Source organism: Sphingomonas mali NBRC 15500, assembly GCF_001598415.1.
In the GTDB taxonomy this organism is placed as follows: domain Bacteria; phylum Pseudomonadota; class Alphaproteobacteria; order Sphingomonadales; family Sphingomonadaceae; genus Sphingomonas; species Sphingomonas mali.
On record NZ_BCYX01000034.1, the window covers coordinates 1 to 43190 of the forward strand.

The 43190-nt window shown below is 65.6% G+C and carries 38 protein-coding genes and 1 pseudogene; 11 read left to right on the forward strand and 28 right to left on the reverse strand.

Features of this window, described 5'->3' with window-relative positions:
• Positions 1-82: 82 nt before the first annotated feature.
• The 4 genes from argB to SMA01S_RS18680 all read right to left on the reverse strand — a co-directional run bounded on the left by argB (position 83) and on the right by SMA01S_RS18680 (position 2992).
• Positions 83-982, reverse strand: a complete 900-nt coding sequence (gene argB, locus SMA01S_RS18665) for an acetylglutamate kinase (RefSeq protein WP_066826007.1) — start codon at positions 980-982, stop codon at positions 83-85.
• Between the two features lie 115 nt (positions 983-1097).
• Complete coding sequence (locus tag SMA01S_RS18670) at positions 1098-1751, reverse strand: queuosine precursor transporter (protein WP_066826009.1); 654 nt, start codon at positions 1749-1751, stop codon at positions 1098-1100.
• Positions 1752-1829: 78 nt separating this feature from the next.
• Positions 1830-2237 (reverse strand): hypothetical protein, encoded by a 408-nt coding sequence (locus tag SMA01S_RS18675; RefSeq protein WP_157094032.1) that lies wholly within the window; start codon positions 2235-2237, stop codon positions 1830-1832.
• 299 nt (positions 2238-2536) lie between these two features.
• Positions 2537-2992, reverse strand: coding sequence for a hypothetical protein (locus SMA01S_RS18680; protein WP_157094033.1), 456 nt, complete (start codon positions 2990-2992; stop codon positions 2537-2539).
• Positions 2993-3246: 254 nt separating this feature from the next.
• Here SMA01S_RS18680 and SMA01S_RS18685 point away from each other — a divergent pair, with 254 nt between their 5' ends.
• A complete protein-coding gene (locus tag SMA01S_RS18685; RefSeq protein WP_066826015.1) occupies positions 3247-4524 on the forward strand; it encodes a NupC/NupG family nucleoside CNT transporter in 1278 nt (425 codons plus the stop codon).
• 166 nt (positions 4525-4690) lie between these two features.
• Here the strand turns inward: SMA01S_RS18685 and SMA01S_RS18690 are convergent, their stop codons facing one another.
• From SMA01S_RS18690 to gluQRS, 7 genes are all read right to left on the reverse strand, one after another.
• On the reverse strand, positions 4691-5560 hold the full coding sequence (locus SMA01S_RS18690) for a 3-hydroxybutyryl-CoA dehydrogenase (protein ID WP_066826017.1): 870 nt from the start codon (positions 5558-5560) through the stop codon (positions 4691-4693).
• An 80-nt stretch (positions 5561-5640) separates the two neighbouring features.
• On the reverse strand, positions 5641-6414 hold the full coding sequence (locus SMA01S_RS18695) for a class I SAM-dependent methyltransferase (protein ID WP_174543168.1): 774 nt from the start codon (positions 6412-6414) through the stop codon (positions 5641-5643).
• Entirely contained in the window at positions 6411-7388 is a 978-nt protein-coding gene (gene egtD, locus SMA01S_RS18700) for an L-histidine N(alpha)-methyltransferase (protein WP_066826020.1), read from the reverse strand. The genes SMA01S_RS18695 and egtD overlap by 4 nt, the downstream gene beginning before the upstream one ends.
• Before the next feature lie 105 nt (positions 7389-7493).
• Positions 7494-8753 (reverse strand): ergothioneine biosynthesis protein EgtB, encoded by a 1260-nt coding sequence (gene egtB, locus SMA01S_RS18705; RefSeq protein WP_066826023.1) that lies wholly within the window; start codon positions 8751-8753, stop codon positions 7494-7496.
• Between the two features lie 77 nt (positions 8754-8830).
• On the reverse strand, positions 8831-9388 hold the full coding sequence (locus SMA01S_RS18710; protein ID WP_066826026.1) for a cob(I)yrinic acid a,c-diamide adenosyltransferase: 558 nt from the start codon (positions 9386-9388) through the stop codon (positions 8831-8833).
• Positions 9389-9399: 11 nt separating this feature from the next.
• Positions 9400-9633, reverse strand: coding sequence for a twin transmembrane helix small protein (locus SMA01S_RS18715; protein WP_066826029.1), 234 nt, complete (start codon positions 9631-9633; stop codon positions 9400-9402).
• Between the two features lie 163 nt (positions 9634-9796).
• Positions 9797-10660 carry a tRNA glutamyl-Q(34) synthetase GluQRS gene (gene gluQRS / locus SMA01S_RS18720; RefSeq protein ID WP_066826032.1) on the reverse strand — a complete coding sequence of 288 codons (864 nt, stop codon included), beginning with the start codon at positions 10658-10660 and terminating at the stop codon, positions 9797-9799.
• A 95-nt stretch (positions 10661-10755) separates the two neighbouring features.
• On the opposite strand from gluQRS, the gene SMA01S_RS18725 reads away from it, so the two are divergent.
• The 5 genes and pseudogenes from SMA01S_RS18725 to SMA01S_RS18740 all read left to right on the forward strand — a co-directional run bounded on the left by SMA01S_RS18725 (position 10756) and on the right by SMA01S_RS18740 (position 16181).
• Positions 10756-11322: an HNH endonuclease gene (locus SMA01S_RS18725; protein WP_066826034.1), complete on the forward strand. Its 567-nt coding sequence runs from the start codon at positions 10756-10758 to the stop codon at positions 11320-11322.
• 137 nt (positions 11323-11459) lie between these two features.
• Positions 11460-12005 (forward strand): hypothetical protein, encoded by a 546-nt coding sequence (locus SMA01S_RS18730; RefSeq protein WP_157094034.1) that lies wholly within the window; start codon positions 11460-11462, stop codon positions 12003-12005.
• 11 nt (positions 12006-12016) lie between these two features.
• Positions 12017-12121, forward strand: a pseudogene (locus SMA01S_RS25215) (HNH endonuclease); the annotation flags it as partial.
• Positions 12122-12377: 256 nt separating this feature from the next.
• Positions 12378-15047 (forward strand): phosphoenolpyruvate carboxylase, encoded by a 2670-nt coding sequence (ppc, locus tag SMA01S_RS18735; protein WP_066826038.1) that lies wholly within the window; start codon positions 12378-12380, stop codon positions 15045-15047.
• Between the two features lie 114 nt (positions 15048-15161).
• On the forward strand, positions 15162-16181 hold the full coding sequence (locus SMA01S_RS18740; protein WP_245649335.1) for a cell wall hydrolase: 1020 nt from the start codon (positions 15162-15164) through the stop codon (positions 16179-16181).
• Positions 16182-16355: 174 nt separating this feature from the next.
• On the opposite strand, the gene SMA01S_RS18745 is transcribed toward SMA01S_RS18740, so the two are convergent.
• Positions 16356-16841: a methylated-DNA--[protein]-cysteine S-methyltransferase gene (locus SMA01S_RS18745; RefSeq protein ID WP_066826040.1), complete on the reverse strand. Its 486-nt coding sequence runs from the start codon at positions 16839-16841 to the stop codon at positions 16356-16358.
• Between the two features lie 81 nt (positions 16842-16922).
• Positions 16923-17498 (reverse strand): cytochrome b, encoded by a 576-nt coding sequence (locus SMA01S_RS18750; RefSeq protein ID WP_066826042.1) that lies wholly within the window; start codon positions 17496-17498, stop codon positions 16923-16925.
• Positions 17499-17591: 93 nt separating this feature from the next.
• Here SMA01S_RS18750 and SMA01S_RS18755 point away from each other — a divergent pair, with 93 nt between their 5' ends.
• Positions 17592-19049, forward strand: coding sequence for a glycosyltransferase family 2 protein (locus SMA01S_RS18755; protein WP_066826044.1), 1458 nt, complete (start codon positions 17592-17594; stop codon positions 19047-19049).
• A 378-nt stretch (positions 19050-19427) separates the two neighbouring features.
• Here the strand turns inward: SMA01S_RS18755 and SMA01S_RS18765 are convergent, their stop codons facing one another.
• Positions 19428-19832: a hypothetical protein gene (locus SMA01S_RS18765; protein ID WP_066826048.1), complete on the reverse strand. Its 405-nt coding sequence runs from the start codon at positions 19830-19832 to the stop codon at positions 19428-19430.
• Positions 19833-20019: 187 nt separating this feature from the next.
• Here SMA01S_RS18765 and SMA01S_RS18770 point away from each other — a divergent pair, with 187 nt between their 5' ends.
• Positions 20020-20289 carry a hypothetical protein gene (locus SMA01S_RS18770; RefSeq protein WP_066826051.1) on the forward strand — a complete coding sequence of 90 codons (270 nt, stop codon included), beginning with the start codon at positions 20020-20022 and terminating at the stop codon, positions 20287-20289.
• 69 nt (positions 20290-20358) lie between these two features.
• On the opposite strand, the gene SMA01S_RS18775 is transcribed toward SMA01S_RS18770, so the two are convergent.
• The 3 genes from SMA01S_RS18775 to SMA01S_RS18785 form a co-directional block, all read right to left on the reverse strand.
• Positions 20359-20790, reverse strand: a complete 432-nt coding sequence (locus tag SMA01S_RS18775) for an acyl-CoA thioesterase (protein ID WP_066826054.1) — start codon at positions 20788-20790, stop codon at positions 20359-20361.
• Positions 20791-20995: 205 nt separating this feature from the next.
• Positions 20996-23059 carry a S9 family peptidase gene (locus tag SMA01S_RS18780; protein ID WP_066826057.1) on the reverse strand — a complete coding sequence of 688 codons (2064 nt, stop codon included), beginning with the start codon at positions 23057-23059 and terminating at the stop codon, positions 20996-20998.
• Positions 23060-23099: 40 nt separating this feature from the next.
• Complete coding sequence (locus SMA01S_RS18785) at positions 23100-23747, reverse strand: hypothetical protein (protein ID WP_066826060.1); 648 nt, start codon at positions 23745-23747, stop codon at positions 23100-23102.
• A gap of 220 nt (positions 23748-23967) precedes the next feature.
• Here SMA01S_RS18785 and SMA01S_RS18790 point away from each other — a divergent pair, with 220 nt between their 5' ends.
• Positions 23968-25767 carry an aminopeptidase P family protein gene (locus tag SMA01S_RS18790; protein WP_066826063.1) on the forward strand — a complete coding sequence of 600 codons (1800 nt, stop codon included), beginning with the start codon at positions 23968-23970 and terminating at the stop codon, positions 25765-25767.
• Between the two features lie 195 nt (positions 25768-25962).
• Here SMA01S_RS18790 and SMA01S_RS18795 read toward each other — a convergent pair whose 3' ends face one another.
• The 8 genes from SMA01S_RS18795 to SMA01S_RS18830 all read right to left on the reverse strand — a co-directional run bounded on the left by SMA01S_RS18795 (position 25963) and on the right by SMA01S_RS18830 (position 34894).
• Positions 25963-27306, reverse strand: a complete 1344-nt coding sequence (locus tag SMA01S_RS18795) for a GH1 family beta-glucosidase (protein ID WP_066826067.1) — start codon at positions 27304-27306, stop codon at positions 25963-25965.
• A complete protein-coding gene (locus tag SMA01S_RS18800; RefSeq protein ID WP_169804273.1) occupies positions 27303-28085 on the reverse strand; it encodes a carboxylesterase family protein in 783 nt (260 codons plus the stop codon). Before SMA01S_RS18800 ends, SMA01S_RS18795 begins: the two co-directional genes overlap by 4 nt.
• A gap of 11 nt (positions 28086-28096) precedes the next feature.
• Positions 28097-28912 (reverse strand): carbohydrate ABC transporter permease, encoded by an 816-nt coding sequence (locus SMA01S_RS18805; RefSeq protein ID WP_066826106.1) that lies wholly within the window; start codon positions 28910-28912, stop codon positions 28097-28099.
• Positions 28909-29784: a carbohydrate ABC transporter permease gene (locus SMA01S_RS18810; protein WP_066826071.1), complete on the reverse strand. Its 876-nt coding sequence runs from the start codon at positions 29782-29784 to the stop codon at positions 28909-28911. The genes SMA01S_RS18805 and SMA01S_RS18810 overlap by 4 nt, the downstream gene beginning before the upstream one ends.
• Positions 29781-31274, reverse strand: a complete 1494-nt coding sequence (locus tag SMA01S_RS18815) for a sugar ABC transporter substrate-binding protein (RefSeq protein ID WP_218016928.1) — start codon at positions 31272-31274, stop codon at positions 29781-29783. The genes SMA01S_RS18810 and SMA01S_RS18815 overlap by 4 nt, the downstream gene beginning before the upstream one ends.
• A complete protein-coding gene (locus SMA01S_RS18820) occupies positions 31271-32680 on the reverse strand; it encodes a glucoamylase family protein (RefSeq protein WP_066826074.1) in 1410 nt (469 codons plus the stop codon). Before SMA01S_RS18820 ends, SMA01S_RS18815 begins: the two co-directional genes overlap by 4 nt.
• Positions 32673-33680, reverse strand: coding sequence for a LacI family DNA-binding transcriptional regulator (locus SMA01S_RS18825; RefSeq protein ID WP_066826075.1), 1008 nt, complete (start codon positions 33678-33680; stop codon positions 32673-32675). Before SMA01S_RS18825 ends, SMA01S_RS18820 begins: the two co-directional genes overlap by 8 nt.
• 107 nt (positions 33681-33787) lie before the next feature.
• Complete coding sequence (locus SMA01S_RS18830) at positions 33788-34894, reverse strand: ABC transporter ATP-binding protein (protein ID WP_066826109.1); 1107 nt, start codon at positions 34892-34894, stop codon at positions 33788-33790.
• A 257-nt stretch (positions 34895-35151) separates the two neighbouring features.
• Between SMA01S_RS18830 and SMA01S_RS18835 the strand changes: the two genes are divergently transcribed.
• Both SMA01S_RS18835 and SMA01S_RS18840 read left to right on the forward strand, forming a co-directional pair.
• Positions 35152-36795 (forward strand): hypothetical protein, encoded by a 1644-nt coding sequence (locus SMA01S_RS18835; protein ID WP_157094035.1) that lies wholly within the window; start codon positions 35152-35154, stop codon positions 36793-36795.
• Between the two features lie 154 nt (positions 36796-36949).
• Positions 36950-37216, forward strand: a complete 267-nt coding sequence (locus tag SMA01S_RS18840) for a GCG_CRPN prefix-to-repeats domain-containing protein (protein WP_066826081.1) — start codon at positions 36950-36952, stop codon at positions 37214-37216.
• Between the two features lie 175 nt (positions 37217-37391).
• Here the strand turns inward: SMA01S_RS18840 and lpdA are convergent, their stop codons facing one another.
• The 3 genes from lpdA to SMA01S_RS18855 all read right to left on the reverse strand — a co-directional run bounded on the left by lpdA (position 37392) and on the right by SMA01S_RS18855 (position 43077).
• Positions 37392-38783 (reverse strand): dihydrolipoyl dehydrogenase, encoded by a 1392-nt coding sequence (lpdA, locus tag SMA01S_RS18845; protein ID WP_066826084.1) that lies wholly within the window; start codon positions 38781-38783, stop codon positions 37392-37394.
• 103 nt (positions 38784-38886) lie between these two features.
• The gene (gene odhB / locus SMA01S_RS18850) at positions 38887-40131 is read right to left on the reverse strand and encodes a 2-oxoglutarate dehydrogenase complex dihydrolipoyllysine-residue succinyltransferase (protein WP_066826090.1); all 1245 of its coding nucleotides are present in this window, start codon (positions 40129-40131) and stop codon (positions 38887-38889) included.
• A gap of 9 nt (positions 40132-40140) precedes the next feature.
• The gene (locus SMA01S_RS18855) at positions 40141-43077 is read right to left on the reverse strand and encodes a 2-oxoglutarate dehydrogenase E1 component (protein WP_084250430.1); all 2937 of its coding nucleotides are present in this window, start codon (positions 43075-43077) and stop codon (positions 40141-40143) included.
• Between the last annotated feature and the right edge of the window lie 113 nt (positions 43078-43190).

A 43190-nucleotide genomic window follows, 5' to 3' on the forward strand; every position in this document is an offset into this window, starting at 1 on the left:
TTCTGCATCGCTCCGCTCCTCGTTCCTCGCCCTGCGCCAAAATCCGCTCCGTCACGGCGGGGCAAACCCACGCCATCACGCTCTAGGCGCGAACCAGGGTGCCGGCGCCGCGCCGCGTGAAGATTTCCAACAGCATGCCGTGCGGTACGCGGCCGTCCAGGATGACCGCCGCTTCGACCCCGGCCTCGACCGCGGCGACGCAGGTATCGACCTTGGGGATCATGCCACCGGAGATGGTGCCGTCGTCCTTCAGCGCCTCGATCGCCGCGCCGTCGAGGTCGGTCTGGAGGTCGCCCGCCTTGTTGAGCACGCCGGCGACGTCGGTCAGCAGGAAGAAGCGCGTCGCGCCCAGCGCGCCGGCGATCGCGCCCGCCATCGTATCGGCGTTGATATTGTACGTTTCGCCATCCGCGCCCAGCGCGACCGGGGCAACGATCGGGATGAAGCCGTCGCGCGCCAGATTCTTGAGGATCGAGGGATCGACCTTCACCGGCTCGCCGACGAAGCCCAGGTCGACATGGCGCTCGATCCCCGAATTGCGGTCGGGTTCGGTGCGGGTGACCTTTTCGGCGATCACCAGATTGGCGTCTTTTCCCGAAATGCCGACCGCGCGGCCGCCGAGAGCCGCGATCCAGCCGACGATCTCCTTGTTGATCTTGCCGGCCAGGACCATCTCGGCGACCTCGGCGGTGGCGGCATCGGTGACGCGCAGGCCGCCGATGAATTCCGATTCGACCCCCAGCCGCTTGAGCATGGCGCCGATCTGCGGGCCGCCGCCATGGACGACGACCGGGTTGATGCCGACCGCCTTCAACAGCACCACATCCTCGGCGAAATCGCGCTGCGCCTCGGGATCGCCCATGGCGTGGCCGCCATATTTGATGACGAAGGTCTGGCCCGCATAACGCTGCATGTACGGCAGCGCCTCGACGAGCGTTTCGGCCTTGGCGAGCAATTGGGGCGAGGGGGTGTGATCGGTCATGGCGCGGCCCTTTAAGGCAACCAGCGAAGAACCCCAACCCGTTCGTGCTGAGCTTGTCGAAGCATGTGTTCCACGACACGCCCTTCGACAGGCTCAGGGCGAACGGAAGAGGAGTTCAAGCCCGATCCAGCCTTTTTCCCAACGCGACGAAGCCAGTGATCAGGAACGGCACCAGCACGATCGACAGCACGACCTTGGTCAGCATCTGGCCTTCCATCAGCTGGAGGATCGGGCGTTCGCCGTAAAAGGAGATGGTGATGAACAGCAACGTATCGATGATCTGGCTGATCACGCTCGCCACCATGCCGCGGAACCAGACCAGTCGGCCCTTGCCTTCCTGGCCCTTGAGCTTGGAGAAGATGAAGACGTTGAGCGTCTGCGAGGTGCCGTAGGAGACGAAGCCTGCCAGCATCATCCGCACGCTTTGGCCGACAACGATCGGGAACGCGTCGATCGCCGGCGGATACATGCCCGGATCGTGCGGCAGTGCCAGCACGATCTGGATCAGCGCGGCCGAGGTGAACAGGGGCACGAAGCCGAGCCGGACCAGCATCGTCGCGGTCTTCTGCCCATGAATCTCGGCGACGGCACTCGACAGCACGACGAGCAGCAAGAAGCCGAATATCCCCGCCTCGACCGCGAGCGGCCCCAGCGCGACCTGTTTGACGCCCAGCACACCCGCCATGCAGACCATGCCGCCATAGAGGATCGAAAAGACGAAGAGCGAGCGAGGTAGCTTTACCTCTTGGGCGGGAGCGGGTGTTTCCATCGGCGCGACGCTAGCGCCAATTATGCCGAGGTCAAACGGCCCGACCGACAGGGGGATCGACCGGGCCGCCCCCGTGGGTCACTTCAACCGCTTGTTGCAGGCGCTCCAATATTGCGGCCAGGTCTGGCCGGGCGTGATCTTGCCGGCGGCCTTGTCGGCCTTCCACTGGTTGCCGCACTCGTGCTGACGAGACGCGGTCGCGGTCTGCGCCGCGCTGCGAGGACGCTTGGCGCCAGTCGGTGCGGCTGGCTTTTCGCCGCTAACCGCGGCGGGTCCGCTGGCGGCGGATTTGGGCAGCGAGGCGCGGCATTGCGCGAGGAACTGCATCCAGGTTTGTCCGGCAGGAAGCGTGCCGGCGGTCTTCGCTTCCCGGTATTTCGCGCCGCAAATCTTCATCGGATTGTCGGCCGCCAGCGCCGGAGCCGCCAGCACACCCAGGCCTGCAGCCGCGATCGCGGCCATCCCCGTCTTCAACATCATCGTCATCCCACATCCTTCCTCTGCGGCTTGCTCGCCGCCGGCGGTGGCCGACCGGAGGATACCGGCGGCCGTGGGATAGGAGATACCGCACTCGGTGCGTCCGAGTCCGCGATTGCCTCCAAAATCGATCAATTTGTTCGGCATTCGTTCCCGGCCGGTGTCGTGAACCGAGATGTGCATTGTCGGGGGTGTCCAGGAGACGAAAATGGCGTGGCGGGCTTTCTGCAGGGCGCCAGAACCAAGCGCGCAGACAACCCGCGATAAAACAGCCCGGCCGGTTGCCGCCGGCCGGGCGCTTGGAGCCGCTATTTCATACGCTTGTTGCACGCGCTCCAATATTGCGGCCAGGTCTGACCGGCGGGAAGCTTGCCGGCGGCTTTGTCGGCGCGATATTGCGCGCCGCACTGACGTTCGCGGGCATACATGGCGGCCTGCGCGGGGCTCGGCTGGCCCGGGGTCTTGGGCGGCTTGGCGACAGCGACGCGCGCGGCCGGTTTCGCCGCGACGGCCGGCTTCACCGCGGCGGCGACCACGGGCTTGGCCGGCGTCGTCACCGCTGCGGGCTTGGGCAGCGAGGCGCGGCATTGCGCCAGATACTGGTTCCAGGTCTGGCCTGCGGGCAAGGTTTTGGCGGTCTTGGCGGCCTGATACTTGGCGCCGCAGACCTTCATCGCATTATCTGCTGCAAATGCCGGAGCGGCGGTGCCGATCCCAGCCAGCATCGCCGCGGCCACCGCCAACTTCATGATATGATGAGTCATCGTCCATGCTCCCTCGCAGGCGCCCACAGCCACGCGGCCCCGGGCTGCCGATCTTATAGGGCGTGATCCCGCGAACATGAACGCCAGATGACTGGATTTTAGCATCGGAGGCCTGCTCGATGGAGGCGTCGGCCAAGGGGCTGTCCTAGTCCGATTTTTGCCGTCATAGTCGCGGCAAATCTAACGATCACGCGACCGCGCCCGGCACCGAAAAGGCGTTGCGCGCGAGCGAGTTGAGTGGGGGCTTACCAAGAATGCAACGTTTCCTGATCGGCATTGCCGGCATCGCCGTGATTCTCGGGATCGCGCTGCTGCTGTCGAGCAATCGGCGCGCCATCCGCTTGCGCGTCGTCGGCGCGGCATTCGCGCTGCAGGTCGCGATGGCCGTGCTGGTGTTGTATACAACGACGGGCAAGCTGGTGATCGGCAAGATGGCTGAAGGCGTCTCCGCGCTGCTGGGCTACGCCGGAGAAGGGACCAAGCTGATCTTCGGCGCGCTGGCGACCGATCCCAAGTTCGGCAATTCGTTCGCGATGGGCGCGTTGCCGGTGATCATCTTCTTCGCGGCGCTCGTAGCGGTGCTTTATCATATCGGCCTGATGCAGTTGATCGTGCGCTGGGTCGGCGGCGCGATCGAGAAGATCGTTGGGGTCAGCAAGGTCGAATCCCTGTGCGCGGCGGCCAACATCTTCGTCGGCCAGTCGGAAGCGCCGCTGGTGATCCGGCCATATCTCGCCAGCCTGACGCCCTCCCAATTGTTCACGGTGATGTCGGTGGGCATGGCCGGCGTCGCCGGAACGATCCTCGCAGCCTACGCGCTGCTGCTAGGACCGACCTCGCTGCCGTATCTGCTCGCCGCCTCGTTCATGTCGGCGCCTGGCGGATTGCTGATGGCGAAGATCATCATGCCCGACGTGATCGTCCCGGCGGGTGAACTGCCGCTCGAGGACGGCAAATCGGTGCTCGCGCACGAGGATCAGGCGATCAGGCTGGCCGAGGGGCATCCCGAGGAAGAGCGGGCCGCGAACGTCATCATGGCGGCCGCTTCGGGAGCGCAGACCGGCGTCAAGATCGCGGTCGCCGTGGCGGCGATGGTGCTGGCGTTCGTGTCGCTGGTCGCACTCGCCAATGGCATCCTCGGCGGGATCGGGGGCTGGTTCGGCCATCCCGAGCTCAGCTTCCAGTTGATCGTCGGCTATGTCTTCGCGCCGGTCATGTATCTGCTCAACATCCCGTGGAACGAAACGGGCGCCGCCGGGCAGCTGTTCGGTCAGAAGATCGTGCTCAACGAATTCGTCGCGTTCATCGACCTCGGCCAGATGAAGAACCTGTCGCCGCACACGACGGCGGTGGTCACGTTCGCACTGTGCGGCTTCGCCAATTTCTCATCGATCGCGATCCAGATGGCCTCGACCGGCAGCCTCGCGCCCAACCAGCGGCCGATGATCGCCAAGCTCGGCCTGCGCGCGCTGGCGGCGGGCAGCCTGGCGAACTTGATGTCGGCGGCGCTGGCGGGATTGCTGATACCGTAAGTTGGCCGTCGCGTTTCGGGCCCGGATTAGCGGCGGCTTGGACTCCCTCCGTTCGTGCTGAGCCTGTCGAAGCACGATGGCTCGGACTCGCGCGCAACCAGGTGCCCTTCGACAAGCTCAGGGCGAACGGGATAAAACACGTGCGCAGTGGCGCCGTACGTCGCGCTCACCGCGTCGGCACCGGCTCCGCGCCCGAATAATCGTAGAAGCCCCGGCCGGTCTTGCGGCCGTACCAGCCGGCTTCGACATATTTGACCAGCAACGGCGCCGGGCGGAACTTGGGGTCGCCGGTGCCTTCGAACAGCACGCGAGTGATCTCCAGACAGGTGTCGAGCCCGATGAAATCGGCCAAGGTCAGCGGCCCCATCGGGTGGTTGAGCCCAAGCTGGCAGGCGAGGTCGATGTCGCGGATCGTGGCGACGCCTTCGCCGAGCGCGAAGCACGCCTCATTGAGCATCGGCATCAGGATGCGGTTGACGATGAAGCCCGGCGCGTCGTTGGCGCGTACCACCTGCTTGCCGAGCGCGGCGGCATAGGTCTCGATCAAGGTCACGGTGTCGTCGCTGGTGGCGAGGCCGCGGATGATCTCGATCAGCCCCATGACCGGGACCGGATTGAAGAAGTGCACCCCGATGAAGCGCTTGGGATCGGGCGTCGCCTGGGCGAGCCGGGTGATGGGGATCGACGAGGTGTTCGATGCCAGTACCGCATGCGCACCCAGTACCTTGCCGACTTCGGCAAAGATCGCGCGCTTGATCTCCTCGCGTTCGGTCGCCGCTTCGATGATCAGGCCGCATTTGCCCATCGCCGACGGGCCTTCGATCGCGTCGATCCGCGCGAGCGTCTGATCGGCGACCTCCGCGGTGATCTTCTCTTTCGACACTGCCCGCGCCAGTTGTGCCGCGATGCCCGCCTTGCCGGCATCGGCGCGTTCCTTGGTCACGTCGGCGAGCAGCACGTGATAGCCCGCCTGCGCCGACACCTGCGCGATGCCCGCGCCCATCTGTCCTGCCCCGATCACGCCGACGCTCTGCATGTCACTTCCTCGCAAATAGGTTCGCGGCGAATGCCGATACGGTTCGCCCTAGCCACAGCGGCGCGCGCGCGGCAACCCGGTCAGTCGATCCGGCGGCAATCGTAAGCGCGAGTCACATAGGGAAAGTGGACCTTGTGCTTGCCGGCCAGTTCGGGCGTCGCGTCGATCATCGCGCGAACCTCATCGACCAGTGAGGCGCGGCGATCGACGGGCAAAGCGGCGATGAAGCTGGTCGACAGCGTGCGGCCGATGATGACCTCTTCGGGCGTGCCGACATGGTCGTATCGCATCGCCGTCTCATGGAGCGGCGTGAAGCCGGGCGCGGGGAATACGCCGCGCCACGCCTGCGACTTCTGGCGCGGGGCATCGTCCTGATAGCGATCGGTGATCTCCGACAATCGGCGCACCCAGGGCACGTCATTATCGCGCACGTTCCAGATTAGGCCGAGCGTCCCGCCCGGACGAAGCACGCGGCGGAATTCGGCGAGCACTTGCGGGGTAGCGAACCAGTGGAAGGCGGTGGCGCAGATCACGGCGTCGACCGAACCGGCAGCGAGCGGCAATGCCTCGGCGGTGGCGATGGCGGTCGCCACGTCCGGGAGTGTCGACGCCAAATGGACCAGCATCTCCGCCACCGGATCGGTGGCGAGGACTTTGGCGCCGGTCTCGAGCAGCAGGCGCGTGAACAACCCGGTCCCCGCGCCGACTTCCACCACGCGGCTGTCCGGTCCGATTTCCAATCGGTCGCGGAGCCAGTCTAGCGCCTCGGCCGGATAGGCCGGTCGGCTTGCGGCATAGATATCGGCGCCGTCCGCGAATCCAGTCGCGGCGGCGCGATGCACGCCTGCCGTCACGGCGCGGGGCGCGGCGCCTGGGCCTCGGCGAGGTAAAGCGCGAACTGGTCGTCGGGATCGGTCCACTCGGCGATCGGGGTCCAGCCGCCCGATCGCAGCAGCAGACGGGCATCGCGCGGTCCGTATTTGTGGCTGTTCTCCGTGTGGATCGTCTCGCCTGCCGCCATCTCGAACGGGCGGTCCTCTACCGTGAACCGCACATCGCGCACGGCTTCGAGATGCATTTCGATGCGCGCGCGATCGTCGTTCCAGATCGCACGGTGGCGGAATGCCTCGATCGGGATCGTCCCATCGAGCTCGCGATTGACCCGTTCGAGCAGGTTGAGGTTGAACTGTGCGGTGACGCCGGCAGCGTCGTCGTAAGCGCGTTCGAGCACGCCCACGTCCTTGATCCGGTCCATCCCGATCAGCAGCATCGCGCCCTGGCCGAGCGAGGCGCGCATCGCACGCAGCAGGTCGGTCGACGACAAGGGTATCATGTTGCCGATCGTCGATCCGGGAAAGAAGCCCAGCTTGGGCGCCGCGCGGACTTGTTGCGGCAACGCGATCGGTTTGAGGAAATCGGCCTCGACCGGGAAAACCGGCAGACCGGGGAACCGCTCGGACAGGGCGCGCGAGGATTCGCGCAGGAAATCGCCCGAAATGTCGATCGGCACATAAGCGGACGGATCCAGCGCCTGGAGGACGATCGGCGTCTTGGTCGACGATCCCGATCCGAATTCGACTACGGCCCGGCCCGGCCCGACACGCTCGGCTATCTCTTCTGCGACCGAACGCAGCAAAGCGGTCTCGGTTCGCGTCGGATAATATTCGGGCAATTCGGTGATGGCCTCGAACAATTCGGAGCCGCGATGGTCGTAGAACCACCGAGCCGGAATCGCACGCGGCCGTCGTGCCAGCCCGTCGATCACGTCCGCGCGGAAGGCGGGGTCCGCGAAACTTCGAGTGCCGTCCTCGATCTCTTGCTTGAGCATCAGATATCCTTTGTGAGGCGGTACCGGCCCGCTCCCCCACCCGGCCTCCCATATGAGACTGCCGTTGGGAGGCCGGGTGGGGGAGCGGGCTGGCGCCGTGACAAATCAAACGTCCTTGGCAAGGCGCACGCCGGTGAATTGCCAGCGCTGGTGGGGGTAGAAGAAGTTGCGGTAGCTGGCGCGGGCATGGCCGCGCGGCGTGGCGCAAGATCCGCCGCGCAGTACGAACTGCCCGCTCATGAACTTGCCGTTATATTCGCCGACCGCGCCTTCGGCCGGATGGAAGCCGGGATAGGGGCGATAGGCGCTGCCGGTCCATTCCCAGACGTCGCCGAAAAACGCGGGTCCGCCAGGGGAGGGGCGCGGTTCGACCGGCCCGGCGACATCGAGCTGGTTGCCGCTGTCGGGATCGTAAGCAGCCGCGGCCGTTTCCCATTCCGCCTCGGTCGGCAACCGCGCGCCGGCCCAGCTGGCATAGGCATCCGCCTCGAAGAAGCTGACATGCGTGACCGGCGCCGCCGGATCGATCGGGCGCCGCCCGTCGAGCCCGAACCGGGTCCAGGCGCCGTCACGTTGCTCCCAATAAAGCGGCGCCGTCACACTCTCGCGCTGCACCCAGGCCCAACCGTCGGACAGCCAGTGGCGCGGCTCGGCATAGCCGCCATCGGCGATGAACGCGGCCCATTCGCCATTGGTCACGGTACGATCCGCGATCGCATGCGGATGGAGCAGCGCGCTGTGGCGCGGCCCTTCGCAATCGAACGCGAAATGCGGGCTGTCATGCCCGATCTCGACCACGCCGCCCGCATGCTCGATCCAGCCCAGCGCATCGGGCATTCCCACCGGTACCTTGCGCGCGCCCGGCCAGATCGCCGGCTCGATCGGATTCTCCGAAAACAGATGGAGGATGTCGGTCAGCAACAATTCCTGATGCTGCTCCTCGTGATGGCAGCCAAGCCGGACCAGTTCGCGCGCCTCTTCGGGCAATGTCGGCAACGCCGCCGCCAGCGCTGCGTCGACCGCGGCGCGATAGATCAGCACCTCGTCCAGGCTCGGGCGCGTCACCATGCCGCGCCGCGCGCGGCTGTGACGGCTTCCTTCCGCTTCATAATAACTGTTGAACAGGAACGGGAAGCGATCGTCGTGGAGTTTATAGCCGGATACGAAATCGCGCAGCACGAACGTCTCGAAGAACCAGGTGGTATGCGCCAGATGCCATTTGGCGGGTGACGCATCCTCCATCGACTGGACCGTCGCGTCCGCATCCGACAGCGGCGCGACGAGCGCCACGCTCAGCCCGCGCACCGCCGCATAACGGGCGCCAAGCGCTTCCGGAGTCGGGCGGAGGCCAAGTCGCGTTCTCATTATGTTCCTTATTTCGGTCGTTTCGCCGACGGAGTCAATCGCTCACATAGGAAATGCGGGCCGAAACCCAAGCTGGATCAGCGCGAGGCGCCAAGAACCCAAAGAACGTCGCTAGCACCCAAATTGTTCAATCGCCGCGCCGCGACGAACAGCCAGTCGGACAGGCGGTTGATATAGGTCAAGGCCTTGGGATTGAGCGCGTTGTCGGCGGATGCGGCGACCGCGCTGCGCTCGGCGCGGCGAACGATCGCGCGGGCGAGATGCAACTGAGCGGCACCGGCAGCGCCGCCCGGCAGGACGAAACTGGTCAGCGGCGAGAGATGATCGTTCATCGCATCGATCTCGCGTTCGAGCCGATCGATCTGCTCGGTGGTGACGCGCAATGCGCCTTCCATGTCGAGCGGCGTGGCGAGATCGGCTCCGAGATCGAACAATTCGTTCTGAACGCGCCGCAGGGTCGCTGCGGCATCGGCATCGTCGACCCACACCAGCGCCACGCCGATTGCGCTGTTCGCCTCATCGACGTCGCCGATCGCCGCCATCAGCGGATCTGCCTTGGAGATACGTCCGCCGCCGACCAGCCCCGTGGTGCCGTCGTCGCCGGTGCGCGTGTAGATCTTGTTGAGCTTGACCAACGGTCAGCTGCTCAATGCTGGCGGCCGACGAGCAACAGCAAGAGCACCGCGATCAGGATCGCCACCGCCTGAAAGATGATGCGGTACATCATCATCTGGTTTGACCGGATCGAGGTCGCGCTGGGGCCTTCGCCGCTCTTCACGTCCTCGGTTGCACCCTTGAGGAACAGGATCACGCCGCGGACCAAAGCGACGACGGTTGCGATCATCGCGGCGATCAGCAGCAGGGCGAGGAAGGTGGTCATGGGGCTTATCTAGGCCGGGTCGCAGGCGAAGCCAATGGGGAGGAGCATTCTATGGACGACCATGCCTGTTCGCCGGCCGGCGTTGTCTGAGCCCTCTCCCGCAGGCGGGAGAGGGAGACACGGAGCAGGCGCTACCGTTGCTATCGGTACGTTCTCCCGCCCATTAGGCTTGGCCGAGCCTGAACCCGAAAGGCAATTCGCCGATCCGCAATCGCTCGACCAGCGCGATGCCATCCATTCCTTCGTACCGCCAGTCGGCTAGCGTCGGCGCACCGTGCCTCTTGGCGAGCCGGTTGCCCTCGGCGTCGAGCACCAGGGCATGGTGGCGATAGATCGGTTCGGGCAGGCCGAGCGCCGCCTGAAGCAGGCGATGCGCATGCGTCGAGGGCATGATGTCGCGCCCGCGCACGACATGCGTGATGCCCTGCGCCGCGTCGTCGACCACCACTGCAAGATGATAGCTCGCCGGTCGATCCTTGCCCTTGAGCACCAGGTCGCCGAGCAGTCGCGGCGCGACCGGCATCGTGCCGGCGAGTTCGTCGGTCCAGCTGAGCGGCCCTGCGCGCCGCGCGGCTTCGCCAGCATCGAGCCGCCAGGCGAATGCCTCGCTGGCCATCCGCTCCGCGCGCGTCGCCGGGTCGATCGCGCGGCAGGTGCCGGGGTAGAGCGGTCCGTCGGGCCCGTGCGGCGCGTGCAGGCTCGCTGCCACTTCGCGCGCAATCTCGGCGCGAGTGCAGAAACAGGGATAGGCCAGCCCGTCGTCTCGCAACCGGTCGAGTGCCGCGTCGTATAGTGCGAGCCGCTCGGACTGGGCCGACATCTCGTCCCAGCCGAGCCCGAGCCATTCGAGGTCGGTGAGGATTCCCGCGACATGTTCCGGCCGCGACCGCGTCACGTCGGTATCCTCGATCCGCAGCAGGAACCGCCCTTGATGGTCCCGCGCGCGATCATGCGCCTGGATCGCCGACCAGGCGTGGCCCAAATGCAACCCTCCGGTAGGGCTCGGCGCGAAACGGCTTACGATCACCGCACCGACTCTTGACCGCGAGTCGCGGCCTGTGCTGTCATCATGGCGTCATCCTGATCGGCTTTACGCACGCCAGGACAGCGAAGGGGGAAGGTGTGTTTCATCCCGACCTAATGCGACATCCGGACAGTTGTCCCGCGTTGGTGCTGAACGCCGACTATACGCCGCTCAGCTATTACCCGCTCTCCGTCTGGCCATGGCAGACCGCCGTCAAGGCGGTCTTTTTGGATCGGGTCGACATCGTCGCGCATTACGAGCGCGAAGTGCGCAGCCCGAATTTCGCGTTGAAGCTGCCCAGCGTCATCGCGCTCAAGCAGTATGTCCGGCCCAGCGCCTTCCCGGCCTTTACCCGGTTCAACCTGTTCCTGCGCGACCGTTTCCAGTGCCAATATTGCGGCACGCACAAGGATCTGACCTTCGATCACGTCATCCCGCGCGCTTATGGCGGGCGCACGACGTGGGAGAATGTCGCCACCGCCTGCGCGCCGTGCAATCTGCGCAAGGGCGGGCGCACACCACGCGAGGCGAAGATGCCGCTCCATGTCGAGCCGATCCGGCCGACCAGCTGGCAATTGCAGGAACATGGCCGCGCCTTCCCGCCCAACCACCTGCACGACACCTGGCACGACTGGTTGTACTGGGACGTCGAGCTGGAGGCGTAAGGGGGGACATGCACGGTCGCGGTGCCCTTGCCCTAGCTGGGTTGTCCCTGGCATGTCCGACTCAAGCTGCGAACAAGATTGGAGACAGCGCGCGTCTGGAACTGGCGCAGGCTGCCAAGCGCTTCTGCCAAGGAGCATTGAAGAGCGAAGATGGGCTGATAAGACACCGGAACGTGGTCTGCTTCTCCGGAGACGTGCCCCAGGGTGCGGCAGCAAGGAAGCTGGCGGACAGCATCCGGCACGCCGACTTTTTTGTCGTCCGCAGTGCTGGAGGCGATGTCAGATACGCGCTCGACATAGGGGACGTGCTCGTCGCTCGACCGCGCACGATCGTGGTCATGGATTATTGCGTCTCGTCCTGCGCCAATTACTGGTTCCTCGGCGCAACGTACAAAGTTGTCGGCGCCAAGGACGGGGTCGGTTTTCACGGCGGCCCGCCAGCTAAGAATGATTGCGAGGATGCATCGATCGATTGCGTCGCTCTCTCAAAGTTGTTCTATCGGGGCAGAGACTTCCTCAAGCGCCGGGGGATCGACTACCGAATCCTGTATTCTCCCCCCGCCGACTACGACCCGTCGAAGCGCGAGACGACCATGTGGGTTGTCCCTAAGGACGAGCTGACCGGCCGATGGAAGGTGGCGGGTATTCTGCAATATGATTTATGGAAAACAGCGAGCAAATAGGCTTAGGTTTCCCGATTAACCGGCAATTGCAGGAACATGGCCGCGCCTTTCCGCCCAACCACCTCCACGAAACCTGGCACGAGTGGCTGTACTGGGACGTCGAACTGGAGGCTTGAGCTTTTGTCCAAGGGAATCCGTGTTCCTGCGCAAGCAGGAACCCAGAGCCAAGTGCCGCGTCGCCTGTGACCCTGGGCTCCTGCGTGCGCAGGAGCACGGCAGAGTTTGTGCACGGACGTCGCGGACCTGATCTTTTTGCCGTTGGTTATGCAAACGTATGCACTCTCCCTGAGTGCAATCTTGGAATAAAATGCCATGAGCGGGTCCGATAACGAAACGATTGACCCGAATCGCGCTGCAGTGCAGCAGGACGGCATGGCTGACCTCCCCACCATCACCAACAATCCCGACGTGCGGTTTCTGGGCAAATTGCTCGGTGACGTGATCCGCGCTTATGGCGGCGACGCGCTGTTCAAGCGCACCGAATATATTCGCTCGGCCTCGGTCGACCGCCATCGCGGTGTCGGCGGCGACGTCGATCTAGGCCTCGATCGGCTGTCGCTCGACGAGACGCTCGATTTCGTCCGCGGCTTCATGCTGTTCTCGATGCTCGCCAACCTGGCCGAGGACCGGCAGGGCGTCGCCGCAGAGCCGGGCGCGGATGTCGCGGCGGCGCTTCAGCGGCTGGCGGATGAAGGGATCGGCAAGGACAAGGTCATGCGCCTGCTCGATCATGCCCTGGTCGCGCCCGTCCTGACCGCGCACCCGACCGAAGTGCGGCGCAAGTCGATGATCGACCATCGCAACCGCATCGCGCAGCTGATGGCGTTGCGCGACCGCAAGATCGCCACCACTCCCGAAGGCGACGATGTCGAACAGGCGATCGCGCGGCAGATCGCCTTGTTGTGGCAGACCCGCGTGCTGCGGCGCGAGCGGCTCTATGTCGCCGATGAGGTAGAAACTGCGCTCTCCTATCTGCGCGACGTGTTCTTGCCGGTGCTGCCCGGTCTCTATCAGCGCTGGGACCGCGCGCTGGGCGAACGCACGCCGAGCTTTCTCAAGCCGGGCAGCTGGATCGGCGGCGATCGCGACGGCAATCCCAATGTCGTCGCGGAATCGCTCACCGCCGCACTGGCGCGATCGTGCGAAGCGGTGCTCGATTATTATCTCGACGCGGTTCACGCGCTTGGCGCCGAATTATCGATCTCGACCGATCATACGCGAGTCAGCGACGAGCTGCTCCAGCTGGCGGCGGCGAGCGGGGATGATGCGCCGAGCCGCAACGACGAGCCTTACCGACGCGCGTTGTCGGGGGTCTATGCCCGCCTGGCCGCGACTCACCGCGCGCTCACGGGCAAGCCCGCACCGCGACCTGCCGCACTCAAGGGCGAGCCCTATGCCGATCCTCAGGCGCTACGCTGCGATCTGGTGACGATCGCGCGTGCGCTGGCGGACGAGGGCGCGGGGCCGCTCGCCTCGGGCGGCGCGCTCGGCCGGCTGATCCGCGCGGTGGATACGTTCGGCTTTCATCTGGCGACGCTCGATCTGCGCCAGAACAGCGCGGTCCACGAAGGCACCGTCGCCGAATTGCTCAAGGTTGCCGGAGTCGAGGCGGATTACGTCGCGCTCGACGAAGCCGCGCGCGTGGCGCTGCTGCGCCGCGAACTCGCCAATGTCCGCCCGTTGGTCAGCCCCTATGCGGCCTATAGCCCCGACACCGCTTCCGAACTCGCGATCCTGCGTGCGGCGGCGGAGGCGCACGGCAAATACGGGCCGGCCTGCATTCGCCAATATATCGTCTCGATGGCGATGTCGGTCAGCGACCTGCTCGAAGTCCATCTGATGCTCAAGGAAGTCGGACTGTATGTGCCGGGCGACCCGCCGACCGCGGCGATCATGGCCGTCCCGCTGTTCGAGACGGTCAGCGATCTCGAAGCCGCGCCGGCGATCATGGCCGAGTGGTTCGCCCTGCCCGAAATCGCCGGGCTCGCGGTCGAGCGCGGCGTCCAGGAAGTGATGATCGGCTATTCCGACTCGAACAAGGATGGCGGCTATCTGACCTCGACCTGGCAATTGAGCCGCGCGTCCGAAGCGCTCGAACCGGTGTTCGAGACGGCGCATGTCGGGATGCAGCTGTTCCACGGCCGCGGCGGCGCGGTCGGGCGCGGGGGCGGGTCGTCCTTCGCCGCGATCCAGGCACAGCCGCCAGGGTCGGTCCAGGGACGCATCCGCATCACCGAACAGGGCGAAGTGATCGCCGCCAAATACGGCACGCGCGAAAGCGCCACGACCAATCTCGAGGCGATGGCCGCCGCCACCTTGCTCGCCAGTCTCGCGCCGCCGGCGCTGTCGGAGGCCGATCGCAAGCGGTTCGGCGCGGCGATGGACGAACTGTCGGCGACCGCGTTCAAGGCCTATCGCGACCTGGTCTACGGGACCGACGGGTTCCGCACCTTCTTCCGCGAGATGACCCCGATCGCCGAGATCGCCAATCTCAAGATCGGCAGCCGTCCGGCAAGCCGCAAGAAATCGGATGCGATCGAGGATCTGCGCGCAATTCCCTGGGTGTTCAGTTGGGCGCAGGCGCGCGTGATGCTGCCGGGCTGGTACGGTGTCGGCCAGGCGTTGGCGGCGTTCGAGGACAAATCGTTGTTGCGCGAAATGGCGCAGGCTTGGCCGTTCTTCGCGGCGACGCTCGACAATATGGAGCAAGTGATCGTCAAGTCCGATATGGACATCGCCGAACGCTATTGCTCGCTGGTCAAGGACCGCGCGCTGGCCGACGCGATCTTCCCGCGCATCCGCGACGGCTGGACGCTGACGCGCGACGGCCTGCTCGACGCGACAGGGCAATCGCGGCTGCTCGAGAGGAATCCCGGGCTCGATGCCTCGATCCGCTTGCGCCTGCCCTATATCGAGCCACTCAACCTGCTCCAGATCGAACTGATGAAACGTCACCGCGCCGGCGAGGACGATCCGCGGATCGGCGAGGGCATCCTGCTGTCGATCAACGCCATCGCCACGGCATTGCGCAATTCGGGCTAGAGTCTTTGTGGTCGCATCGCTGGGTGCGGAAAACCGGTGCCCACTTTTCCGCGCGACGCTCCAGCACTCCTCTGGTTAACCACCTTCTAACACCCTGCCGTTACTGCGGCGGGCGTGTCACGGCGCTGGCTCCTCCTTCGAACGCGTATTCCGGCAGGCTTCGGCCTGCTGGCGATGGTCGCGTCATGCCTGCCCCAGGCCGGCGTACCGTTGCAGCACTCGGCAAGGCCGATCGCGACGGTGACGATGATCAACCGCCTCGCGCTCGACTTGCCGGCCGATATCGCCGCCAAGCTCCCCGCTTTGGTCGATGCGGCGGTTCCGGGCACCGCGATCAGCGCTGCCCAGCCGCTGCTGGCGCTGTCGGCCACGCGCACCCCCGACGACGCCGCGCGAGCGATCGAGTGCATGACCGCCGCAGTCTATTATGAAGCACGGTCGCAGAATGACGACGGCCAGCGCGCCGTCGCCCAGGTCGTCCTCAACCGCGTGCGCGACCGCGCCTTTCCCGACAGCGTGTGCGGCGTGGTCTATCAGGGGTCGACCCGGCGCACCGGGTGCCAGTTCAGTTTCACTTGCGACGGATCGATGGCGTTTCGCCGCGACCCCGCGTCCTGGGCGCATGCCCGCGACATCGCGGTCGCGGCCTTGTCGGGCCAGGTCTACGCGCCGGTTGGCTCGGCCACCTTCTACCACGCCAATTACGTACTGCCCTGGTGGGCATCGAGCATGGACCGCATCGCGGCGGTCGGCGCCCACATCTTCTACCGCTGGCGCGGCGGGCTGGAAGGCGCGCTCGCCAATAGCCAGAATTATTCGGGGCTGGAGCCCAGCGTAACCGGCCGCACAACGCCATGGCCCGGTAGCGACAGCGGCACTGCTCTCGCGGCAGGTTATGCAGGCTATAGCGCCCAGGAAGTCGATTCGGGCGTCGTCGTCCACCGCGGCGGCGCGACCGCCGCGGCGCCCGAGGCCGCGGCCCTGTCGGCCCCGGTTCCGGTGGCGCCGCTGCCGATGGTCAAGCACATCCGCGTGAGCAGCGCGATGGCGTCGAGCGGGAATGTCCGCGTTCACCGCGGTGAAGGCCTGCCGATTCTCGCTGATGTCGCAACAGACGTAGCAACCACCGACTGACTCAGACGGTTCGAGCAACCGGCCGCCGGACTTGCCACGCCGACCACAAGAGCATCGCCGACACCGATAGTCCAACGCCGCGAGGAAGGCTGACGGCACGCGTGTGAGCGCGAAAAAAGCCGTATCGCATTCGGCCAGAGATCCCAGCTTGCGCTGGGACGACGGAGGGGGAGACTAAACCGCGGCGCCTTCGAGTTCGAGCAGGAAGGCTTTGCCTTCCAATCCCCCGGCAAAGCCGGTCAGCGCCCCGTTGGTGCCGATCACGCGATGACATGGCGCCACGATCGAGATCGGGTTCTTGCCGTTCGCTGCCCCCACCGCGCGGAACGCGGTCGGGCGGCCGAGCTGGCGTGCGATCTCGGCATAGGAGCGCGTCTCGCCAAACGGGATGGTCAGCAATGCCGCCCACACGCTCTTCTGGAAATCGGTGCCGTGAAAATCGAGCGGCAGGTCGAAATGCGTGCGCGTGCCGGCGAAATAATCGCTCAGCTGGCGCACCGCTTCCACCAGTATCGGGTGGTCGGGCTGCTCGCTCATCGCGCCCAGCCGAACGCGGTCGGGATCGTCATTCTCCCACAGGATGGCGGCCAGCCCACGATCGCTCGCGACGAGCTTGAGCATGCCGACCGGGGAGGGGTAGCTGGTGAAAGCAAAGGTCATGGCTTGGTCCTTTATGGCTTGGACCAAGGACCTAGGCGCGCCGCCGACCGCCGGCTTCCCGGCCCTTGCGCTCAATGCCATTTAGCGGCCGATCCCCATGCGTTGCAGTTCCTTATGTCCTTCCATCTGGTGCTTGATCGCTCCGGCCAAATGCAGGACGAACAGGAGATAGACCAGATAGGCGATCAGCTCGTGCGCCTCGCCGAAGGTGGAATGGATCCATTCTTTGGTATCGGGCGCCATGGTCATGATGAACCCCAGTCGTGGCCATTCGAACGTGCCGAAGAACAGCATCGGATGCGTCGCCGCGTCCTTCCACGCCGAATCCATCACCCATCCGGTGATCGGCATCGCCAGAATGACGAAATAGAGCCCCCAATGGACGATATGCGCCGCGATCCGCTCCCAGGGCTTGTAGTTGGCGGGGAAGGGCGGCGGCTTGTGCCCGATCCGCCACAACAGCCGCAGGATGGCGAGCCCCAGGATGGTGACGCCGATCGATTTGTGGCTGTCGATCATCGGCCGGACATACTCGCCGATCGCATCGTTATGGTCGCCGAGTGGCCAGATCCAGGCAAGGGTGACGTTGGTCACGACCCCGATCGCGATCAGCCAGTGCAACCAGATCGCGGTTTTCGTGAACCGTTCGCTCTCCACGACGTACTCCCGTAAGCAATTGGCATTCTGGCTAGTCCGGCGCCGTAACGAACGCTAGGGAATATGGCGCCCCCAAACGAAGTCTTGTTCTCCATGTTTCAGCGTACCCCGGCGGACGCGCTCGCCCAGTCATTCGCCATGCTTTCCCCGCGCCTCAATCCGCGCCGCGTCGGCTGGCCGAGCCGGGGGGTGACGGCTTTGGTATATGTGACGTTCGTCGCCCTGGTGGTTCAAGCCTTCCTGCGCCAGGGCTTCCTGGTCTGGTCGGTCGGCGTCGGCTATATCCTCTACGATACCGCGCTGTTGGTTTTCACCGCGATGCAGATCTGGCCGCTGCGGCACGGTGCGCGGCCCGCGCCGCCGTCCGACGTCGGGTCGAGTCTGGCCGTCATCGTCGCCGCGCGCAACGAAGCCGCCGTGCTCGACGTGACGATCGACCGCCTTGCCGCGCAGGAGGCCGCGCCCGATCTGATCCTGATCGCCGATGACGGATCGGATGACGCTACGCCGGAGACGCTCGCGCGCTATGGGCTGGCCCAACCAGTGCTGGGCGCGATCAGCCCGCCGGCGCCCGGTCTGCCGTCGCTGCGCTGGCTGCGGCTGCCGCATGGCGGCAAGGCACGTGCGCTCAACGCCGCGATCCTGCACGTCGACGAAGAGATCGTCGTCACGGTCGATGCCGACACGTTGCTCGAGCCCGGCGCGATCGCTGCGATGCGCAACGCCTTCGCCGCCGAACCCGAGCTGGTCGCGGCGACCGGCGTGATCCGGCCGATGTGCGGGCCCAGCCTTTCGGGGCGGCTGTTCGAGTGGTTCCAGACCTATGAATATGTCCGCAACTTCCTCTCGCGCTACGCCTGGCAGCGGGTGAACGGGTTACTGCTGGTGTCGGGTGCGTTTGCCGCGTTCCGGACCAAGGCGGTGGTCGAGGTCGGCGGGTTCGATCCGGATTGCCTGGTCGAGGATTACGAACTGATCCACCGCCTCCACCGCGTCGCGCGCGATACCGGCCGCGACTGGCAAGTGCGTGTGGTCGGCGACGCGCTCGCCTCGACCGACGCGCCGGCGACGCTGCCGGCGTTCCTGCGCCAGCGCCGCCGCTGGTTCGGCGGGTTCCTGCAGACCCAGCATTGGAATCGCGACATGGTCGCCAACCGCCATTTCGGAAAGCTCGGCACCGCGATGCTGCCGGTCAAGGCGGCCGATACGGTGCAGCCGGTGTTCGGCCTGACCGCGTTCGTCATCTTGCTGGTGGTCTTGTTCAGCGGCCGCTTCCAGATCGTGCTGCCGATCCTGATCATCATGGCGGTCAAGATCCTGGTCGACCTGACCTTCCACCTGACCTCGCTCCACCTTTATTCGCGCTGGACCGGGCAGACCAAGGGGCTGCGCTTCGGGCCTGCATTGGCGGCAGCGGTGCTCGAGCCGTTCAGCTTCCAGCTATTCCGCCACTGGGGCGCGATCCTGGGCTGGGTGGCGTTTCTGACCGGCCGCGAGACCTGGGCAAGGCAGAGCCGGACGGCGATCGCGGAGGTGAAGCGGGAAGGGTGAGGTTCGGCAGTGGTTTGCCACGCCATAGAAGCCCCTTCCGATTAGAACGCTCCGAGCAGTCCTCCGAGTGCAACGAAGGATAACGCCAATCCAATTAGAACTGCGAGAAGCGAGCAGGTAGCCGATACCCAGAAAGCGCCGGGGTTCTCTGCGCGAGGGTAGGCGTGGCCGTAGGCGGTCGCCACACCCTTGTCGAAGCAGTTCCACAGATGGATTCCCGCGAACGCAACCAAGACCAGCGAGAACGAGAGAAGCATCAATCCGCCAAACATACTGCAAGGCCTTTCTTGGCGGATAATGCCGGGTCAACCAAACGTCCGCTAGTGGATCGTGAGCAGCCATGTAGTTCACAATCAAATGAACGCGGGTGAATCTCCCTCAGGACACCGGAGGCGGGGCGATCGGATCCGTTGCGCGATAGGTGATCGCGGCACCATTTGAGGCAGCCAATTGCTTGAACACGCGAGCATGAGATGCCCGGGCGATCATAAGGTGGCCAGGACCAGTCCAGACCACGTTGATCCAGATTGTCCCGCGTCGCCCGCCACCTGATCCCCCATCGTCGGCCACGAACACTTCCTGCGCTTCGTCTTGCGGTTGGCTGGCTCGGCCGACGCGGACAACGGTCGCGAAATCGGAGGTTGCCCCGCAATTGCGCGATTCGGTGACGGCATACCGATCGCTGCCGGGGTCACGGGCTACCTGGATGACGTCGGACGTGCAGAGCGGCGCTTGGCTGCAGCCGCTCAGCGTAGCAATCAACGGGAGCAGGTATCTACTCATGGCGACTTATGCATGACCTCGGCCGAAGGAAGAAGGTGGGGATGGAACGGTGCAGCCAACACGCTGGGGTGAAGCGGGAGGGTCGAGCGCACAAGCCGACCCTAAACCTCGCCTGTACGGCCGGTTCAGCGCCGGCCAATATTGCGTTCGGTAAACCTCGCTCGGTCATCACCGATAGGAGGTTGTAATGACGCGTACCATGATGTTTCTTTCGACTGCGGTGGCGGGCGGCCTGCTCGCCTTCATGCCGGCAACGGCGTCCGCGCAGCGTTGGGGGTCGTATGACCAGAGCTACCAAAGCTATGGCTATGGGGATGGCTATTATCGCGACGGCCGACGCGACCATTGGCGCGAACGCCGCGACCGTTGGGAAGCGCGCCGGCGCTGGGAACGCGAGCGCGAATGGCGTCGCGAGCATCGTCGCCACCACTGGCGCGATTACGATTACCGCTATTGATTGATGCGGCTTGGCGCGGGCTGCGATGCCCGCGCCATGATCGCCTTTGGTGCCCAGGACGGATCGCGGTCAGGACAGAAACGGCGCCGCCAGTTCCGGCCGCACGCGCATCAACCTTCCCGTCGCGCGGTCGATCAGCGCCCAGGTGGTCACCGCTTCGACCTTCACCTTGCCATCAGCACCGGTGAACCGGACATGCCGGTCGAACCGTGCGCCTTGCGGCGGGTCGCTGACCCAGGTCTCGGCTAATACCGTCTCGCCGACCGAGACGTTGCCGCGATAATCGATCTCGTGCCGGGTCACGACCCAGATCATCGCCTCGCGCTGTTCGGGCGTCGCGATCGTGTTCCAGTGCGCGACCGCGATGTCTTGGATCCACTTCACCCAGACGGCATTGTTGACGTGGCCGAGTTCGTCGATGTCCGCCTCGGTTGCGGTGATGGGGTAGGAGAGGCCAGCCACTATCGCCCTCTCCCCTCCGGGGGGCGTCCGGTCGTGCATGCCCCCGGCATGCACTGGACATCGCGGGGCGATGTCCACCGGGCGCCGGCAGACGAGCGTAGCGAAGTCGGGAGAGGGGCAGTCTGCTCGGTCAGTGAGACACACTGCCCCTCTCCCCGGCCAGTTGAGGGTGACCAGCGCCCCGCGCTGGTCAGGTCATGCCGGGGGCATGACCGACCCTCAACTCCCCGGAGGGGAGAGGGAGTCACTCCTCCACGCCCATTTGCCACAGCACGAAGCAATGCTCCTCGGCGCCTTCGTACAAGCTGTCGAACCGTCCGGACTTGCCGCCATGCCCCGCGCCCATGTTGGTCTTGAGCAGCAGCAGATTATCGTCGGTCTTGGTCGCGCGCAGCTTGGCGGCCCATTTGGCCGGTTCCCAATAGGTCACGCGCGGATCGTTGAGCCCGCCCGAGATGAACATCGGCGGATAGGCCTGGGCCTTTACATTGTCGTAGGGGGAGTAGCCGCGGATCAGCTCGAACGCGGCCTTGTCCTCGATCGGATTGCCCCATTCGGGCCATTCGCCGGGGGTCAGCGGCAGGCTGTCGTCGAGCATCGTATTGAGCACGTCGACGAACGGCACGTCGGCGATCACCGCGCCCCACAGATCGGGGTCCGAATTGACCACCGCCCCCATCAACTCACCGCCCGCGGAGCGCCCCGCGATAGCGATCTTGCCCGCGCTGGTCCAGCCGTCCGCGACCAGCGCTTTCGCCACGTCGACGAAATCGTTGAACGTGTTGCTGCGCTTGTCGAGCTTGCCGTCGTGATGCCATTGCTGGCCGAGGTCGTCGCCGCCGCGGATATGCGCGATGGCATAAGCGAAGCCGCGATCGAGCAGGCTCAGCCGTCCGGTCGAGAAGCCAGGCGGGATGGCGTAACCATAAGCGCCATAGGCATAGAGGAAGAGCGGCCGCGACCCGTCCTTCGGAAAGTCCTTCGGATAGACGATCGACACGGGCACCTCTGTCCCGTCGCGCGCCTTTATCTTGAGCCGCTCGGTCGCATATTTGCCCCCGTCGTAGCCCGAAGGGATTTCCTGGACCTTGAGCGTGGTCATCTCGCCCGTCGCGACCTCGTAATCATAGACCGTCCCCGGCGTGACCATCGATTCGTAGCCGAGCCGGATGACCGGCATGTCATATTCGGGATTGTCGCCGAGGCCGGCGGTATAGCTCGCTTCCGGAAAGGCGATCCGCCGGGGCGCGATTGTCGGATCGTAGCGGTGGATCCAGATCTGATCGAGACCGTCCTCGCGCCCCTCGACGACGAAATAGTCGCGATAGCATTCGATCCCGGTCATGTAGAAATGCTGCGACGGCGCGATCAGCTCGCTCCAATTCTCGGGATCGGCGATCGGCGCGGTGCACAGCCGCCACATCGGATCGGTATCGTTGGTATGGATGTAGAGCGTGTCGCCATGCGTCTCGACGTCGTATTCGCGCCCCGATTTGCGGGGAGCGACGCAGATCGCCTTGGCCATCGGGTCGGTTGCCGGGAGCAGATAGACTTCGCTGGTGACGTGATCGCCGGTGGCGATGACGATCCATTTACGGTCGCTGGTCTCGCTGACCCCGACGCGGAAGCCTTCGTCATCCTCGTGATAGAGTTCGATATCGGTCGCGGGATCGGTGCCGAGCTTGTGCAGGCGGGCATTGTCGGTGCGCCATTGCTCGTTGGCGAGGCCGTAGAGGAAAGCGCTGTCGTCGGCGGTCCAGACGATCTCCGACAACATGCCTGGGATGGTGTCGGGGAGGTGCTCGCCGGTCGCCAGATTCTTGACCCGAATGGTGAAGCGTTCGGATCCGTTGTCGTCGATCGCATAAGCGAGCAGCTTGCCGTCGTTCGACACGGAGAAGGCGCCGAGCCGGAAATATTCCTTGCCCTCGGCGAGCGCGGGTTCGTCGAGCAGCAGCTCGTCCGCGCCGCCTGCCACGGGCTTGCGCCACCATTTGCGATACTGCCCGCCGGTCTCGTACGCGGTCCAGTACAGCCAGTCGCCGTCCTTTTGCGGAACCGACGAATCGTCCTCCTTTATCCGGCCCTTCATCTCTTCGTAGAGCCGGTCGGTCAGCGGCTTGTGCGGCGCCATCATCGCCTCGAAATAGGCGTTCTCCGCCTCGAGATAGGCGAGCACGTCCTTGTCCTTGACGTCGGGATAGCTCGGATCCTTGAGCCAGGCCCAGGAGTCTTCGATCGTGATGCCGTGGGTGGTGAAGGAATGCGGGCGGGTCGCGGCGACGGGTGGCTTCGGCTGGTCGTTCATGCGCCCTACCTAGGGCGGCGCAACGGTCTCGTCACCCCGCTCAGCGTAGCTGCATCAGCCAGCGGATCAACTGGCCTCCTCCGACCACGATCGCTGGGAAACCATAACACAGCCATGTCGGCAGCGGCGTCCCTTGGCTGCTCGACGCGACCAGGAAAAACGTGCCGGCAACCGCGACGATGATTGCCCATTGTGCCAAGAGTCCCGCGCCGACAGCCCGGTTCGTGGCGGGTTCCACCGTCAGATTTCCGATGCGCATCGTCTGGGGTGCCGCGTAAGCGGACAATTGCTGCCACTCGCGCGCGTCGATCGTCAGCTTGCCGATCTCCGGCCGGCCGAACCGGAGCCGGACCATGGGGACAAAGAAGGACCGCGTCTCTTCCGCCTCGACCTCGGACCAGGGGACCAGGAACGGCCGCTGGAACGGCGCCATCAGCCGCGACGCGCTGATCCGTAGACCCGAACGGCAAGCGGCGACGGTGATGACGCGCCGGAAGTGCACACCAGACCCCATGCTGGCCGAGCCGATCCTGCGCTTGAACAACGGTTCCTCTTCACCGCGGGGATAGTGTCGCTGGAGCTCGAACCACCCCGACATGACGCCGAGCAGGGAGGTCACCGTGAGCCACATCCCCACGAACAGGAACGGAAAGAAGACCGGAAACCAGCGCGCCATTTCGGAGTTCATCTGACCGCTCAAATATCGTCCCCCGTCCATGCCGGCGCCGGATTTTCCCTTATGCGCCTCTTACTCCCGCACAGTGCGCGCCGACAATTGCCGCTTTGCTGTCCATCGGACGCGCGTATCCCGCTTGACCTGAGCGTCAGGCCGGCAAATGTGGGCCATTGCACGTTTCGTTCGTTAACCACCACCCGGTCGCCTCCCGCGACACTAATGGAATTGCTTGATGTCCACTTATGCCGACCGCCTTACCGCCCTTCGCGAGCAATTGAAGCGCGAGCGCCTCGACGGTTTCGTCGTGCCGCTCACCGACGAGCATATGTCCGAATATGTCGGCGCCTATGCGCAGCGCTTGGCGTGGCTGACCGGGTTCCAGGGATCGGCGGGCACCGCGGTGGTGCTGCCGGCGGAGGCGGCGATCTTCACCGATGGGCGCTACACACTCCAGGTGCGCGAACAGGTCGACGGCGATCACTGGCAATTCGTCGGCGTGCCCGAGACCAGCGTCTCCGATTGGCTCGGCCGCCACGCCGGTCAGGGCGCGCGGATCGGCTACGACCCATGGCTGCACACCTCGGCCTGGGTAAAGGACGCCGAAAAGGCGCTGGCGGCGAAGGGCGCGACCCTGGTCGCGGTCGACACCAATCCGGTCGACGCGGTGTGGCCTGATCGCCCGGCCCCGTCGGATGCGCGGCTGGTCGTCCAGCCCGATGCGCTCGCGGGCAAATCCTCGGCGGAGAAACGCGCCGATATCGTCGACTGGCTGAGCGAGCAGCAGGCCGATGCGGTGGTGCTGTCGGCGCTCGATTCGATCGCCTGGACGCTCAACGTGCGCGGCGCCGATGTCGATCGCACGCCGGTCGCGCTCGCTTATGCCATCGCCAATGCCGACGGCACAGTCGACCTTTACGTCTCGCCCGAGAAGATGAGCGAAGAAGTCGCCGCGCATCTCGGCAATGCGGTGCGCGTTCATGACCGCGACGATTTCGCGCCGGCTTTGGCGGCCTATGGCGGCAAGCGCGTCGCCGCCGACCCCGAACGCGCGGTCGCGGCGATTTTCGACGGGTTGCAGCGCGGCGGCGCGACGGTGCTCGCATTGCGCGACCCGGTGGTGTTGGCCAAGGCGATCAAGAACCCGGCCGAGGCGGCGGGGCATCGCGCCGCGAGCGTGCGCGACGGCGCGGCGCTGACCCGTTTCCTCAAATGGTGCGAGGAGACCCTGCCCAAGGGGACCGAGACCGAGCTGTCGGCGGCGGCCAAGCTGCAGGAATTGCGCGAGGCGACCGGGTTGCTCAAGGATCTGAGCTTCGACACGATCTCCGCAACCGGGCCGCACGGGGCCAGCCCGCATTACCGCGTCGACGAGGACTCGAACCTGAAGATCGAGACCGGCCAGCTCTATCTGGTCGATTCGGGCGGCCAATATGCCGACGGCACCACCGACGTGACGCGGGTCGTCCCGGTCGGCGAGCCGACCGCCGAGATGCGCGACCGCTTCACGCGAGTGCTCCAGGGGCATATCGCGCTGGCGACGGCGGTGTTCCCGGAAGGGACCAACGGCGGTCAGCTCGACAGTTTCGCGCGGCGGCCGTTATGGGAAGCGGGACTCGATTTCGCGCATGGCACCGGCCATGGGGTCGGCTCGTACCTTGCGGTGCACGAAGGGCCCCAGCGCATCGCCAAGCCCAATTATCCCGGCGGCGGCCCGGCCGAACCGCTGCGTCCCGGCATGATCATCTCGAACGAGCCCGGTTATTACAAAGCGGGCGAATACGGCATCCGCATCGAGAATCTCGTGCTGGTCGAACGCCGCGACATTCCCGGCGCCGAACAGGCGATGATGGGGTTCGAGACACTGACCTTCGCGCCGATCGAGCGCCGGCTGATCGAGCCGGCGATGCTGACCCGGACCGAGCGCGCGTGGCTCGACGCCTATCATGGCCGCGTGCTCGACGTGCTGGGGCCGGAGCTCAATGCGGACGAGCGGGCGTGGCTGTTGGCGAAGTGCGCGCCGATCGGGGGGTAAGGGGCGGCGGCAAATTTGCGGCGGTTGAGAATCTGTAGTCGAGTGCGGTTAGTTTTAACCGTCATGCCGGGCTTGTCCCGGCATCCACTGTGCAGGTTGGCGCAGTAGCAGGAGCTTCTTCTCCTGGCCTTGCCGCCCGGTGGACCCCGCCACAAGGCCGGGGTGACGATTCAGCTTGGTCGCGTTCGACCCTAGCTACCCCAGGCACGCCCCATTGGTCGCGATCACCTCGCTGTACAGCTTGGCCGAATCCTTGAACGTGCGTTGCTGCGTCTCGAAATTGACGTGGACGATGCCGAAGCGTTTCGAATAGCCGAGCGACCATTCGAGATTGTCGAACAACGACCACAACATATAGCCCTTGATCCGCGCGCCCTGTTCGATCGCCTTGCCGACCGCGGCGATGTGCTCGCGCAGATACGCCGCGCGCAGCGGGTCCTCGACCCGGCCTTGCGAGGCGGCGGGGGGGTCGTAGAAAGCGGCGCCATTCTCGGTGATGTAGATCGTCGGGTCGCCGTAATTGTCCTTCACCCATAACAGCACGTCGGTCAGGCCCTGGCCGAACACTTCCCAGCCGGTGGTCGTGTAGGTCGCCTGCGGTTGCACCACCATGCCGGCGCGCACCGGGAAACTGTCGTCCGCCTTGGTGACGTTGCGCGTGTAGTAATTGACCCCGACGAAATCGATCGGCTGCCTGGCCAGCGCCAGATCTTCCGACGACCAGTCGACCCAGGCCTCGCCGAACACATCGGCGAGCTCGGGGGGATTGGTGCCATGGATCGCGGGGTCGAGATATTGGCGGTTCATATAGGCGGTAGCGCGCGCGGTCGCCGCCAGATCCTCGGGCGAGTCCGATGCCGGGTATTTTGGCTCGAGGTTCACGACCAGCCCGATCTCGTGCTTGCCGACCTCGCGATAGGCCTTCACCGCGGCGCCATGCGCGCGCATCAGGTTGCGGCTGGCGATCGGCGCTTCGAACACATTCCTGTGCCCCGGCGCGAGCGCGCCGTGAAGATACCCGCCATCGGTGACGACCCAGGGTTCGTTGAGTGTCACCCACTTGGTCACACGGCCGTCGAGCCGGTCGAACATCACGCGGCCATACTCGGCGAACCAGTCTGCGCTGTCGCGATTGAGCCAGCCGCCTCTGTCGTCGAGCGCGGCGGGAAGGTCCCAGTGATAGAGCGTGCAAAGCGGCTCGATGTCATTGGCGAGCAGCGTGTCGACCAGCCGCTCGTAAAAGCCCAGGCCGGCTTCGTTCACCTGGCCAATACCGTCGGGCAGTACGCGGCCCCAGGCGACCGAGAAGCGATAGGCCTTGAGCCCCAGCCGCTTCATCAGCGCGACGTCGTCGACCATGCGGTTATAGTGATCGCAGGCGACATCGCCGGTATCGCCCTTGGCCGCCATCAGCCGCGGGTCGTGGCTGAAGCGCTGCCAGATCGACGCACCGGCACCATCGGCGAGCGGCGAGCCTTCGATCTGGTATGCCGCGGTGGCGCATCCCCACAGGAAATCGTCGGGGAACGGATTGCTCATTTCTTGTCGGCCTTCTTCTTGCTGTTTTCCTGGGGATCGCCGGGGGCGGGGACGCTGCGGCGCTGCTCGAGCAGCCAGCGCCACATCGCCGGGTCGTCATAGGCAGGTTCCCACGATCCGTGGGTCATCTGCGGATAGATCGTCATCCTCGGCCGCACGCTGCCCTTGCAGGCATCGACCTTCTTGACGATCGCGAAGCCGGCTTGCGGATCGACGACATCGTCCTGGTCGCCATGGAACGCCCAGATCGGGATGTCCTTGAGCACGCAGGGGTCGAGGTCCTTGTCCTCGGACAGGCCGGCGACCGGCACGATCGCTGCGAACATCTCGGGGTGCCGGAGCGCCCAGGCCCAGGTGGCGTAGCCGCCCAGGCTGAGGCCGGTCAGATAGATACGGCTCGAATCGACGCGATATTTCGCGCGGATCGAGGCAAGCAATTGGTCGAGTTTGGCCGTGTCCCATCGCCTGTCTTCATCGCTGGCCGCTTCCAGTTGCGGCGAGACCAGGATGAAGGGCGATCCGGCATGCTGCGCGATGATCTTGGGCGGGCCGTTACGTTTGACCGCCTCGATATCGGTACCGCGCTCGCCCGAGCCGTGGAGGAAGATGACCAGCGGCCATTTCTGCGTCCTGTCGGCATCGTAGCCGCGCGGTTTGAAGATCAGATAGGGATAGCCGCCCGCGGCGGGCGCCGGTTGCGCGGTCTGTACGCCTTCGGGAAGTGGGGGCGTGGGCGGTTTCTTGGTCGCGGCGATCGTCGCCGCGGCTGCGAGAGCCAAGATCAGTCTCCTCATCCCTTGACGCTCCCCGCCATCAGCCCGGCGATGTAGTAACGCTGCAGCGCCAGGAAGAGCAGCAGCACGGGGAGCAAGGTCACCACGCTGCCGGCCATCATCAACTCGATATCCTGGACATGCTCGCGGCTGAGATTGGCGAGCGCGACGGGCAGGGTCTGCTTCTGGCTGTCGTTGAGGATGATCAGCGGCCACAGGAAATCGGACCAGGAGCCGAGGAAGCTGAACGTCGCGAGCGTCGCCAGGATCGGCTTCAAGGTCGGCAGCACGATCGAGCGGAAGATCCTGCCCTCGCTCGCGCCGTCGATGCGCGCGGCCTCGAGCATCTCGTCGGGGATCGACAGCGCATATTGGCGGACCAGGAAGATGCCGAACACGGTCGCGATCGACGGCACCAGCACGCCGGCGAAGCTGTTCACGATGCCGAGCGACTTGCAGATCAGGAACAATGGAATCATCGCCACCTGCGCAGGGATGACGAGCGCGGTCAGCAGGAAGCGGAACAGCCGGTCGCGCCCGCGGAAGCGCAATTTGGCGAAGGCATAACCCGCCATCACGTTGAAGGTGAGCGACATGAGCGTGGCCAGCGTCGCCAGCGTCAGGCTGTTGGCGAGGTAGCGCGCCATATCGGTATTGGCGAACAGCTCGACGAAATTGGCGGTGGTCGGGTGCGCGGGAAGCAGGGGCGGCGGGAAAGACGACGCCTCGCCCGGGGTCATGAAGCTGACCGATACCATCCACAGCAACGGCGCCGTCGCGAACAAGGCGACGACCCACAATGCCAGGTTGGTCAGGACGCTGCCACGCTTCATTGCGTCCACCGTTCGCTGACCTTGAGCTGCACCAGGGTCAGCGCGAACATGATGAGGAACAGCACGAACGCGATGGCGCTGGCGAAGCCGAGATTCCACCAGCGGAAGCCCTGCTCGTACATGAAGTACAGGATCGAAACCGTGCTCTCGACCGGGCCACCCTGGGTCATCACATAGGGTTCGGCGAACAGCTGGAAGTATCCCGCCATGGTCAGGATCGATACGACCAGCAGCACCGGGGCGAGGCCGGGCAGGGTGACGTGGCGGAGCCGCTGGAGCGCACTGGCGCCATCGATCCGCGCCGCCTCGTGCAGCTCCTCGGGGATGGTCTGGAGCCCCGCCAGGATGATGATCATGTTGTAGCCGAAATTCTTCCACACCGCGAACAGCACGATCGCCGGCATCGACCAATGGGGGTCGCCCAGCCAGTCGACCGGCGCGATGCCGATGCCGCCCAGCGCCCAGTTGATCAGCCCGTATTTGGTGTGGAGCAGATAGCGCCAGATCACCGCAACCGCGACCAACGTGGTGACCACCGGCGCGAAATAGACGGTGCGGAAGAAGCCTTTGAATCGCGCCAACTTGTTGTCGAGCAGCAACGCCGCGGCGAGCGACATCATGATCGACAGCGGCACGCCCAGCACGACGAACCAGGCGGTGTTGCCGAGCGCTTTCCAGAACAATGGAGTCTCGAGCAGGTGGATGTAATTATCGAGCCCGACGAAGCGCAGGTTGCCGATATCGGCGACCGCGTAAATGTCGAAATCGGTGAAGCTGAGGATCAGCGCGGCGGCGACCGGCAGGAAGAAGAACAGTCCCAGCGCGACCAATGCGGGCGCGACGAATCCCCAAGCGGCGCGCTCCTGGTTCATGACCGCGCGCCCTCTTTCGCGAGCGCTGTCCCAATCTCCGTTCGCCCTGAGCTTGTCGAAGGGCGTGAACCGGGCAGATCCTCTGGAACACGAGCTTCGACAAGCTCAGCACGAACGGTTTGGGGGGATGATTGTGCCTGCTGTCCGTATTCTTGCGAACGCACGAATCCAGGGTTACGAGTGACGCCGCTTGCGATCCTGGGCTCGTGCGTTCGCAGGAGCACGCCGACCTTTTTCTGCCGCGCCAAAATCCACCGTCTTTTGGCAAGCGTCTCATCCGTCCGTTTGTCGAGTTCGGCAACGGCCTGGTCGACAGTCAATTCGCCATGCGCGGCCTTCTCGGAGACGAGTTTGAGGTCGGTTGCGATCTGCTCCCATTCGGGAACCTTGGGAGTCGCCCGCACTCGCCTCAGCTGCTCGCCGAACGCCTTGGCGTAAGGATCGTTGGCGAGTTCGGGCGTCTTCCACACGCTGATCCTGGGCGGCAGGTCGCCGGTCAGCGCGTGGAAGCGAATTTGCATGTCGGGGCGTGACAGGAATTCGACCAGCTTCCACGCCGCGTCCTTCCTGGTCGACGATTTGAACAGCACCAGGCTGGACCCGCCGGCATTCGATACGCCAGGGCCATCGGGACCGGGCATCGGTGCGGTCATCCATTCGTTTTGGTGCCCGGGCGGCAAGCGGCGCTTGAACTCGCCGATCTGCCATGGGCCGGTGATGTAGAAACTGAACCAGCCACGGTCGAACTCGTCCCATACATTGGCGACCTGCGTGGTCGCCGCGACCGGCGCCAGACCGTCGCGCATCGTGCCGAGATAGAAATCGAGCGCCTTGCGAAACCCCGCGCTGCGGAAATTGCCGCGGGCATCGTCGGTGACCATCGGCTCGGATGCCTGCAGCCCGAGGATTTCGAGCGGCTCGTACTCGTTGAGCGGCAGATAAATGGCGTATTTGTCGGGTCCAACCAGTTTCTTGATCGCCACCATCTGGCGCCGCCATTCCGCCCAGTCGCGCGGCGGATGGTCGAAGCCCGCGCGCTCCAGGATATCGCGGCGGTAGAACAGCAACCGCGTGTCGACATACCAGGGCACGCCGTAGAGCTTTCCGTCGACGATATTGGAATCCCAGATGCCGGGATAATAATCCGCGCGTGGGATCGCCGGCGTCGCGGCGACGCGGCCGTCGAGCGGCGCGAGCGCGCCCAGGGTCGCGAATTCGGGCACCCAGCTATTTCCCAGCTGCGCCATGTCGGGCATCGCATTGCCGACGAACGCGGTCAGCAGTTTCTCGTGCGCGGCGGTGAACGGCAATTGCTGGACGCGCACCTTCACGCCCGGATTCTCGCGCTCGAATTCGGGGACGAGGTCGCCGATCACTTCGCCCTCGCGGCCCATTGCCCAGACATCGAGCACGGTCGTCGCGGGAGCGTTGGAACATGACCCCAGCAGGGTCGCGGCCAGCCCCGCGGTCAGGACCCCGAACAGCTTCACCCCAGCCAGCCGCCGGTAAAGCCTGCCCGCTGCAAACCGCGCCGGATCGCGGGGTGCGATCGCATCGCTTCCCAGACCATTCCGCTGCGGTGGTTTTCGATCATCGCCACGATCGGGCCCTGGTCGATCCCGAGATAATCGCTGTCGACCCAACCGGCGGTCGCGGTGATCTTGCCCTGATCGATCGCGGCCTGCGCGAACGTGAAGCTGGGGTTGAACGAATCGAGGAAGCCGTATTGCCCGTAAATCGCGCTACCGTAACGATCGCGAAGCGCGCGCGCCGCCGGCTCGACGATCTCCGGCGCGAATGGCAGCGACGCGACCGAAGCGTATGGCGTGATCGTGCCATCGTCGAGTCCGTCGGGCAGGCCGATGGGTCCGCGCGCGGCATAGCCGGTGAACTGGCGCTGCGTGCCGCCGACCATCGCCCGGATGCTGCCCGGTCCGTCGCACGCGGCCAGACCCCAGATGTTCCGCGAATAACCGACCCACTTGCCCGGGTTTCTGATGGCATAGTCCCGCTGCCAATAGGTCGCGCGTCGGCTATTCTCGAAATAGTCGAACCCGGCGTCGCGCATCGTCGCGTCGCGGATGCCGCGCATATCGACCCAGCATTGCGTGAACTGATGCGCGAAATGCGGCCCGAAGGCGAGGTGGCGGGTCTCGCCGCTGCCGCGCCAGCTGTCCGGGTAGGTCGAGCACCAGCCGTCATAGGCGTCGCGGTCGAGATAGTGATCGGGCGCACCCAGCGCGAGCACGTAGAGAATCTGGCCTTCGGTATAGCCGAACCAGGGCCGCGCGATGAACCCGCTCTCCGGATGCCAGCCCATCGATACACGCTTCTGCGCATCGTGTTGCTGGAACCAGCGCCAGTCGCACCGCGCGTAGATCTTGGCGGCGAGGTCGCGGATTTCGGCTTCCTCCGGCCGGTCGAACCATTGCCCGGCGAACAGCACCCCGCCGAGCAACAACGTGGTATCGATCGACGATAGTTCGTTCTGCCGGAACCTGAGGCCGCTCTCCATGTCGAGGAAGTGGTAGAAAAAGCCCTTGTAGCCGGTGACCCCGCTCGGTGCGTCGCCCTGCGGTGCCTTCCAGAAGAAGCGCAACGTCGCGAGCGTGCGGTCGCGCGCCTGGGCACGCGTGATCCAGCCGTGCTTGACCCCGATCGGATAAGCGGTGAGCGCGAAGCCGGTCGCGGCGATGCTCGCAAAGCTGGGACTCGGCCAGCGATCGGTCATCAGCCCGTTCGCCGGGTTCGACCGCTCCCAGAAAAAGCGGAACGTGCGCCGGTGGATATCGCCGAACAAGTCGCCCCGGCGTGCCCTCGACGCGCCGATTGCGGGTAAGGCGGCGGTGCCGAGCGCCGCGCCGCCGGCGAGCAGCAATTGGCGGCGATCAAGCATGGCGGCGGCGGCTGGAGGCGCGGATGACGAGTTCGGGCTTGAGCATTTCGGTGGTCGCTTCGACCTTCTCTTCGGATTCAGTGATCGCGACGAGCTTTTCGAGCGCGCGTTCGCCGAGTTCGGCGAGGTTGAGCGCCATGGTCGACAGGGCCGGCGTGACATATTGCGCGATCGGCACGCCGTCGAAGCCGATGATCGCGACGTCGTCCGGCGCGCGCATGCCGTCCTCGGCCAGCGTCGCCATGCACGCGACCGCCATCATGTCGTTCGCCGCGAACACCCCGTCGACGCGCGGGTTCTGGCCCAGGATCTTCCAGGCCGCTTCGATTCCCGATGCTTCGCTGAAATCGCCCTCGATCTCGACCGAAGCACCAGCGCCGAGCAATTCGATCATCGCGGTGCGAAACCCCGCGCGGCGGGCATCGGCATCGGCATTGCCCTCCGGGCCGGTGATATGCGCGATCCGCGTACAGCCCTGCGCGACGAGGTGCGCGACCGCCTCGCGCGCGCCGGCCAGATTGTCGATCGCAATGGTCGGATGCGTGCCGTCGCTCGCCGCCGCATTCATGACGATCGCGGGCAGTCCCTTAGGCAAGTTGCGGCCGAGGAACTCGGCATCGACCTGCGGCGACATGACGAGCAGCCCGTCGACCCGACCGCGCATTGCCCGGATCGCCAGCTCGGTCTCGTCGGCGCTGCCATGCATGTTGGACAGCAGCAGTTGCAGCCCGCGGCGGTGCGCGGCGTAATCAATGCCGCGGATGATTTCGGAAAAGAACTCGCCGAACAAGTCGGGCAGCACCACGCCGATCGTGTTGGAGCGGCCGCGCGACAGGCTGCGCGCGCCGAGATGCGGTACGTAATCGAGCGCGCGTGCTGCCTCGATCACGCGCTGGCGCGTCGCCGGGGTGACGCTGGCATGATTGTTGAGCGCGCGGCTGGCGGAGGCGACCGACACTGCGGCGCGGCGAGCGACATCGCGAATCGTGACGGCCGACATCTATTCCTCCCCAATGCACACGCTGGCGGCGCGTGTAACCGTTTCCACGCACCTCTCTAAGCCGCTTGGGGGCGTTGCGCCAAGCGGCTTTTTAGACCCGAATCGGATTAGGCGGCGGCGCGTGGAACGGTAAGCGCCGGACGCGGTAGCGCGCGCCCTCGTTTGTCGAACAGATGCAAAGCTTCCGGCGCCATTGCGACGGCGACCGCGTCGGCGGTCGGCCGTGTTGGCAGCGACGCGACCAGCGGATCGGCGAGTCCGTCGATCGCGAGATGGACGTGATGCACCGCACCCAGCGACTCGACCATCCGCACCGCGCCCGTCAGCCGGTTGGTCGCGCCGTCGGTTCCCACATGCTCGGGCCGCACGCCGAGCGTCAGGGCTATCCCGCTTGCCATCGCCTCGGTGGGGATCATGGTTTCGATAACCTGTCCGCCAGCCAGTCTGACCGTCGCGCCTTTCGCGCCCGGCCCGGCATAGGTCGCCGGAATCAGGTTCATGGTCGGCGAGCCGATGAACCCCGCGACGAAGATCGTGTCGGGATGCTCGTACAAATCATCGGGAGTGCCGACCTGCTCGATCACCCCGCCGTTGAGCACGACGATGCGATCGGCCAGCGTCATCGCCTCGACCTGGTCGTGCGTGACGTAAATCATGGTGGTGCCGAGCGCCTTGTGCAGCCCGGCGAATTCGTAGCGCATGCGAACGCGTAGCGCCGCGTCGAGGTTGGACAGCGGCTCGTCGAACAGGAAGACCTTGGGCTCGCGGACGATCGCGCGGCCGATCGCGACGCGCTGGCGTTGGCCGCCCGACAATTCCTTGGGCCGCCGGTCGAGCAGATGCGCGATGTCGAGGGTTGCCGCGGCGGCATCGACCGCTGCCGCTATCTCCGCCCTGGATCGCCCGGCCAACTTGAGCGCGAAGCCCATATTCTCGCGCACGCTCATATGCGGATAGAGCGCGTAGGATTGGAACACCATCGCGATGCCGCGCTCCGATGGCGCGACGTCGTTGACCATGCGGCCGTCGATCTCGACCGTCCCCGAATTGAGTGTCTCCAGCCCGGCGATGCTGCGCAACAGGGTCGATTTGCCGCAGCCAGAAGGGCCGACGAACACGACGAATTCGCCGTCGGCTATGTCCAGATCGATTCCCTTCAGAACCTCGACCGGGCCGAACGCCTTTGCTGCTTGTGTCAGGCGTACCGTCGCCATCGCGCTCTCCTGCTGCGGCGCTGCCGCTTGCCGCGACCCTAACCGCACCACGTGACGATGCAAGGTGCCGGTGCGAGCGGCGGCGGATGCCAAAGGATCGTCGGGCGTGACGGTGCCGATTGACTCCACGTCGCCGCACGTCAGGCTGGGTCGCGTGCATCGAGCGTGATCAAGACAACGCGAGCTGAACAAGCGCGACAGGGCGAGTTCATTGACATTGTGGGATGACCTCGGCGGTGTTGGCAGGAGTGGGGCAGATGAAGACGCGAAAGCAGATGGGGTCGGCGACAGCGGCGATTTTCGTGCTGTTGGCGGGTGTGGCACTGCCGGTCATGGCCGCCGCGCAGGATGGGCCGCCCATGGCCGCGTCCGCGTCCGATGACGCCTATCGCTATATCGACGATGCCGATGCGCTGCTCGACGCGATGGGCACCGCGCCGCCCGATCACGGCTTCCGTTTCGACGGCATCGATTGCTGGGCATGGGCGATGGCCGATGGTTCGACGATCCTCGCCGAGCCGCTCGGCGAGGATTACCGCTATTACGTCTTCGCGCCGGAGGACGGTTATCCCTTCTTCGTCGGCGACCAGACCTATGCCTATGGTTTTGACGGGCGAACGCTCGCCGCGGTCTATGGCGATAATGGCGACCTGGTCGATCCGTCCGACGACATCATCGACGGTGCGCAATGGCTGTCGGATCGCGGCTTCGGCATGAAGCGCGCGATGCAGACTCCCGAGCCGGTCTATGCCGGCGACTGGGCCGACAGCATCGGCTGGTTCGGCGCGATCGAGCTGCGGCTCGACACCTGGCGCACTCGGCCGGGCTGGATCCGGTATCGCGCGGGACGGGGCCGGCTGCATCATCGCGACTGGCACGAGAAGCTGGGCGCCGAGGGCCAGAAGCGGCGGCAACGCGCCGAGTGGTTCGACCGGTGGCGGCGTGACGGCTATCGCGGCCCACCGCCAGGAGGCGGCAAATGGGTGACCGCGCCGGGCGCGGACCGGCCGGACAAGGATGCCGGTCCGGGCAATCGGCCGGGTCGAGGCCATTGGATCGGGCGCTCACGGCCGGTCGCGCCGCCGACGCCGGGCACGCCGGGTACGAAGCCGGGCTGGCCCGCTCGCGGTGACAATGCCGGACCGGGTCGCCGCCCCTATCCGCCGCGCTTCGGTCGGCCGGTGCCGGCGACGCCCACGCCGAGCTCGCCCACTGCGCCCGTGACCTCGCCGCCTCCGGTCGTCGTTGCGCCGACGCCGGGCGCGACGCCGCGTGAACCTCACCGCGGCGACAATTCCGGACCGGGTCGCCGGCCGTACCCACCGCGTTTCGGTCGGCCCGTGCCGGCGACGCCCATGCCGACCGCTCCCACTGCTCCCGTGACGTCGCCATCGGCACCGCCGGGCGCCGTTGCACCGACGCCGGGCGGTGACCGCGGTCGCCCGATGCGCTGGCCTCGGATGCAGAGCGATGGCAATAGGCCGACCGTAGGTGCGCCGCCTGCTGCGCCCGCATCCGCGCCGACGCCTACAGTCTCACCGGCGCCAGGCGCGATGCGCGGTGGGGATCGCTTCGAACGGCCGGTCCGCGTCGCGCCACAGCCGCCGATGGTGAAGACAGACCGCGGCGGGGCGACGGATTCGCTCGCGCCGCGCCCTGAGCCTCGGCGCCTGCCGCCGCCCGTCACGGTAGCGCCGCGGCCCAGTTTTACACCGCCGCGCGCACCGGTATCGGCGCCGCCCCCGCCGCCACCATCCCCGCCTTCACCACCGGCGGCGGTGCGAGTCGTACCACCGCTGCCGGCCGCACGGCCGGGCGGCATGGCCTCGGCACCGCGCACCGGCGGATCGCCGCGAGGCGATGGCGGCAATCGGGGTGGCGGCAAGGGCAGGGACAAATAGCCCCACCCGAATGCCCGCGCCCTGGCCGCAACCGCGCGCAATTAAAATCGTTTCACCCGCGGCGCGACCGGAGGGAATTTCGCGGTCGTGCGTTGATGACGTGTCCGGCAGCGTTCCGCGCCGCCGGGCGAGTAACAAGAAGTGAGAGGTCACCATGCGTAAGACAATGATCCTGGCTTTGGCCGCCGCCGGCACCATGCTCGCCGCCGCGACCCCCGCCATGGCGCGCGAAGGATGCGGCCGTGGCTGGCATCGCGGCTGGCACGACCGCTGCGTTCCCAATCGCGGACCGGGCTATTATGCGGGCGGCCCGAGAGTCCGCTTGGTCATCGGCAATTATTATCCCAATCGTGGCTATTGGGATGGCCGTCGCTATTGGCACCATCGCGAACGCTGGCGGGGTGGCTGGCGCTATCGGTAATTGCTGATTTCGGCAGGCGGTGCGGCAAAGCCAGTTTCAGGTCGGCCATGCCCCCGGCATGGCCTGCGGGATGCGGGGCATCCCGCACCTGAAACTCGTCGGTCGGCGCTTGAGCGCCGCCCGCCGATCTGAGCCGCGGTTGCGCGGATTTAGCTGCCGCTAAATCCTTGCCGGCTCAGACGTGGATCGGCTTCCCCGTCACTGCCATCGCCGCTTCCTTGATCGCCTCGCTGTGCGTCGGATGCGCATGGCAGGTATAGGCGATGTCCTCGCTGGTCGCGCCGAATTCCATCGCCTGCGCGGCTTGGGCGATCATCGTGCCGGCGACGCTGGCAATGCACCATACCCCCAGCACGCGATCGGTCTTGGCATCCGCGATTACCTTCACGAAGCCATCGGGCTCGTGATTGGTCTTGGCGCGGCTGTTGGCCAGCATCGGGAACTTGCCGACCTTCACCTCGCCGCGTTCCTTCGCCGCTTCCTCGGTCAGGCCGACACCGGCGATTTCGGGCCAGGTGTAGACCACCGACGGAATCACATCGTGGTTCACGATGCCGTGCTGCCCCGCGATATTCTCGGCGACCGCGATGCCTTCGTCTTCCGCCTTGTGCGCGAGCATCGGGCCGGGAACGACGTCGCCGATCGCCCAGATGCCGGGGACCGAGGTCCGGAAATCGTGATCGATCTCGATCTGGCCGCGCTGGTTGGTGCCGAGCCCGGCCTTGTCGAGCGCGAGCCCGTCCGTGTTCGGCTTGCGGCCGATCGACACCAGCACGGTATCCGCTTCGATCGTCTCGGCCGCGCCGCCAGCGGCGGGCTCGACGGTGAGAGTCGCCTTGTCGCCCTTCACGGTCACGCCGGTGACCTTGGTCGACAGCTTGAATTCGAGGCCCTGCTTCTTGAGGATCTTGTTCGATTCCTTGCGGACCTCACCATCGAAGCCGGGCAGGATCTGGTCGAGGAATTCGACCACGGTGACCTTGGCGCCCAAACGACGCCACACGCTGCCGAGCTCGAGCCCGATCACGCCGCCACCGATGACGACCATCTGCTCGGGAACCTTGGGCAGTTCGAGCGCGCCGGTCGAATCGACCACGACCTTCTGATCGATCTCGACGCCGGGGAGCGGCGTTACCGACGAGCCGGTGGCGATGACGATGTTCTTCGCGCGCACGCTACGGTCGCCCACCTGGACGGTGTCGGCGGCGGTGAACGCGGCATGGCCCTTGATCCACTCGACCTTGTTCTTCTTGAACAGGAACTCGATGCCGCCGGTCAGTTGCTTGACCGCGTCCTTGCGCTGGCCGTGCATCGTGTCGAGGTCGAGTTCGGGCGTGACCTTGATGCCCATCTTGGCCATCATGCCGTTGGCGGCGTGATCGTAGAATTCGCTCGCGTGCAGCATCGCCTTGGACGGGATGCAGCCGACGTTGAGGCAGGTGCCGCCCAGCGTCTCGCGGCTCTCCACGCACCCGGTCTTGAGCCCCAGCTGCGCCGCACGGATCGCGGCGACATAGCCGCCGGGGCCCGAACCGATCACCAGGACGTCGAAATCATAGTCAGCCATTCAAGCCTCCAGTCGTCATGCCAGCGAAAGCTGGCATCTCATGCGGCTGGCGATGTGCTGGCGGCACGAGACCCCAGCTTTCGCTGGGGTGACGGTTATATAGTTACAGGTCGATCAAAATCCGCGTCGGGTCCTCAATCGCGTTCTTGAGCGCGACCAGGAAGGTCACCGCTTCGCGGCCGTCGATCAGGCGGTGGTCGTAGCTGAGGGCGAGGTACATCATCGGACGCACCACTACCTGGCCGTCGCGAACCACCGGACGGTCCTCGATACGATGCAAGCCGAGCACCGCCGATTGCGGCGGGTTGATGATCGGGGTCGACATCAGCGAACCGAACACGCCGCCGTTGGAGATAGTGAAGGTACCGCCCTTCATTTCCTCCATCTTGAGCGTGCCGTCCTTGGCGCGCTTGCCGAAATCGCCGATCGTCTTTTCGATGCCGGCGACCGACAATTGGTCCGCATCGCGGATGACCGGGACGACCAGACCCTGCGGTGCCGAGACGGCGACCGAGATGTCGGCATAATCGTGATAGACGATTTCCTCGCCGTCGATCTGGCCGTTGACCGCGGGTACGTCCTTCAGCGCCATGCAGGCGGCCTTCACGAAGAAGCCCATGAAGCCGAGGCGCACGCCGTGCTTCTTCTCGAACAGATCCTTGTACTTGGTGCGCGCCTCGATCACCGCTGACATGTCGACGTCGTTGAACGTCGTCAGCATCGCCGCGGTGTTCTGCGCGTCCTTGAGCCGCTTGGCGACGGTCTGGCGCAGGCGCGTCATGCGGACGCGCTCTTCCTTGCGCCCGGTCGAGGCGGCGACCGACGGGGTCTGGACCGGCTCGGGGGCGGGAGCGGCGGCGGGTGCCGGCGGCGTCGCCGCGGCGGCGAGCACGTCGTCCTTGGTCAGGCGGCCATCCTTGCCAGTGCCCTTGACCGTCGCAGGATCGACGCCGGTTTCGAGCACCGCGCGGCGCACCGAGGGGCTGAGCGCGGCCGGCGTGTCACCCGACGCCGGCGCCTGCTGACCGGCGGTCGCGGCGGGAGCGGAGGCGAGCGTCGGAGCGGGAGCTGCCGGCGCAGGGGTAGCGGCCGGGGCCGCCGCTCCAGCACCGCCTGCCTCGATCGTCGCGAGCAGCGCGCCGACCGCGACATTGTCGCCGACGGCGACCGCATGCTGGCCCATTACGCCGGCGACCGGCGACGGCACCTCGACCGCGACCTTGTCGGTTTCCAGGCTGACGATCGGCTCGTCGGCCTTCACCGGATCGCCTGGCTGCTTCAGCCATTCGCCGACAGTTGCCTCGACGATCGATTCGCCCAGCGTGGGGACGTTGACTTCGGTTGCCATGATCTTCCCTTAGCTCTTCCGCGTGCGGCGGATTTCTTCGCGTACGTTGTGGCCGAGCGCGTCGGCGACGAGCGCGGCCTGTTCGGTCTGGTGGCGCTTGGCCAGGCCCGTCGCGGGCGATGCCGAGGGCGCGCGGCCGGCATAGCGCGCACGCTTCACCTTGCACTTGGCGGCGGTCAACGCTTCCTCGATCAACGGCTCGACGAAGAACCAATAGCCATTGTTCTTCGGCTCTTCCTGAGCCCAGACGATCTCTTCGAGATTGGGCATCCGGCGGACGCGCTCGGCAAGCGGCTCGCCCGGGAACGGATAGAGCTGCTCGATCCGCACCACCTGGGTGTTCTTGTCACCCGCCGCGTCGCGTGCCTCGAACAGGTCGTAGGCGACCTTGCCGGTGCACAGCACCAACCGCTTCGTCTCGGTATCGGCCGGAGCGTCGGGATCCGACAGGATGCGGCGGAAATGGCTGTCGCCCAGGAAGTCCTCGGCCTTCGACACCGCGCGCTTGTGGCGCAGCAGCGACTTGGGCGTGAAGATCACTAGCGGCTTGCGGAACGTCCGGTGCATCTGGCGGCGCAGCAAGTGGAAGACGTTGGCCGGCGTGGTGCAATTGGCGACCTGCATGTTGTCGCCGGCGCAGAGTTGGAGGAAGCGTTCCGGGCGCGCCGAGCTGTGCTCGGGACCCTGGCCTTCATAGCCGTGCGGCAACATCATCACCAGGCCATTGGCGCGCAGCCACTTGGCTTCACCGCTAGCGATGAACTGGTCGATCATGATCTGCGCACCGTTGGCGAAATCGCCGAACTGCGCTTCCCAGATCACCAGGGTCTTGGGGTCGGCGAGCGCATAGCCATATTCGAAGCCGAGCACGCCATATTCGCTGAGCGGCGAATCGAGCACTTCGAAATTGCCGTGCTCGACATTCCACAACGGCACATATTTGTGCTCGTCATTCTGGTCGACCCAGACGGCATGGCGCTGCGAGAAGGTGCCGCGGCCCGAATCCTGGCCCGACAGGCGGACGCCATAGCCTTCTGACAGCAACGAGCCGAAGGCGAGTGCCTCGCCGGTCGCCCAGTCGAAATTCTCGCCCGACTTGAACATCTCGCGCTTGGCGTCGATCACCCGGTTGAGCGCCTTGTGGACGGTCAAATCCTCGGGGATCGTGGTCAGCGTGCGGCCCAGGCTGTCGAACAATTTACGCTCGATGCCGGTCTCGACGTTGCGGCGTGCGCTTTCGGCATCGGCCGGCGCGTGCAGCCCCGACCAGCGGCCCGCGAACCAGTCCGCCTTATTCGCCTTGTATGACGCGCCCGCCTCGAATTCGCCTTCGAGCAGGGTCTCGAATTGGTGCGTGATCTGGTCGATCCAGGCCTGGTCGACCACACCCTCGGCGATCAGCCTTTTGCCATAGACTTCGCTGACGCCGGGATGCTGGCGGATCGCCTTGTACATCAACGGCTGGGTGAAGCTCGGCTCGTCGCCTTCGTTATGGCCGAAGCGGCGATAGCACCACATGTCGATGACGATGTCGCGATGGAATTTCTGGCGGAACTCGATCGCCATCTTGCAGGCGAAGGTCACCGCTTCGGGATCGTCGCCATTGACGTGGAAGATCGGCGCCTGAACGCCCTTGGCGACGTCCGACGGATAAGGCGACGAGCGCGCGAATTGCGGGCTGGTGGTGAAGCCGATCTGGTTGTTGATGACGAAGTGGATGCAGCCACCGGTATTGTAGCCGCGAATGCCCGAGAAACCGAGGCATTCCCACACGATGCCCTGGCCCGCGAACGCCGCGTCGCCATGGATCAGCACGGGCAGGGCGTGGCGATGCTCCTCGAGGTCGCCGGCCATCGTCTGGATCGCCCGGACCTTGCCGAGCACGACCGGGTCTTCCGCCTCGAGATGCGAGGGGTTGGCGACCAGCGACATATGGACCTTGATCCCGTCGAACTCGCGGTCGGTGGAGGTGCCGAGATGGTATTTGACGTCACCCGACCCGCCGACATCCTCGGGGTTGGCCGAACCACCGCCGAATTCGTGGAAGATCACGCGCAGCGGCTTGGCCATGACATTGGCCAGCACGTTGAGGCGGCCGCGATGCGCCATGCCGAACACGATCTCGTTGACGCCCATCTGGCCGCCATATTTGATCACGCTTTCGAGCGCGGGGATCATCGCCTCGCCGCCGTCCAGGCCGAAGCGCTTGGTGCCGACGAACTTCTTGCCGGCGAAGCGTTCCCACTGCTCGGCCTCGATCACCTTGTTGAGGATCGCCTTTTTGCCGTCGGTGGTGAACTGGATCGCCTTGTCCTTGCCCTCCATCCGTTCCTGGAGAAACCGGCGCTCCTCGACATCGGCGATGTGCATATATTCCAGGCCGACATTGCCGCAGTAATTGGCGCGCAGGATGTCGACGAGTTCGCGGATCGTCGCCCATTGCAGCCCCATCGTTCCGCCCATGTAGACCGGGCGGTCGACGTCGCTGTCGGAAAAGCCGTAATATTCGGTCTTGAGATCGTCGGGCAGTTCGTGCCGCGACAGGCCGAGCGGATCGAGAGTCGCCGCGAGGTGACCGCGCACGCGATAGGTGCGGATCAGCAGCATCGCCCGGATCGAATCGCTCGCCGCCTTGACGATATCGTCCTGGCTGGCGGGCTTGGCCGCCGGCGCGGCCGCGGCAGGCGCCGCGCCGCGCGCTGGCTTGGGCGCAGGCTCCATTTGGGTCGGGTCGAGTGCCGCGGTCAAATCGTCGGTCGACGCGAGCGGCCAGGCGGGATTAGCCCAGCTCGCGGTCGACGGGCCGTTCTCCAGCCCCTCGAACCAGCCGCGCCAGGACGGCTCGACCGATTCCGGCGATTCCTTGAACTTGTTGTACAGCGTCTCCACGAACGCAGGCGATACACTCGCCGCGATCTCGCTGAAATCCAGACCTTCGTATCCCATTTCCAACCTCCCCCTCGCCCCTCGCAGAGGGGAGAGGGTTGCGCAGACTTAGGCCCGCAGGGCCTTAGTCGAAGCTGGGAGAGGGGTGGTCGAGCGCAGCTCGACGCGAGCCT

What these genes read in the sequence shown, in the direction of transcription:
- argB (WP_066826007.1), bottom strand. Translation starts at nt 982, where the DNA reads ATGACCGATCACACCCCCTCGCCCCAATTGCTCGCCAAGGCCGAAACG.
- SMA01S_RS18670 (WP_066826009.1), bottom strand. Translation starts at nt 1,751, where the DNA reads ATGGAAACACCCGCTCCCGCCCAAGAGGTAAAGCTACCTCGCTCGCTC.
- SMA01S_RS18675 (WP_157094032.1), bottom strand. Translation starts at nt 2,237, where the DNA reads ATGACGATGATGTTGAAGACGGGGATGGCCGCGATCGCGGCTGCAGGC.
- SMA01S_RS18680 (WP_157094033.1), bottom strand. Translation starts at nt 2,992, where the DNA reads ATGACTCATCATATCATGAAGTTGGCGGTGGCCGCGGCGATGCTGGCT.
- SMA01S_RS18685 (WP_066826015.1), top strand. Translation starts at nt 3,247, where the DNA reads ATGCAACGTTTCCTGATCGGCATTGCCGGCATCGCCGTGATTCTCGGG.
- SMA01S_RS18690 (WP_066826017.1), bottom strand. Translation starts at nt 5,560, where the DNA reads ATGCAGAGCGTCGGCGTGATCGGGGCAGGACAGATGGGCGCGGGCATC.
- egtD (WP_066826020.1), bottom strand. Translation starts at nt 7,388, where the DNA reads ATGCTCAAGCAAGAGATCGAGGACGGCACTCGAAGTTTCGCGGACCCC.
- egtB (WP_066826023.1), bottom strand. Translation starts at nt 8,753, where the DNA reads ATGAGAACGCGACTTGGCCTCCGCCCGACTCCGGAAGCGCTTGGCGCC.
- SMA01S_RS18715 (WP_066826029.1), bottom strand. Translation starts at nt 9,633, where the DNA reads ATGACCACCTTCCTCGCCCTGCTGCTGATCGCCGCGATGATCGCAACC.
- ppc (WP_066826038.1), top strand. Translation starts at nt 12,378, where the DNA reads ATGGCTGACCTCCCCACCATCACCAACAATCCCGACGTGCGGTTTCTG.
- SMA01S_RS18745 (WP_066826040.1), bottom strand. Translation starts at nt 16,841, where the DNA reads ATGACCTTTGCTTTCACCAGCTACCCCTCCCCGGTCGGCATGCTCAAG.
- SMA01S_RS18755 (WP_066826044.1), top strand. Translation starts at nt 17,592, where the DNA reads ATGTTTCAGCGTACCCCGGCGGACGCGCTCGCCCAGTCATTCGCCATG.
- SMA01S_RS18765 (WP_066826048.1), bottom strand. Translation starts at nt 19,832, where the DNA reads ATGAGTAGATACCTGCTCCCGTTGATTGCTACGCTGAGCGGCTGCAGC.
- SMA01S_RS18770 (WP_066826051.1), top strand. Translation starts at nt 20,020, where the DNA reads ATGACGCGTACCATGATGTTTCTTTCGACTGCGGTGGCGGGCGGCCTG.
- SMA01S_RS18775 (WP_066826054.1), bottom strand. Translation starts at nt 20,790, where the DNA reads ATGCACGACCGGACGCCCCCCGGAGGGGAGAGGGCGATAGTGGCTGGC.
- SMA01S_RS18780 (WP_066826057.1), bottom strand. Translation starts at nt 23,059, where the DNA reads ATGAACGACCAGCCGAAGCCACCCGTCGCCGCGACCCGCCCGCATTCC.
- SMA01S_RS18785 (WP_066826060.1), bottom strand. Translation starts at nt 23,747, where the DNA reads ATGAACTCCGAAATGGCGCGCTGGTTTCCGGTCTTCTTTCCGTTCCTG.
- SMA01S_RS18790 (WP_066826063.1), top strand. Translation starts at nt 23,968, where the DNA reads ATGTCCACTTATGCCGACCGCCTTACCGCCCTTCGCGAGCAATTGAAG.
- SMA01S_RS18795 (WP_066826067.1), bottom strand. Translation starts at nt 27,306, where the DNA reads ATGAGCAATCCGTTCCCCGACGATTTCCTGTGGGGATGCGCCACCGCG.
- SMA01S_RS18805 (WP_066826106.1), bottom strand. Translation starts at nt 28,912, where the DNA reads ATGAAGCGTGGCAGCGTCCTGACCAACCTGGCATTGTGGGTCGTCGCC.
- SMA01S_RS18810 (WP_066826071.1), bottom strand. Translation starts at nt 29,784, where the DNA reads ATGAACCAGGAGCGCGCCGCTTGGGGATTCGTCGCGCCCGCATTGGTC.
- SMA01S_RS18820 (WP_066826074.1), bottom strand. Translation starts at nt 32,680, where the DNA reads ATGCTTGATCGCCGCCAATTGCTGCTCGCCGGCGGCGCGGCGCTCGGC.
- SMA01S_RS18825 (WP_066826075.1), bottom strand. Translation starts at nt 33,680, where the DNA reads ATGTCGGCCGTCACGATTCGCGATGTCGCTCGCCGCGCCGCAGTGTCG.
- SMA01S_RS18830 (WP_066826109.1), bottom strand. Translation starts at nt 34,894, where the DNA reads ATGGCGACGGTACGCCTGACACAAGCAGCAAAGGCGTTCGGCCCGGTC.
- SMA01S_RS18835 (WP_157094035.1), top strand. Translation starts at nt 35,152, where the DNA reads ATGAAGACGCGAAAGCAGATGGGGTCGGCGACAGCGGCGATTTTCGTG.
- SMA01S_RS18840 (WP_066826081.1), top strand. Translation starts at nt 36,950, where the DNA reads ATGCGTAAGACAATGATCCTGGCTTTGGCCGCCGCCGGCACCATGCTC.
- lpdA (WP_066826084.1), bottom strand. Translation starts at nt 38,783, where the DNA reads ATGGCTGACTATGATTTCGACGTCCTGGTGATCGGTTCGGGCCCCGGC.
- odhB (WP_066826090.1), bottom strand. Translation starts at nt 40,131, where the DNA reads ATGGCAACCGAAGTCAACGTCCCCACGCTGGGCGAATCGATCGTCGAG.
- SMA01S_RS18855 (WP_084250430.1), bottom strand. Translation starts at nt 43,077, where the DNA reads ATGGGATACGAAGGTCTGGATTTCAGCGAGATCGCGGCGAGTGTATCG.